Origin of the sequence: [Clostridium] hylemonae DSM 15053 (assembly GCF_008281175.1) — a bacterium.
Taxonomy (GTDB): domain Bacteria; phylum Bacillota; class Clostridia; order Lachnospirales; family Lachnospiraceae; genus Extibacter; species Extibacter hylemonae.
Window position 1 is genome coordinate 1,034,458 of record NZ_CP036524.1, and the last position, 57,156, is coordinate 1,091,613.

Consider the following 57,156-nt stretch of genomic DNA (forward strand, 5'->3'; position numbering starts at 1 on the left):
ACGAGGACGACCCGGTCGCGCTGCACGGGTATACGAACAGCAACAGCGGATACGCGGATGTGCGCGCCGCGGTTGCAAAGTCTGTAAACGGGCGGTTCGGCACTCATTTTACGGAAGAGAATATCGTCATGACTGTAGGAGCGGCAGGAGGCCTGAACGTCATTTTAAAGACGCTGCTCAACCCGGGCGACGAGGTGATCGCGTTTGCGCCGTATTTTGGAGAGTACCGCTCTTACACGAACAATTACGACGGGGTGATGGTGGAGATATCGCCGAACACGGCAGATTTTCAGCCAAAACTCGATGAATTTGAACAGAAGATCACGCCGAAGACGAAGGCGGTCATCGTAAATACACCGAACAATCCGACCGGGGTCGTCTATTCCGAGGATACGATCCGGAAAATGGCGGCTATAATGGACGCAAAACAGCGGGAGTTCGGCACGGATATCTATCTGATCTCCGATGAGCCGTACCGCGAGCTTGTGTATGACAACGCGGAAGTGCCGTATCTCACAAAATATTACGATAATACGATCGTCGGCTATTCCTACAGCAAGTCGCTGTCGCTTCCGGGAGAGAGGATCGGGTATCTTGTGATCCCCGACGAGGTGGCGGACAGTGAAGAAGTGCAGGCGGCGGCCAATGTTGCCACGCGTATCCTCGGGTTCGTCAATGCCCCGACGCTGCAGCAGAAGGTAGTGGCCAAATGTCTCGGGGAGAAGACAGATATCTCTTATTATGACAGAAACAGAGAGACGCTGTATCACGGCCTGAAAGAATGCGGGTTTGAATGCATTAAGCCGGAGGGCGCTTTCTACCTGTTCGTAAAATCGCCGGTGGAGGACGAGAAAGCGTTCTGCCAGGCGGCGAAGAAATATAACATACTGATCGTTCCGGGAAGTTCCTTTGCCTGCCCGGGATACGTACGGCTTGCATACTGCGTGTCATATGAGACGATCGTAAACTCACTGCCAAAGTTCAAAGAACTGGCGGCAGAATATTTTGCCTGAAGACAAAGAGGATGAATACATATGAAAGCATTCGAACAGAATATCCGTAAAGTAGAACCATATGTTCCCGGTGAACAGCCGCAGCGCAGGGTGATCAAACTGAACACGAACGAAAATCCGTATCCGCCTGCGCCGGGCGTCACAAAGGCGCTCAGAGAGATGGATGCGGATTGTCTGCGCCTATATCCGGATCCAGAGGCGGACGTACTTGTGAGAGAACTGGCGGACTATTATCACGTCGGGAAAGACCAGGTCTTTGTGGGAGTCGGGTCAGACGATGTACTGTCCATGTGTTTCCTGACATTTTTTAATTCAGATAAGCCCATATTGTTTCCTGATATCACTTATTCTTTTTATAAAGTGTGGGCCGGACTGTACAAGATCCCGTACGAATGCCAGAAGCTCAGTGATGATTTCCACATGGTGAAGGAAGATTACTATAAGGAGAACGGGGGAGTGATCTTTCCGAATCCGAATGCCCCCACAGCGCTTTACGAGGAGCTTGATACGGTAGAAGATATCATTGCCCACAATGAGGACGTGGTCGTCATTGTAGATGAAGCGTACATTGATTTTGCCGGACGCTCTGCCCTGGAGCTGCTGGATAAATATAATAATCTGCTAGTGGTGCAGACGTTCTCAAAAGCCCGCTCCATGGCCGGCATGCGTATCGGCTATGCCATCGGCAGTCCTCTGCTCATAAAATATCTCAACGATGCCAAGTATTCATTTAATTCTTATACGATGAATGCGGCTTCTCTTGTGTGTGGGGCGGAGGCCGTGAAAGACAGGGCGTATTTTGAGGACAGAGTCCGCGCGGTCGTTGAGACGAGGGAATGGGCGAAGGTGGAACTTGGGAAGCTTGGATTCCGGTTCCCGGACTCCGGCGCCAACTTTATTTTTGCCACGCATCCCGACCATGATGCGAAAGAACTGTTTGAGGCGCTGAAAGCAAACGATATCTATGTACGTTACTGGGGCAGTGAGCGGATAAAACAGTACCTGAGGATCAGCATCGGGACGAGGGAAGAAATGACAGCATTGTTTTCATTTTTAAATAAATATATGAACAGATAAGGGAGAACTATATGACAGAAACATTAGTGCAGAATATTATTGACGTGCTGGGCGGCAGCATGGGGAAAGAGGCGATCGTATTTATCATATCCATGATACCGATCCTGGAGCTGAGAGGGGCGCTTCTCGTGGCAGGTCCCCTGCTCGGTGTACCGGTTGCCACCGCGATACCGCTCTGTATTATCGGAAATATCATTCCGGTGCCCTTTATTCTCTGGCTGATCACACCTATTTTCAACTGGATGAAGGGTACGAGGAAGCTGAAGCCTATGGTGGATAAGCTGGAGGCAAAAGCGATGAGTAAAAGCGATAAGATTGAAAAATATGAATTCTGGGGACTTGTACTGTTTGTCGGCATCCCTCTTCCTGGGACCGGGGCCTGGACCGGGGCGCTCATCGCGTCGCTGCTTGGCGTTAAATTTAAAAAAGCCTTCCCAGCTATCATATTGGGAATTTTAATGGCAACAGTCATTATGTGGTTTATCAGCTATGTGCTGCTCGGAGGTGTAAATCTGTTAGGATAGGAGGAGATTATGGAATATTCTCATGAGATCATAATGCCAAACGACGACATCCCGTTTAAAATGTTTGTGTTTGAAGGAAGGAACGGCAATTATATGCGCGAGAAGCACTGGCACCGTTCCATTGAGATATTTGCGCTCTTTGAGGGGGAGCTGGAGTTCTACGTCAATGAGCTGAGATATTCCCTGAAGCCGGGAGAGTTTATGCTTGTCAATTCAAATGAGATCCATTCCATTCACTCCCCGAAGAAGAATATGACCATTGTGCTTCAGATTCCTCTTGCCACATTTGAAAAATACTATACAGAGGAACGTTTTATTTATTTTTCCCACAGCTCAAGGCTTCAGGACGAAGAAGTCATGAAGCTGATAGGAGATATGTATGAGACATATGCCAAGAAGAAATGTGGTTATGAATTAAAGGTTCAGAGCCAGTTTTATATGCTCATCTATCTCATGGTAACAAAGTACAGGGAGACAGATGTGGACGGTGAGATGGTAAAGCACAACCGGAAGCTGAATAAACTCTCTACGATCACGGCGTATATGAAAGATAATTACGCAAGGGATCTGTCTCTTGACAGCCTGTCCCAGACATTCGGCTATTCCCCTACCTACCTGTCCAGAATGTTTCAGAAATATGCCAGGATGAATTATAAGACATACCTGGACAATCTGCGGCTGGAACACGCATACAAAGATCTCGTCAATACGGAACAGGCCATAGGAGAGATCGCCATACAGAACGGCTTTCCGAACAGCAAGTCGTTCTCAAAGGTATTCCAGAAGAAATACGGAATGCTGCCGAGTGAATTCAGAAAGGAACATAATACTTGATCCCGGCCGTCTTACGGCGGGAATACGACACCGATGCTGGCAGTAAAATGCCAGCTCGTTTTATTTTATGTGTGTATCCGGTTCCGTCTGTGTGCAAGATCTTATGCATTGCCGGCGGCAGCGGCCTCAAAAACGGAAGCAAATGCTCAAAAGAGGGCAAAAAAAGACCATAAACTAGCTAAATATTTGGTCGTAGCAAAATATAAAAGTTGTTATAATTCATTATATAACAGTGCGGCAGAAGAGTTGGCTGCTGCTGACTAATACCTTTCACGGGGGGACACGATATGGAAATACAGAATGTAAAAGACGAAGCTTTTAAAACATACGGCCGGGTGCTGGAAGAATATGACGTATGCCGGCTGAGGAAGGAGATGGAGCACACGCCGCTCCCGTCGGACAGCGTTATCTATGTACCGTCCGTAGAAGAACTGGAGGCACTTCCGGCTGCGGAGTGCTTCAGGGATATGGCGTACGGCGGACTGCCCATTCAGGTCGGCTACTGCAACGGCAGCAATCATGCGATGAACGCGCTGGAATACCACCGCTGCTCGGAGATAAATGTAGCGGTGACGGACCTGATCCTGCTGCTCGGCAGACAGCAGGACCTGGAGGCGGACTATACGTACGATACTTCAAAGGCAGAAGCGTTCTTTGTTCCGGCAGGTACAGTGCTGGAAGTGTATGCGACGACGCTTCACTATGCGCCCTGCACGGCATCCGGAAGCGGGTTCCGGTGCGTCGTCATACTGCCGAAGGGCACGAACACGGAACTGGATTTCCTCGTGTCCAAAGAAGGAGAGGGAAAGCTTATGACTGCCAGGAACAAATGGCTCATAGCCCACAGGGAAGCGGGGATCGAAGGCGCGTTCTGCGGTCTGAAAGGAAGCAATATCACTGTATAGATCACAATTTACCAACAAGGAGGATGTAAGAAGATGAATAACATGCCAGAAGTAAAGATCGGAGTTGTGGCCGTCAGCCGCGACTGTTTTCCGGAGAGTCTGTCCGTGACAAGAAGACAGAACCTGATGAAAGCCTACACGGACAAATACGGAGAAGAAGGGATCTATGAATGCCCCGTCTGTATCGTGGAGAGCGAGATCCATATGGTCCAGGCGCTGGAGGATGTAAAGAGAGCAGGGTGCAACGCTCTTGTCGTATATCTGGGGAACTTTGGACCCGAGATATCGGAGACGCTGCTTGCCAGACATTTTGACGGCCCGAAGATGTTCATCGCGGCAGCGGAGGAGACAGGCGATGACCTCGTACAGGGCAGAGGAGACGCATACTGCGGCATGCTGAACGCCAGCTATAACCTGAAGCTCAGGAATGTACAGGCATATATACCGGAATATCCGGTGGGAGACGCTTCCGACTGTGCGGACATGATCCATGAATTTGTGCCGATAGCGAAAGCGCTCGTCGGACTTTCTGATCTGAAGATCATAAGCTTTGGCCCGCGGCCCCTTAATTTCCTGGCGTGCAATGCCCCGATCAAGCAGCTTTATAATCTGGGGGTAGAGATAGAGGAAAACTCAGAACTCGACTTGTTTGAGGCGTTCCATAAACATGCAGGGGATGAGAGGATACCGGCTGTCGTTAAGGAGATGGAAGCAGAACTCGGCAGCGGCAACAAGAAGCCGGAGATACTTCAGAAGCTCGCCCAGTATGAGCTTACACTGAAAGACTGGGTGGAGGAGCATAAAGGGTACCGGAAATATGTGGCCATCGCAGGGAAATGCTGGCCGGCCTTCCAGACGCAGTTCGGATTTGTCCCCTGTTATGTGAACAGCCGTCTGACTGCACAGGGAATTCCGGTGTCCTGCGAGGTGGACATCTACGGGGCGCTGAGCGAGTTCATCGGAACTGTTGTGAGCGGGGATACGGTGACGCTTCTGGATATCAACAATACTGTGCCGAAAGATATGTACGAGCAGGAGATAAAAGGTAAGTACAGCTACGGCCTGCAGGATACATTTATGGGCTTCCACTGCGGAAATACGGCGGCCGGGAAACTGTCATTCTGTGAGATGAAATATCAGATGATCATGGCGAGGACCCTTCCGGAAGAAGTGACACAGGGGACGCTGGAAGGAGACATCCTGCCGGGAGACATCACGTTCTACCGTCTGCAGAGTACGGCGGACAATGTTCTGAGAGCTTACATAGCACACGGGGAGGTACTTCCGGTGGCCACCAGATCCTTCGGCGGGGTAGGTGTGTTTGCGATTCCTGAGATGGGCCGGTTCTACCGTCATGTGCTGATCGAGGGCGGTTATCCGCATCACGGGGCCGTGGCATTCGGTCATTACGGAAAGGCTTTGTTTGAAGTGTTCAAATATATCGGCGTGCCGGTGGAGGAGATTGGATACAATCAGCCGGCAGGAGTGAGATATCCTACAGAGAACCCATGGAGGTAGCGTTATGTTATACATAGGAATTGATTTAGGGACATCGGCGGTAAAGCTTCTGCTGATGGACGAAGAAGGAAGCATAAAAAATATCGTATCCAAAGAATATCCGCTGTTCTTCCCGCATCCCGGATGGTCTGAACAGCATCCTGAGGACTGGTACGAAAAGTCCATGGAGGGCATACGGGAACTGACGGAAGGTTACGACAGGAGCAAGGTGGCGGGTATCAGCTTCGGCGGACAGATGCACGGTCTTGTGGCGCTGGATGACAGGGACGAGGTCATCCGTCCGGCTATTCTATGGAATGACGGAAGAACAGGGGAAGAGACCGATTATCTGAATGATGTGGTCGGCAAAGACAGGCTGTCACAATATACGGCGAACATCGCCTTTGCAGGTTTTACCGCGCCTAAGATCCTCTGGATGAAAAAAAATGAGCCGGAGAACTTCGCCAGAATGGCAAAGATCATGCTGCCGAAAGATTATCTGGCGTACCGGCTGTCCGGGTCATTCTGCACAGACGTCTCGGACGCGTCCGGCATGCTGCTCATGGATGTGAAGAACCGCTGCTGGTCCAGAGAGATGATGGACATATGCGGCATAAAAGAAGAACAGCTTCCGAGATTATATGAGAGCTACGAGATCGTCGGAACTTTAAAGAAAGAAGTGGCCGGGGAGCTTGGGCTCTCCGCGGATGTCAAAGTGATCGCCGGCGCGGGGGACAATGCGGCAGCCGCAGTCGGTACGGGAACGGTCGGGGACGGCATGTGCAACATTTCTCTCGGAACTTCCGGTACGATCTTTATCTCCAGCAGGAAATTCGGGGTGGACGAACACAATGCGCTCCATTCTTTTGCGCATGCAGACGGGAATTATCATCTCATGGGCTGTATGCTCAGCGCCGCGTCGTGTAATAAATGGTGGGCGGAGGATATACTGAAGACGAAGGATTACGCCGCGGAGCAGGAAGCGATCCATGCACTCGGTGAGAACAATGTATTCTATCTGCCCTATCTCATGGGAGAGCGCTCTCCTCACAATGACCCGAAGGCGAGAGCTATGTTCATCGGAATGTCCATGGATACGACGAGAGCCGACATGACGCAGGCCGTGCTGGAAGGGGTTGCGTTTGGTCTGCGCGATTCCCTTGAAGTGGCGAGAAGTCTCGGTGTCAGCATAGAGCGCACGAAGATATGCGGAGGGGGCGCAAAGAGTCCTCTCTGGAAAAAGATCATTGCCAATGTCATGGATATGAAGGTGGATGTGATCGAGAGTGAAGAAGGGCCGGCGCTTGGCGGCGCCATGCTGGCGGCTGTCGGGTGCGGCGAATACCCGGATGTGGAGACGATCGCGAAGAAGATCGTAAAAGTAGTGGACACAGTGGAGCCGGAGCCGGAACTGGTAGAGAAATACGAGGAAAAATACAGCCGGTTCAAAAAGATATATCCGACAGTAAAATGTTTATACCGATAAGAAGCTGTATGATAAGGACGGCAGGAATGCCGATACGGAAGCGGGCGTGCTTTGTTTTGTGACGGAAACAGAGCATGCCCGTTTCCGCGCCGAGGCTGCCGCCGATGAGCGCCGTGAATAAAAGAGTGCGTTCCGGTATGCGTCTTTCCCGGTTTACAGCCCTTGACTTGTCCGCTCCAAAAAGTAAAAATGAAAGTACGTTGACAAATATAAGATAAAAAACAAAGAATGCCATAATATGTCCTCCCCGTGCATTTTAACATATCCGGGCTGTTTTCGGCAATGCGGTAAATTACCTGTCAGTTACCTGTGGAAAATCAGTCCCGGTTATGATAGAATTATCTGGTACCCTCAGCCCGCATGGGCTTAAATATAATATCGGAAATAAGGAGTAAAGGTTATGGACAAGATATATGATGTAACGGCACTTGGTGAGATGCTGATCGATTTTACGCTGAATGGACAGAGCAGTCAGGGGAATAATATGTTTGAGGCATGTCCGGGCGGCGCGCCGTGCAATGTGCTGGCCATGCTGAACAAGCTGGGCAGAAAGACCGCTTTTATCGGAAAAGTGGGTCAGGATCAGTTCGGGCGCCTTTTGAAAGATACGATAGATGAACTTGGAATTGAGACAAAGGGTCTTGTCCTGGACGAACAGATCCACACGACGCTTGCCTTTGTGCATACATTCCCGGATGGTGACCGCGAGTTTTCTTTTTACAGAAAGCCGGGGGCAGACATGATGCTGACAGAAGAAGAGGTGGACTACGGCCTCATACGTCAGTCAAAGGTATTTCATTTCGGGACGCTTTCCATGACAGATGAACCGGTGATGAGCGCGACGAAGAAAGCGCTCGAAACTGCCAAAGAAGCAGGATGCCTCATCTCGTTTGATCCGAATCTGCGCCCGCCGCTCTGGGAATCGCTCGATAAGGCGAAGGAAGCTATGGAGTTCGGATTCCGCTATTGCGACATCCTGAAGATATCCGACAACGAGATTCAGTTTGTGTCAGGGAAAGAAGATTATGATGAGGGCATACTGTATCTGAAAGAAAAATATAAGATTCCGCTCATCTTCCTCACTATGGGCAAAGACGGAAGCAGGGCGTACTATAAGGGAACCCGTGTGGAACGCAAAGGGTTCCGGGTGAAAGCGATAGAGACGACCGGCGCCGGAGATACGTTCTGCGGCTGCGCCATAGGAGGAATACTGGATCATGGCCTGGACATGCTGACAGAGAGCCAGCTGGGCAATATCCTTACATATGCCAATGCAGGCGCCGCGCTTATCACGATGAAGAAGGGAGCCATACGCTCCATGCCGGAGCCTGCAGAGATCGAGGCATTGCTCCACAAGTAAAAAGACGCAGAGGGATAATTATGGGATTACGACGAATGCTGGCCGTCTGGGCGGCAAAAATTACAGAAAAGATCAGTGTGCACATTTTCCACAGGCAGGGTGTGACATGGGCCGGAAAGATCGCGCTCAGGATCTGCCCGTCCGTGCTGAAGGAACTCTCGGGTCAGGTGAGAAAAGGCATCTTTATCGTGTGCGGTACGAACGGAAAGACAACGACGAACAATATGCTCTGCGCGGCGCTTCAGGCAGAGGGAAATAAAGTGATCTGCAATCACACCGGTTCCAATATGCTCAACGGCGTGGTGGCCGCATTTGTGCTCGGAGCCGGAAACAGCGGCAGGCTCGATGCCGATTATGCGTGCATCGAGGTGGACGAGGCATCCACAAGAAAGGTTTTTCCTCATTTTAAACCGGATTACATGGTGCTGACAAATCTGTTCCGCGACCAGCTGGACCGGTACGGGGAGATCGACATCACGATGAATATATTGAAGGAAGTAATGCGCACAGCTCCTGAGATGAAGGTGATCGTAAACGGAGATGACGCGCTGTCGGCGTATCTTGCCATGGAAAGCGGCTGCCGGTATGTGACTTACGGTATCAGTGAACAGGTTGTGACGGACAACAGTCTGAATGAGATACGGGAAGGGCGGTTCTGCAAACGGTGCGGCGCGCCGCTTTCGTATAAGTTCTATCACTACAGCCAGCTCGGGGACTACGCATGTACGGAATGTGACTTCAGGCGTCCTGACATACAGTTTGACGCATCAGAGGTAGAGGTGGGCGGCAGGCTTGCCTTTACGGTGGAAGGCAGGAGAATTTCCGCGGACTATAAAGGCTTTTACAATGTCTATAATATTCTGGCGGCGTATGCGGCAGGCCGCACAGCAGGCCTTAAGCTTGAACAGTTCAACCGTATGCTTGAAACGTTCAATCCGGAAAACGGACGGATGGAGAGATTTACGGTAGGGGAGACCAAGATCCTTTTGAATCTGGCCAAGAATCCGGCAGGGTTCAACCAGAATATTTCTGCCGTCATGCAGGATGCTTCCCGGAAAGATATCATCATTGTGATCAATGACAACGCCCAGGACGGCACAGACGTGTCGTGGCTGTGGGATGTGGACTTTGACCGGTTTAAAGAAGACGACGTTAATTCCGTGACGGTCAGCGGTATCCGCTGCCATGACATGGGACTGCGCCTTAAATATACGGACATATTGAATGCGATACAGCCGGACGTGGAAAAAGCGATCTGCGAAAGGGTGGAAAACGGCTGCGGGAACCTGTATGTCCTGGTGAATTATACTGCACTTTTCAGTACGAGAAATGTGCTTAAGAGACTGGAGGGAGAGCGGTGATGGATAAGAAAGATATGAAGCTTACGATCGGACATCTCTACCCGGACCTTCTGAATCTGTACGGTGACCGCGGCAATATCGCATGCATGATGAAGCGGTGCGCCTGGAGGGGGATCGAGGCCCGGACGGTTGAGTTTAATACAGGGGATGAGATCGACTTTCAGGACCTTGATATCGTTCTTCTTGGCGGCGGTTCAGACCGGGAGCAGAGGATCGTGTGTAAGAATCTGCTCGCGATCCAGGAAAAGTTCAAGGAATATGTGGAAGATAACGGTGTTGTCATAGCTGTCTGCGGCGGTTATCAGCTGCTTGGGAAGTATTATAAGACAGAGGAAGGGACGATCGAGGGGCTGGACCTCGTGGATATATACACAGAGCAGGGGGAAGGACGCCTGATAGACAACATCGTGCTGGAGAGCAGCGTGTGCGACATGCCTGTAGTCGGGTTTGAAAATCACGGGGGAAGGACGTTTATCAACGATAACACACCGTTCGGCAGAGTGCTGTACGGCGCGGGAAACGATGGGGAGAGCGGGTACGAAGGAGTCATATATAAGAATGTGATCGGCACGTATCTCCACGGGCCGCTGCTGCCTAAAAACCCGGAGATCTGTGACTGGCTCATCCAGAGAGCGCTGGAGCGCCGGTACGGATGTGCAGAACTTGAGTCTCTGGACGACAGCAGGGAGAAGGCGGCAAACGAGTATATTTACAACAGATTTGTTAAACAATAAAGGCAGGGGAAGTTCAGGAATCAGCCTGGTACGTATCGCGCAGTTCCATAAGATGGATATATTTCAGCACGTCTCTTTTTGATTCGGCGGAGAGGCCGCGGTACTTTTCAAGAAAGTTCCGTTCCGTGACCGGCTCCGGCACGGACTGTGACGGAGTGATGCTGATCGTTTCCTCCCCCTCCAGCAGATAATCGACAGAGACGTGGAAGAGGCTGGCGAGCGCAGTCAGCTTTTCATGGGAAGGCTGTCTGTTCTTTGTCTCGTATCCGGCGATCGTGGAGCGCGCCACATTCAGCCGGCGTGCAACATAATCCTGCGTCATCTCGTTTTTCAGACGCAGGGCTTTCAACCTTTTCTCAAATGACATACCGCAACCTCCTCTGTATTATGAGATTTATTTTAGCAAGTGTTCCCAAAAAGTAGAGATTATGTGCCAAATATCAACAAAATGTTGCGGTAAAGTTCCGGCACGGAACATTGTTTGATCACATTGACAGAGTTGAGGAAACAACTTATAATTTAAATAAGGCAGAAATAAAAGAACCGAGAGGACTGGAATAGATGATAATTGCAAAAAACGATGAGGCAAAAAGAAGTAAAATATGGACGGTAGTGACACTGGTAAGTTCAGTGCTCATAGTATTGATCGCCGTTTTTCTTCTGACCAAGCTTTTTACGACAAATCCGCTGGAAGGAACGTGGGAGGACGAGGACGGTAACTTTGTGCTTACCGTAAAAGGAAATAATTCGCTTACAGTGAATGTTCCGGATCTTGCCGAGGATTACAGCGCGGACATTAAGATGGACTATGTGCTGGACAAAGACGAAAAGACAGTCACGATCAAGATGAATGATTCCGAGGTGGAGAAAGCGGTGAAACGCTCCGACGGGATCCTGACAGAGGAGACACTTGAGAATGCTCTCAGTTCAGTCACTACGACGTTTGACTACAGTGTGGACAGGGATACCCTGACGCTGACGGAACGCGAGTACGGCGAGCAGATGGTGTTCACGAAAAAATAATACAGTCAGTTATCCCTCTATTGACGCCGGGAAAGAAAGGTGAAGAATAGAGGGGTTTTATTTTAATGCGAGGTGTGCTATGAAAAGAGAAGAAACGAAAAAAATTAAGATCGGAAATGTGTATATAGGAGGGGGAAGCCCTGTCGCCATACAGTCTATGACAAATACAAGAACCGAGGATGCAGGCGCGACCGTAAGCCAGATCCTGAAGCTGGAGAGAGCAGGCTGTGACATTATACGCTGTGCGGTGCCTACGATGGAGGCGGCTGAGGCTCTTACGGAGATCAAAAAGCAGATACATATACCGCTCGTGGCAGACATCCACTTTGACTACCGGCTTGCCATAGCCGCGATCGAACACGGTGCGGACAAGATCCGTATCAACCCGGGCAATATCGGCGGGGAAGACCGGGTGAGAGCTGTGGTGGAGAAAGCGGCAGAATATCATGTTCCGATCCGGGTCGGTGTCAACAGTGGTTCGCTGGAAAAGCATATTCTGGAAAAGTTCGGCAAAGTCACCGCAGAAGGGCTCGCAGAAAGCGCGATGGACAAGGTGCATATGATCGAACGTACGGGGTACAGTGAGATCGTGGTGAGCATCAAATCATCCGATGTCCTGATGTGTGTGAAAGCGCATGAACTCATAGCAAAGGAGTGTCCGTATCCGCTTCATGTCGGCATCACGGAGTCCGGCACACTGCTGTCCGGCAATATCAAGTCATCCATCGGGCTTGGGCTGATCCTGAGCAAAGGGATCGGTGATACGGTGCGCGTATCCCTCACCGGTTCCCCTCTGGAAGAGATCAGATCAGCAAGACTGATCCTGAAGACGCTCGGCCTTCGGACAGGCGGCATAGAAGTCGTTTCGTGCCCTACGTGCGGCAGAACAAGGATCGATCTGATCGGGCTGGCAAACAAAGTGGAAGATATGGTCGCGGATATCCCGCTCGACATCAAAGTGGCCGTCATGGGCTGCGTGGTGAACGGCCCCGGTGAGGCGAGGGAAGCCGACATCGGAATCGCCGGAGGAGTCGGGGAAGGACTGCTCATCAAAAAGGGCGAGGTCGTAAAAAAGGTGAAAGAAGAAGCGCTGCTTGAGACGCTGAGACAGGAGTTGTTGCATTGGGATGAGTAAGCCATTTTTTGAAGTATTTCCTACATTAAAGACAGATGAAGATATGAAGATGTTATTTTCCGGCGTGGATGTCCTGAAGGTGACGACCAACTCGGACAGAACATTTATCAAAGTACATATATTGAGCCGTCATCTGCTTCAGAAGAAACGTATCTATGAGATGGAAAAGATGCTGAAGGACCAGCTGTTCGGGCACAGCAGGATAAGTACGGAGCTTGTGGAGAGGTATGAACTGTCCGCGCAGTATACGCCGGAAAATCTCATGAATGAATATCTGGAGAGTATGATCCTGGAGCTGAACACGAGAAGTGTTGTGGAGCGCAGCATGCTGCAGAGCGCCAGATATTCTTTTGAGGACGGCAATATTCTATGCCTGGAGCTGACAGATACCATTGTGGCCAAGGGGAAGAAGGAATCGCTCACCTCGTACCTGGAGAAAGTGTTCGCGGACAGATTCGGGCGCAGGGTGGAGGTCCGTGTCGTCTATGAGGAGGCAAAGGACAGCAAGCTGAAATACAATGATGTGAAAATACGGCAGGAGGTTGAGGCGATCCTTGAACAGACCGCCGCCGTTCATCAGGAGAAAGCGGAACAGAAGAAGGCGGCGGAGGAGAAGAAAGAGACTCCCGCTAAGCCGGGCCGGCAGGAGAAGAGAGACAAATACGCGTTCGGGAGTTACAGGAAGCCGTCCGATGACCCGAGTCTTATCTGGGGAAGAAATTTTGACGATGAGACGATCGAGCTTGAGCAGGTTGCAGGAGAGATGGGAGAGATCACCATACGCGGCAAAGTCATCAGCTTTGACACGAGAGAGATCCGCAACGAAAAGACGATCGTCATGTACGCGGTCACTGACTTTACCGATACGATCACCGTAAAAATGTTTGTGAGAAACGAACAGCTCCCGGATATTCTGGGTGATATCAAAAAGGGAGCATTTCTGAAAATAAAAGGCGTCACGACGATCGACAAGTTTGACGGAGAGCTTACGATCGGTTCTGTGACTGGGATCAAAAAGATAGCGGATTTTACAGAATCAAGGAAAGACACTGCGCCGGAAAAGAGGGTGGAGCTGCACTGTCATTCCAAGATGAGCGATATGGACGGTGTGACGGAAGTAAAAGATCTCGTGAAACGGGCGCACGACTGGGGACACAAAGCCATCGCCATCACGGATCACGGCGTGGTGCAGGCGTTTCCCGATGCCAACCACTATATCGAGACGCTTGATAAGGACGATCCGTTTAAGGTCATATACGGGGTGGAAGGATATCTCGTGGACGATCTCACAGACGTCGCGGTCAATGAAAAGGGACAGACACTCGATGATACATTCGTCGTATTTGACCTCGAGACGACCGGGTTCAGTTCCATCAAGGATAAAATTATCGAGATTGGCGCTGTGAAAGTGGAAGGCGGGCGGATCACGGAGAAGTTCAGCACATTCGTCGATCCGAAGATCCCGATCCCGTTCCGCATTACCCAGCTGACGGGCATCACGGACCAGATGGTCATGGACGCGCCTGAGATCGAAGCGGCGCTTCCGGCGTTTCTGGAATTTGCCGGGGACGCTGCCCTTGTGGCGCACAACGCCGGATTCGACGTGGGATTCATAGACCAGAACTGCCGGTATATGGATATCACTCCGGATTTTACAGCTGTGGATACGGTGGCCATGTCCAGGATACTCCTTCCTACGCTGTCTAAATTCAAGCTGAATGTAGTTGCCAAGGCGCTTAATATTTCACTGGAAAACCATCACCGGGCAGTGGACGACGCGGGAGCGACAGCGGAGATATTCGTCCGGTTCGTGGATATGCTTAAGGAGAGAGGGATCCATACGCTTGCAAGGCTCAACCAGTTCGGTTCATCGAACGCCAACGCTATAAGGAAGCTTCCGTCGTTTCACGTCATTATACTGGCTAAAAACGAGACGGGCAGGGTCAACCTGTATAAACTGATATCCAAATCCCATCTCGATTACTTTGGGAGGCAGCCGAGAATTCCAAAAAGCGAACTGTCCAGACACAGAGAGGGACTCATAGTGGGCAGCGCCTGCGAGGCGGGAGAACTGTACCAGGCGATTCTGGACGACAAGTCTCAGGAGCGCATCGCACGTATCGTGAATTTTTACGATTATCTGGAGATACAGCCGCTTGGCAACAATAAATTTATGATCGCAAGCGAAAGAATCTCCAAGATACATTCAGAGGAAGATCTAAAGAACGTGAACCGGACGATCGTAAAGCTCGGGGAAAAGTTCAGGAAGCCTGTGGTAGCCACGTGTGACGTTCATTTTATGGATCCGGAGGATGAAGTGTACCGCAGGATCATCATGGCGGGCAAGGGCTTCACGGATGCGGACGAACAGGCGCCGCTGTATCTGCGCACGACGGATGAGATGCTGGCGGAATTCGAGTATCTCGGCTCTGCGAAAGCGAGGGAGGTCGTCATAGACAATCCGAATAAGATCGCGGATTCTGTGGAAAGGATATCCCCGGTGCGTCCGGACAAATGTCCTCCTGTCATCCCGGATTCGGACCAGATGCTGCGCGATATCTGTTACAATAAAGCCCGTTCCATGTATGGGGACGAACTTCCTGAGGTCGTTACGGAGCGGCTGGAGCGGGAACTGAACTCCATCATATCCAACGGTTTTGCCGTGATGTACATCATAGCCCAGAAGCTGGTGTGGAAGTCAAACGAAGACGGGTATCTGGTAGGCTCGCGTGGTTCAGTCGGCTCTTCCTTTGTCGCTACGATGGCGGGGATCACGGAAGTAAATCCACTGAGTCCGCACTACTACTGCAGGAGCTGCCACTACAGTGATTTTGATTCCGGCGATGTGCGTGCGTATGCTGGAGGATGCGGCTGGGATATGCCGGATAAAGTGTGTCCCGTCTGCGGTGAGAAGCTCGTAAAAGACGGCTTCGACATTCCGTTTGAGACGTTCCTTGGCTTTAAGGGAAACAAAGAGCCGGACATTGACTTGAACTTTTCCGGGGATTATCAAAGTAATGCACACAAATATACAGAAGTCATATTCGGCGACGGGCAGACGTTCCGGGCCGGTACGATCGGAACGCTCGCCGATAAGACGGCCTTTGGCTATGTAAAGAATTATTTTGAAGAGCGGGGCCAGAGGAAGCGCAACTGTGAGATCGACAGGATCGTCCAGGGGTGCACCGGGATCAGGAGGAGCACGGGACAGCATCCGGGCGGCATTATCGTGCTTCCCCTCGGGGAGGATATTAACTCCTTTACGCCGGTGCAGCATCCAGCCAACGATATGACGACGGACATCGTCACGACACATTTTGATTACCACTCTATCGACCATAACCTGCTCAAGCTCGATATACTCGGCCATGACGATCCGACGATGATCAAGACGCTGGAGGAATTCATAAGCTCTCCGGCGATGGAAAATGAATACAATGAGACAGACAACCGTTTTGACGCCACAAAGATCCCGCTGGATGACAGAGGAGTCATGTCGCTGTTTCACGACACTTCAGCGCTCGGCATCAAGCCTGACGATATCGGAGGCTGTCCGGTAGGGTGTCTCGGCATCCCCGAATTCGGGACGGAATTTGTAGTGCAGATGGTGGTGGACACGAAACCGCAGACACTTTCAGACCTGATACGTATCTCAGGGCTGTCACACGGTACAGACGTGTGGCTCAACAACGCCCAGGAACTGATCAGGAGCGGAAAGGCGACGATCTCCACCGCCATCTGTACCCGTGACGATATTATGACTTACCTGATCAATAAAGGGATGGACAGTGAGCTTTCCTTTACGATCATGGAGAAGGTAAGAAAGGGAAAAGGGCTGACGCCGGAATTTGAAAAGGCGATGAAGGAGGCGGATGTGCCGGACTGGTATATCTGGTCGTGCAAGCAGATAAAGTATATGTTCCCGAAGGCCCACGCCGCGGCGTATGTCATGATGGCATACCGGATCGCCTACTGTAAGATCAATTATCCGCTTGCGTACTACGGCGCGTATTTTGGGATCCGCGCTGATGCGTTTTCTTATGAATTAATGTGCCAGGGAAAGGAAAAACTAAAGTTCTATATAGAGGATTATAAGCGCCGTTCCGATTCCCTCAGCAAAAAAGAACAGGATACGATGAAGGATATGAGGATCGTCCAGGAGATGTACGCAAGAGGCTATGAGTTTATGCCTCTGGACATTTATAAGGCAAAGGCGTCCAAGTTCCAGATCGTTGACGGCAGACTGATGCCGCCGCTCTCGAGCATAGACGGAATGGGAGACAAGGCGGCCGAGGCGGTGGAGGAAGCGGCCAAGGACGGCCCGTATCTGTCCAGGGATGATTTCAGGCAGCGCACAAAGGTCAGCAAGACGGTGATCGATTATATGGCTGATATGGGGCTGTTCGGGGATATTCCGGAGTCCAACCAGCTGTCGCTGTTCGACCTGAGCATGTAGCGGCCAAAAAAAGAGGAATGTATCAGAATGGCAGGTTTGTGAAAATGAGTGGAAAACAAAAATATAAAGGGATCTTGTATATCGTATGTTCTGCGTTCTGCTTTTCGCTTATGAATATGTTCGTGCGTCTGTCAGGGGATCTGCCTTCCGTACAGAAAAGCTTCTTCCGGAATCTGGTGGCGTTCTTTTTCGCGCTTATTATGATCAGGCGGGAGGCGGTTCCACTTAGGTGCAGGGCGGGAAATCTGAAGTATCTGCTGCTTCGTTCCCTGTTTGGCACAGTTGGGATTCTGTGTAATTTTTATGCAGTGGACCACCTTGTCCTGGCGGACGCGTCAATGCTCAACAAGATGTCTCCGTTCTTTGTCGTAGTCTTCAGCATTTTTATACTGAAGGAGCGGGTGACGGTGCCGCACATGCTGTTTGTGGGCGGCGCTTTTGCGGGAAGCCTGTTTGTGATAAAACCGTCCTTTTCAAACATGGACCTCCTCCCGTCGCTTATCGGGCTGGCCGGCGGACTGGGAGCCGGCGCGGCGTATACATTTGTGCGCAAATTGAGCTTAAGGGGGGAAAAGGGCCCGCTGATCGTCTGTTTTTTCTCTGCTTTTTCCTGCCTGGCCACCTTGCCGTTTCTCATATACGGCTATGAGCCTATGAGTCTGAGGCAGATAGTTCTGCTCCTTTTTGCAGGTCTCGCGGCTGCGGGAGGGCAGTTTGGGATCACGGCCGCCTACAGCCATGCCCCGGCGCGGGAGATATCGGTGTACGACTATTCGCAGATCATGTTTTCCGCCCTGCTCGGGTTACTTGTCTTCGGCCAGGTGCCGGATGCACTCAGCTGGCTCGGTTATGCAGTCATCTGTACGATGGCAGTTTTGATGTTCTTTTACAATTTAAAGAGAGAAAAGTAACAAAAGCAGGCGGCATCTTATACTTTATACTAAAGGATGAAAGGAAGTGCAGATTATGAAGTTGAGATGCTGTCATGAAAATAGACCTCCGGCATGCTGTCCGCCGGGACCGCCTCCGGTGCCGGAAGACAGGCCGGATTTTTTTGCGCAGTTCGGCGTGTACGGAAGCCCGGAATCAGGGAGCAGTCTTCCGTTTATTCAGTTGTTTAAAGAAGGAGAGGGCATCCGCCTTGACGGGGATACGGACATACTGCTGGAACCTGGCTGGCTTTATCTTGTGAACTATCTGTTCCTTGCGACTCCGGAACCGGACGGTTTCATGCAGATCATTCCGAGAATAAACGGAAGCCTGAGGGGCTTGTATTCTTTTTTTGCCCCTACGGGAGCGGAGAAGAATACTTCGGCGGCCGGAAGCTTTACGACGAATGAAGCCGCGGCCTCAGAGGCGCGGCTGTCGTTTCACCTGACATATCCCTCCACGACGCGCAATATAGATATTTCAGGCGCGGTGTCTGTGACGCCGCTCATACGGATAAAAAACAGTGGAAGCTGACTTGACTTTTGGGGAAGAGTGGGCTATGCTGATTAAAGTCACGATAAAATAATTAAGGAAAGGCAGGCGAATCTGCATGGATGGTCATTCGGGACGAAGTTGTAACTTAACAATGACAATCGGATATGGCATGTACGTGGAGTCTGCCCTTTTTGAACAGTTCTTTTGACAGATTTTATATAAAAGAGCGTTTTCTTGTAATAGATTCAAAGCAGAGCGGGACTTTATTTTGTGCTGTCTGTCCGGTATGAGGGCGGACAGCATTTTTCTGTCCGGGACAAGGAGGCGCGAGATGATAAGAAACACACTGAAAGAATTATTAGACGCAAAGAAATACAGAGAGATCCACGGTATGCTGGATGCATATAATCCGGTAGACCTGGCGGAGCTTCTGATGGAACTGGATGATTCGGAGCTGGCTGTCGTGTTCCGTATGATAGACAAGGAGAAGGCCGCGGAAGTATTTTCCTATATGGATGACGATCAGCGGCAGACGCTGCTGGAAGGATTCACGAGCCAGGAGATATCCTATATACTGGATACGATGTATACTGACGACGCGGTAGATTTTCTGGAGGATATGCCGGCCAACGTAGTCACAAAGCTGTTGGAACATGTAAGCGGAGAGACGCGGGCGGATATCAACCGGCTTTTGAAATATCCGGAAGACAGCGCGGGAAGCATTATGACGGTAGAGTATGTGGAACTGTCGCCGGAGATGACGGTGGGGCAGGCGCTGGCAAAGATACGCCGCGTCGGGATCGAGAGTGAGACTGTCTATACCTGTTATGTGGTGGAGCGCAAAAAGCTTATCGGGATCGTGACTGCCAAGGCGCTCATGACCAACGCGGAGTCTGTCCGGATCGCCGGACTTATGCAGGATAATTTTATCTCAGTGCAGACGACAGACGATCAGGAGGATGCCGCGAAGCTGTTCCGCAAATACGGTCTCATAGCGATACCGGTCCTTGACCATGAGGAGCGGCTGGTCGGGATCGTGACCTTTGACGATGCGATCGGTGTCCTGACGGACGAGACGACGGAAGATATGCACAAGATGGCGGCCATGACGGCAAATGAAGAGTCTTATCTTAAGACGGGAGTATTCCAGCATGCCAGGAACCGGATCGGCTGGCTGCTGTTTCTGATGTTTTCTGCCACCATAACCGGTACGATCATCACTCATTATGAGGCGGCGATCGCTTCCGTTCCGCTGCTTGTATCCTTTATACCGATGCTCACGGATACGGGCGGAAACTGCGGATCCCAGAGTTCCACACTTGTCATCCGGGGGCTGGCGGTAGACGAACTGCATTTTTCAGACTTGTTTACCGTCGTCTGGAAGGAATTCAGGGTATCGCTCGTAGTGGGAACGGCGCTGGCGGCGGCCAACGGTATCCGTATCTATGTGATGCACCGGGATCTGGGACTTGCAGCTGTGATCGGTGTCTCTCTCATCGGCACGATCATTGTGGCAAAGATGGTGGGGTGCATGCTGCCCATATTCGCAAAGCAGCTCAGACTGGATCCGGCCATTATGGCAGCGCCGCTGATCACTACGATCGTGGATACATGTTCTATTATCATCTTTTTTAAGATAGCGACAATGGTGTTCCATCTATAGGCGGATAAAAAGGAGACGGTAGTTATGAAAATAGACAGGCTTATCGGGATATTATCTGTCCTTCTGCAGCAGGAAAAAGTGACGGCTCCGTATCTGGCCGACAAGTTTGAAGTGTCGAGAAGAACGGTCAACAGAGATATCGAGGACCTGTGCAAGGCGGGAATACCGCTCGTTACGACGCAGGGGAGCGGCGGAGGCATCTCCATCATGGAAGGATACAAACTGGAGAAGACGCTTCTTACATCGGCGGAGATGCAGGCCATACTGACCGGGCTGAAAAGCCTGGACAGTGTGGCCGGCACGAGCCGCTACAGGCAGCTGATGGAGAAGCTGGACGTAAGGAGCACTACACTAGCGTCCAACAGCCATATTCTCATCGATCTGTCCTCCTATTACAAGACAACGCTGGCCCCGAAGATAGAGATGATACAGGACGCGATAGAGAACAGGAGATATATAACGTTCCACTATTATGCCCCGAAGGGGGAGAGCGTCAGAAAGATCGAGCCGTGCCTGCTCGTGTTCCAGTGGTCGTCGTGGTATGTCCGGGGGTACTGTACGGACAGGGAAGATCACCGTCTGTTCAAACTGAACCGTATGCTGGAGCTTAAGGTGCTTCCGGAACAATTTCCCGAGCGGGAAGAGGAGCCTTACGAGCTGAACGCGGACTCTGCGTATGACAGACAGATACCGGTAAAAGCAGTATTCGTGCCGGAGATGAGATGGCGGCTCATTGAGGAATATGGTGCCGACAGCTTTACGGAACTTGAGGACGGCAGACTGCTGTTCCAGTTTGATTTTGCGGATGAAGAGAATATATTCAGCTGGATACTGAGCTTTGCAGATAAGGTGGAACTGCTGGAGCCGGCCCGGCTGCGCGCCCGCCTTCTGAACATCGCAGAAGGCATCAGGAGCAAATATAAGGACAGGCAGTAACAAAGCTGTCATTGCGTGACGGGTGTTTATAGACCGGCGCTGAAGATGAGAGGAATAGACCGTCTCCCATGATTTCACATTGAAATATGGGAGATTTCTTATTATAATTGGACTTATAATGAAATACGGAAGGGATGGATGACAATGAGAAGACCAAAACGGGAAATCAAGGATATGGCGGAGATATGTACGGTGATCGGCGAGTGCAGTGTATGCCGTCTGGGACTCAATGATAAGGGAAACGTATACATAGTGCCGATGAACTTTGGTTATACATGTGAGGACAGAAAGCTTACGTTTTATTTACACAGTGCCAAAGTAGGGAGAAAGATCGAGGTGCTGAAGGAAAATCCGGATGTATGTGTAGAGCTGGACTGCAGACACGGCCTGATGTCCGCGGACAAGCCGTGCGGGCACAGCTATCTTTTTGCAAGCCTCATCGGCAGCGGGAAGGCCTGTCTGGAGGAAGACGCGGATGAAAAACGGAAGGCGCTGCAGGTGATCATGAAGCATCAGACAGGCAGAGACTTTACGGACTTTGATGAAAAATGGGTCAACGCCGTGGCCGTCATAAAGGTGGAGCTTGACGCTTACACGTGCAAACACCATGACGGCAGCAACTGATAGGAAGAGGTGAGCGTATGTGGATTCTCACGGGTCTGTTCGCGGTATTGTCCATCGTCCTGCTCTCCGGCAGGGGCAGTTTTCTTATCGCAGGTTATAACACGGCGGACAAGGAAGAGAAAGCAAAATATGATGAAAAGAAGCTCTGCCGCGTCATGGGAGCGGGCATGGCGGTCATTACGGCCATTCTGCTGCTCTGCACGCTGTATGAGTTTGATCTGCCCCGGGGCCTGCGGTGGATCCTGCCCGCCGGCATCTTCGGCGTTGTCATCTTCCTTGTCATCGCCACAAATACGATCTGCCGGGCCAGGACGCCCGCAGCCGGCACGAAAGAGAGGAAAAAGGCGGCGCTGACGACGAAGGTCACTGTGGCAGTTCTCGCGGTAACATGTATTTTGGTAGTCTCTGTGCTTTATACGGGAGATGTCAAAGTACAGTTCGAGAAGGACTATATGAATATCCATACGTCGGTGATCGGCAGCAAAAAGGTTGGATATGAGGAGATCTTATCGGTCGCCTATGAGGACAGTATGGACATCGGGAGGCGGACCGGAGGCATCGGGAGCTTCCGGCTTCAGGCCGGCAGTTTCAAAAACAGTGAATTTGGAGCATATCATCTCTACTCCTACACAGACTGCAGCGAATATGTCGTCCTCGAAACGGCTGACGGGTACCTTGTGGTCAACGGAAAAACGCCGTCAAAGACGAGAAATCTGTATCATGATATTTCTGAAAGAGCCGGTTTTTTCGCAAATTAATGCTTTAATCTGTGAAAGTAATGTGCTATACTAAAAAAAGCATGTATGGTATGAAGGAGGAAATAACATGATTTGGGCGAAAGAAGAGACCCTGCCGAGAGATGAGATCGAGGGTATCCAGCTTGAGAAGCTTAAGGAGACGGTGCGCTACATCTATGAGAAGTCGGCGCCGTACCGCCGGAAGATGGATGAGGCGGGCGTAAGACCGGATGATATCGGAAGTCTGACGGATCTGCAGAAGCTTCCATTTACATATAAGGCGGATTTCAGGGATAATTATCCCATGGGACTTTTTGCGGTGGATAAAAAGGAGCTTGTGCGTTTTCATGCCAGCTCCGGCACGACAGGGAAACCGACGGTGGTAGGTTATACGAAGAAGGATCTGGACGTGTGGCTCAACAATGTGGCGAGGATCGCCTGTATGGGCGGCGCCACACCGGACGATGTGGCGCAGATCGCTTTCGGATACGGGACGTTCACAGGCGCGCTCGGACTGCACGGGGGCCTGGAGAAGTTAGGCGCTTCCGTGATACCGATGTCTTCCGGAAATACGAAGAAACAGATCATGTTCATGCAGGACATGGGGACGACGCTTCTTGTGGCGACGCCGTCTTATGCGCTGCATCTCGGGGAAGAGATCAGGGCGAGAGGGCTTGACCCGTCCAAAGACCTGAAGGTACATATAGGGCTGTTCGGCGGTGAGGGAATGACGGAGCCGATGAGAGACGAGATGCATAAGGTATGGGGAGAGCAGTTCCTGTGCACCCAGAACTATGGCATGAGTGAGCTGTGCGGCCCGGGCGTGGCAGGAGAATGTGAAAGTCTGTGCGGCATGCATGTGAACGAAGACTGGTTCATACCGGAGGTGATCGATCCTGAGACGGGGGATGTGCTTCCTCCGGGCGAGCATGGCGAGCTGGTCGTGACCTGCCTTGGGAAAGAAGCGCTTCCGCTTGTGAGATACCGTACCGGGGATCTGACAAAGCTTATGTACGAGCCGTGCGCATGCGGCAGAACGACCGTGAGGATGGAGAATCTCTCCGGCCGGGCAGACGATATGCTTGTGATCCGGGGAGTCAATGTATTTCCGACGCAGATCGAGGAAGTTCTGCTGCAGGTTCCGGAGATAGGACCCCATTACGAGATCGTTGTAGAGCGGAAAAACCGTCTGGATGTCATGACGATCACGGTTGAATTGATAGATGACCGTCTGCTGGACAGCTACAGTAAGTTAAGCGAACTGGAGCAGCGGATCAAAAAGGGACTGAAAGCACAGCTTGGACTTGCGACGCAGATCAAACTTGTCGCCCCCTATTCTCTGCAGAGATTTGAGGGGAAAGCCAAGAGAGTGACGGATATGAGAAAGGATGGACTATAAGATATGTCAGAGGGAAAGAAAGTAATAATGCTCGGAAACGAAGCGATCGCCAGAGGAGCGTATGAGGCCGGAGTGAAGGTTTCAGCAGCTTATCCGGGTACTCCGAGCACAGAGATCAGTGAATATCTCGTACAGTATAAAGATGAGCTGTACTGTGAATGGTCGCCGAATGAAAAGGTGGCGACAGAAGTGGCGATCGGCGCTTCTGTTTCAGGCGTCCGTTCCATGGCCTGTATGAAGCATGTCGGGTTCAATGTGGCGGCCGACCCGGCGTATACGGTTTCCTACATGGGTGTCAACGGGGGCATGGTCATCGTTGTGGCGGATGACCCGGGACTGTACAGCTCCCAGAATGAGCAGGACACCCGCATGGTGGCCCGCGCGGCACAGCTGCCGGTTCTGGAGCCGTCCGACAGCTCTGAGGCTAAGGAGTATATGAAGGCCGCGTTTGAGCTGAGTGAGAAGTATGACCGTCCTTTTGTATTCCGCATCACGACGAGACTCGCGCATTCCCAGGGACTTGTAGAGCTTGCCGGGCGGGAGGTGCCGGAAGACAGACCTTACGTCAAAGATGTCAAAAAGACAGTTATGATGCCCGGGAATGCGAAGCTGCGCCACGTGGAGATCGAAAAACGGAATCTGGAACTGGCCGGGGCGGCAGATACGCTGCCGATGAATACGGTGGAGATGAATGATACAAAGGTGGGCGTCATCACAAGCGGTATCCCATACCAGTATGTGAAAGAGGCGATGCCCGATGCGTCTGTATTAAAGCTTGGCATGGTCAATCCCCTGCCGAGAAAAATGATCGAGGATTTTGCTTCCAAAGTAGAGACTCTGTATATCGTGGAAGAGCTTGACCCGGTCATTGAAGAGCAGGTGAAGTCATGGGGCATAAAAGCTGTCGGCAAAGAGATATTTACCGTACAGGGAGAGTACAGCGCCAACATGATCCGCCGGGCGGTTCTCGGACAGGAGTTAAAGACCGCCGCTCCCAAGCCGGCGCCGATGCGTCCTCCCATATTATGTCCGGGATGTCCGCACCGGAGTGTGTTTTATGTACTGCAGAAGCTTAAGATGCACGCGGCCGGGGATATCGGATGTTATACACTCGGAGCGGTCGCGCCGCTTAGCGTGGTTGATACTACGATTTGTATGGGTGCCAGCATCTCCAGCCTTCACGGAATGGAAAAAGCGAAGGGGAAAGAGTATATCAGGGACTGGGTCGCGGTGATCGGTGATTCTACTTTCTTACATACAGGTATCAATTCTCTGATGAACATGATGTACAATAATGCCTCGGGCACGGTCATGATACTGGATAATTCAACGACGGGAATGACCGGCCATCAGGATCATGCGGCCACAGGAAAGACGCTGCAGGGGGATCCGGCGTATGCCATCGATATACCGGGACTTTGCCGCGCTGTCGGTGTTAAAAATGTGGTGGAAGTCAATGCGTTTGATATAGAAACACTTGAAAAAGTCATCAAAGAAGAGACGGCCAGAGATGAAGTGTCCGTCATTATCACAAAATCGCCGTGCGTGCTTCTTAGCAAAGCGAAGAAGCCGGTCTACACCGCCCTCGAAGACAAGTGCAGAAAATGTGGAATGTGTATGAAACCAGGCTGTCCGGCCATGACGAGAAATGAAGACGGAACGATACATATTGACGATACGATGTGTACCGGCTGCGGTTTGTGTGAGGACTTGTGCAAATTTGACGCGATAGAATCAGTAAAGGCAGGTGACAGATAATGACGGCAAAAAACATAATGATAGTAGGTGTAGGCGGGCAGGGGACACTGCTCACGAGCCGGATCCTCGGCGGACTTGCCATGGCGCTGGGATATGACGTCAAGCTATCGGAAGTACACGGTATGGCACAGCGGGGCGGAAGCGTCGTCACATTCGTCCGTTACGGCGATAAAGTGGCGGAACCGATCGTGGAAGAAGGGACGGCCGATATCGTCATTGCCTTTGAACGGCTGGAAGCTTACCGGTATGCACATTTTCTGAAAAAAGACGGAGCCCTGATCGTGAACGACTGGAGGATCGACCCCATGCCGGTCGTTATCGGAGCAGCCGAGTATCCGGATAATATATTGGAAGAACTTAGAAAAGAGTACAAGGTATACAGTGTCAATGCCACAGAAGAGTCCAGAAAGCTCGGAAATTCCAGAGTGTTCAACATGATCGTGCTCGGAGTTGCCGCCAGGCATATGGATTTCACGAAAGAGCAGTGGTACGAAGTGATAGAAAAAACGGTGCCGCCGAAAACGGTTGATATAAATAAGCAGGCGTTTGATGTGGGCTATGATCTGGAATCCAGATAAGTCCGGGGTGTACCTGATTAAATTTAAGGAGGTGTGGTATGATCAGGCAATTATCAGTATTCGTGGAGAACAAGCCGGGAAGTCTTATGGATGTTACGTCACGTCTCACAGAGGCGCATATCAATATCCGGGCTGTCGCGTCTTTTGACACACCAGAGTTTGGTATCCTTCGTCTCGTAGTCGATAAGCCAGCAGAGGCGAAGGGATGTTTGACTGAAAAGGGATTCGTCGTCAGACTCCATGACGTGATCGGTGCGGAGCTGGAGGATAAAAAAGGCAATCTCAATCAGATGTTGGCAATACTTGCAGAAGGCAGAATAAATGTAAACTACATCTATTCATTTGTGATCCGCGAAGGAAAAGCGCCGGTTCTGGTATTCAGCACGGATGACTATGAGAGAGCAGCTCAGATTCTTAAGGATGCAGGTGTAAAGATTGTAGAGGAATCAGATTTATAAGATTAAGAATAGGAGTAGATTGACATGGCAGGAGTAGCATTAAAAGACTGGAAAGAACAAATCAGAGACCCGAAGACAGAGTGTATGGGCAGGGATGAGATGACAGCTCTTCAGAGTGAGCGTCTCGTGAAGCAGGTTAAGAACGTATATGAAAATGTAGAGTTCTACCGGAAAAAGATGGATGATCTGGGCGTGGAACCCGGGGATATCAAAGGAATTGAGGATATCGGAAAGCTTCCGTTCACGACCAAAGAAGATCTGAGAGACAACTATCCGTTCGGACTGCTGGCAGTCCCTCAGGAGAAGATCGCGAGAGTACAGGGGACGTCCGGAACGACCGGAAAACTCACCCTCGCTTCCTATACGCAGAATGACGTAGACGTATGGGGGGAATGTGTCGCAAGAGGACTTACCATGGCCGGGCTTACGGCGGCCGACCGTCTTCATGTATGTTACGGATACGGCCTGTTCACAGGAGGCATGGGCCTGGATCTCGGAGCAAAAGCGCTCGGAGCCATGGCGATACCGATGTCCTCCGGCAATACGAAACGCCAGCTCATGTGCATGGAAGACTTCGGGGCCACGGCGTTCGCCTGCACGCCGTCCTATGCGCTCTATCTGGCAGAGGCCGCAGAGGAAGCAGGCATCGTAGACCGTCTGCAGATCAAGGCGAGCATCAATGGAGCGGAACCGTGGACAGATGAGATGCGCAAGAAGATCGAGAGTATTCTGCATATTAACAGCTTTGATATCTATGGACTGTGTGAGATCACGGGGCCAGGCGTTGCCATGGACTGTATCCACCACAAAGGCCTGCACGTATATGAGGATTATTTCTATCCTGAGATCCTGAATCCGGGAGACAATACTTCATGTGCGGACGGTGAGACGGGTGAGCTTGTCTTCACGACGCTGGCCAAAGAAGGCATGCCGCTGATCCGTTACAGGACGAAAGACCTGACAAGCATTGAATACAGTACGTGCGAGTGTGGAAGAACACTCCCGAGGATCCAGAAGTTCACCGGACGTACGGACGATATGAAAGTGATCCGCGGAGTCAATGTATTCCCGACACAGGTAGAGACAGCGCTTCTCTCCATAGGAGGCGGTGTGGCGCCACATTACCTTATGATCGTGGAGCGCGAGAACAATCTGGATGTCCTGACTGTCATGGTGGAGGTTGACGAGAGATACTTCTCCGATGAGATCCGTAAGCTGGATGAGCTGAAGAATAAAGTCGGTGCCGCACTCAAGCAGGCGCTCGGCGTATCTGCCAGGGTAAAACTGGTAGAGCCTAAGACGATAGAGCGCAGCGAAGGCAAAGCAAAGCGTGTCATCGACAAGAGAGACTTGTAAGAAGGAGGGGAAGTAAGATGGGTATGAGTAATACAGTACAGCAGTTATCAGTATTTTTGGAGAACAGAGAGGGCCGTCTTGACGAGGTACTTGCCATACTTGCGGAAGGCGGAGTGAACATAGTGGCTTTGAGCCTGGCAGATACATCTGATTACGGGATGCTCCGCATGATCGTGTCAGATCCCCACAAAGGAAGGGCCGTGCTGAAGCAGGCGGAGATAACGGCGATGCTCACAGATGTGGTCGCGCTGCGCGTTCCTCACGCCACAGGCTCTCTGAGCAAAGCGATGCACCAGATAGTGGAAGGTGAAGTGAATATTGAGTATATGTATGCGTTTGCCAACGGAAGTGACGCGGCGGCAGTGTTAAAGAGCGATGATCCCGCGAGAGTGATCGATATCTTGAAGGGCAGCGGATTTGATGTCTACAGCGCGGATGAGGCATACAGGGCGAATATGTAGCAGTACAAAAAAGGGGGATGTCATGATCGACATCCCCTTTTTCTTAATCTCATTTCATGTATTACTTTTTAATATCTAAATCAATCTTTCAAGTCTTGTTTATATATAAAAAAGGTACATCCAAATTCTGATTAATGCAATTGACTAAACTCTTGTTACGTTAACAGCCTGAGGACCTTTAGAGCCTTCAGTTACTTCGAACTCTACTTCCTGTCCTTCTTCCAGAGACTTGAAGCCGTCCATGTTCAGGCCGGAGTAGTGTACGAATACATCGTTGCCAGTCTCATCTGAGATGAAACCATAACCTTTTTGGTTGTTGAACCATTTTACTGTACCTCTGTTCATTGTGTTACCTCCATAAAAAATAAAAATAAATAATTAGATACCGTATAAACTATAAATTGAATCTATAGATTATACTTCGTCAGATTAGCATAATTTTATAAAAAAGTCAATGCATTCGACAATCTTTTTTACAATATTACTAAAATAACCGGAATTATTTTGTGAAATACGGAATCACCAAATTGTATTGACAAAAAGAGATGTCAATGCTAATATTTAATCAATATAAAAAAGAAGTGGCTATTGACCGGTCAATTTTTTTTAGCCTTACTGATATTATCAGAGATAATATTACAGTTATTATCAAAGATAATAACATCATCACACTGAGACAGTTACTGTTGCAAAATAAGGAGGAAGGGATATGTCATACAGATTAGCAGCCGACGTCGGGGGAACCTTTACGGATGTCGTAATGGTCGACGATGAGACAGGCATCCTGAAGACCACGAAGGTGCTGACAACACCGCAGGCATTGGAAGCAGGGATGCTTAAGGGATTTGACGAACTTACATCCGGGAAGTATGAGGAGATCACGAGTATCGTACACGGTACGACGTCCGGATTAAATTCTGTGATTGAGAGAAGAGGCGCGCATTGTGCACTCATAACGACAAAAGGCTTCCGGGATGTCTATGAGATCGCAAGGGCCAACCGTCCGGAAATCTATAATAACCATTATCGAAAACCCGAGCCGCTGATCCCGCGCAGAGATATCTATGAGATCGAAGAACGGACTACTTATGCCGGCGAAGTGGAAAAAGAGGTTACATATGAGACGGTGAAAGAACTGATCCCCCGGCTGGAGGGGCAGTATGAAGCGATCGCGGTATGCCTTATAAACAGTTATATCAACACGGAGAATGAGCAGAAAGTATGCCGGATCCTGAAGGAAAACCTGAACGGGGAGGTGATCGTCACCGCGTCCCATGAAATTGCGCGGGAGTCCCGGGAATATGAGAGAGTCAGCACGGCGGTGCTGAATGCGTATGTTGCGCCGAGCACGAGGCATCATGTGCATGCGCTCACCGAAGAGCTGAGAAAGAGAGGATTCAAAGGCACGCTTTATATGATGCAGTCGAGCGGAGGAGTGATACGCGCGGAGATGGCGGCAGTGAGGGCGGTACAGACGCTGATGTCCGGTCCGGTAGGCGGGGCCATCGGCGCCGGCGCCATCAGGAGGGAAAATATCATTGGGTTTGATATAGGAGGAACGAGCTTCGATGTCAGTCTTGTTGTAAACGGCAAGATCGAAACAGCAGTGGAAGCGGAGATGGAGGGCTTTCCGATTCTGGCGCCGACTGTAAATGTATTCAGCATCGGCGCAGGCGGCGGCAGCATCGCGTGGGAGGAAGCCGGCGGCATGCGGGTAGGTCCCCAGAGCGCGGGAGCAGCGCCCGGACCGGTCTGTTATGACAAAGGCGGAACAGAACCTACGATAACAGATGCCGATCTGGTGCTGGGACATCTGTCTCCCGGACATTTTCTCGGCGGACGGATGAAAATAAACGAGTATAAGACGAAGGAGATCTTTGCAGCCTACGGAGAGAAATTTGGGCTGGATATGGTCACGGCAGGAGAAGGCGTGTGCACGATCGCGAACCACAAGATGGCAGACGCCATAAGAGAGCTTACGGTCCGCAGGGGCATAGATCCCCGTAAGTTTTCCATCCTGGCATTTGGAGGCGCAGGGCCGATGCATGCGGCGCTCATCGCCGGGGAACTGGACATAAAAGAAGTCATTGTCCCGGCCAATCCCGGTGTGTTTTCCGCATGGGGAATGCTGCAGGCTGATATCCGGCACGATGCGGCGGTCACCAGCCTCTGCCTGCTGAACAGACTTAAGGAGGAAGAGTTTGAACAAAACTTTGAATGTCTGAAAGAGGAGCTGCAGGAAGTGTTGGAAAAGGAAGGGATCGGGCGGCGGAAAAAGCAGTATATCTGTTCCCTGGATATGAGATATTTCGGGCAGGAATACACCATATCTGTAGACATACCGGAAGGCAGGGGCTGCTGCAGAGATGATATTGAGGAGCAGTTCAACAGCATTTATGAGCGGCTGTACGGGCACCATTCGCCGGACGATATGATCGAGGTAGTGAATTACCGGATGACAGTCATCGTGCCGGTCAAAAAGTCTCCGGCAGCAGGAAAGGCCGGCGAAGGAAGTGCAGACATTATCGACCGGCTGCCGGGATATTTTGACGGTGTGCGGTATGACATGAACGTATATGCGAGAGAACAGCTTGTGGCGGGAAGTCGGATCGAAGGCCCGGCCATTATCGCGGAACTGACATCCACGACCGTAGTTCCGCCGAAGTGGAAACTGACGGTAGATGAGGCGGACAGCATGATCATCACAAGAGTGTAAGGAGGAGATAAGATGGGAGCAAAAGTAAGTCCGATCGTCGTAGAGATCATACGTAACGCAGTAAATTCCGCCGCGCGGGAGATGAACAGCTGTCTGATCAAGAGCGCTTTCGGTCCGGGAATTTATGAGATGAAGGACTGCAGTGTGGGGATATTCAACCGGGATGCCAGGCTTCTGGGGCAATCTTCCGGACTGCCGATCTTTCTCGGCAATCTGGAGATATGCATCAATATTGTGACAGAGCGGATCGGTGTGTGCGGCTACCGGGAGGGAGATGTATTCGTCATGAACGAGCCGTATCTGCAGGGGACCCACGTGGCGGATGTCACCGTGCTGGCGCCGATCTTCTACAGAGGGGAGCTTCACGGCTTCACGGCAGTACGGGCGGCCATGCAGGACATGGGAGGCAAAGATCCGATCGGAAACGCGGATTCGACAGACGTATATCAGGAGGGGCTGCGGATTCCGCCGGTCCGGCTCTGTTCCGAAGGAAAAGTGTGTGAGGATGTAATGGAGATCATCGCCATCAACAGCCGTTATCACACGATGATGAAGGGGGATCTGAATGCCTGCATCGCGGCCTGCCATACGGGCAAGACCCGCATGAACGAACTTTATGAGCGTTACGGTACAGACGTGATAGAAGAAGCGGCAAAGGAAATCTTCCGGCAGTCGGAAGAACTGGACCGGAAAGCAGTGGCGGACATACCGGACGGTGTATATGAGGCGGAGGGATATCTGGATAACGATGGCCTGACGGACGAGCCTCGCAGGCTTAAGGTAAAGATATGCATACAGGGGGAGGTGATGAAGATCGATCTGAGCGGAAGCTCCCGGATGGGCAGCGGTCCGATCAACTGCGGAAGAGCGCAGACCATTGCGGCGTGCAGGGTCGGTTATAAGCAGATCATCAACCCAAAGAGCCAGGTGTCAGGAGGCACATTCCAGAATCTGGAGGTTGTGGTGGAAAAGGGAACCTTCCTGGCGGCGGAAGAACCGGCGCCGTGCGGATGGTATTTTACGGGACTGGGCCTTTTGATCGACCTGATCGGAAAAGCGCTGTCACCGGTTATGGAAAAAGAGGCGGCGGCCGCTCATTACGGAGATTCCAGTCTGATCATCTTCCGCGGCTATGACTCGGCGCGGAATAAAACGTTCGGTATCTGTGAAGCCACTTCAGGCGGCTGGGGCGCATTTGCGGAGGGAGACGGCCAGGACTGCATGATCAATGTTGTGAATGGAGATTTGAAAAACTGGAGTGTTGAATTTATTGAAGACAAGTTTCCGCTCCGGCTCCTCTCCTATGAAATACGGACCGACTCTCAGGGGCCGGGAAAATGGCGCGGGGGAGCGGGCGTTATCCGTACGTACCGCGTGGAGACGGAAGGAGAGTGCCGGCTGATGCTCTGGATCGAACGGACGAAGACGACGGCCTGGGGGCTGTTCGGAGGAGGAAGCGGTCAGGCGCCCGCTGCGGTCGTGAATCCGGGAACGCCGGATGAGCGCGTGTACCTGAAGACAAATACTCTCTCTCTGAAGAAGGGGGATATCGTACAGATAAGGACCGGTGGCGGCGGAGGGTACGGAGATCCTCTTGAAAGAGACAGAAAAGCGGTGCGGGAAGATATAGAGAACGGTTACATAACGGCAGAACACGCAGAAAAATATTATGGCTATGAGGCATAGCCGGAAGCAAAGGAGGAAAAAGGATGAAGAGGAATGTTATGAGAAGAGTTCTGGTACTGGCTATGGCGGCTGTACTTACATGTTCACTCTGTGCCTGCGGCGGAGATAAGAAAAGATCCGGCAAAGAAGGCAAAGCGGATACGAATGATGATAAGACATTTGTCGCTGCCCTGGCATTCATGCCGGACAGCATAGACCCTACCAATCTTATGAACGCGGCAGATATGCACGCTACACGGAACTGTTATGAACCTCTCGTGGAAGAAGTCCGCGGAACAACTGATCTGGAACCGTGGCTTGCTGAAAAATGGGATATACCGGACGCGAAGACTTACATATTCCATATCCGGGACGGCGTGAAGTTCTATGACGGCACGGACCTGAACGCGGAGGCTGTCGTGTATTCTTTTGAGCGGGCGAGGGCATTTGTCAATTCGGTCTCATCCTGCGTGGAGGAGATCGACACGATCGAGGCGGTGGATGACATGACGGTAAAGATGACGCTGAAGGCGGAAAATTCAGGATTTCTTTATAACGTGGCCAAGATAGGTATAATCTCCCCTGCATTCTGTAAGGAAAACGAGGAGGACGGAGACTGGGCCCAGAAGTACCTGAAGAAGCATTCCTGCGGAACGGGGGCATATCAGGTGACAGATTACGTGGACGACCAGTATGTGACGTTATCCAGGTTTGACGATTACTGGCAGGGATGGAAAGATGATCAGATCGACGTGGTTCAGACATTGATCGTGAAGGACAATGCGACCCAGATCCAGATGTTGAATTCCGGGGAAGTGGACAAACTGCAGATTCCGCTGACGGAGAATCTGGATATGCTGGAAAAAAATCCGGATATCGATATATTGAAGGGAGGGTCCCTGCAGACGAATATCTTTACGTTCAACATGAAGAAGGCGCCTTTTGACGATCCGAAGGTAAGACAGGCTGTATCCTGTGCTTTTGACTATGAAGGGGTCAAAAATACGGTGTACAACGGACAGGCTACTGTGCCAAGCGGATTCATGCCGGCTGATTTTGCGGAACATGACCCGGATCTGCCGGAGCAGAAACAGGATATGGAAAGGGCAAAGCAGCTCATGGAAGAATCCGGAGCCGGAGCATGTGAGATCCGGGTACATCTGTGCGAAGGCAGTGATGACCAGGTACAGATGGCGCAGATCCTCCAGGCTGATCTGGCGGAGATCGGAATTACGGTAAAAATTGAGATTATGCCGTGGACGTCTCTCGTAGAGGAAAATACTTCGCCGGAGACAGCGCCTGAGATGTCGGCGCTCAATATGGGCGCGTTCACAGGAGACGCGGCCTTTTTCCTGAAACAGAATTTTCACAGTATCAACAGCGGCGGCTCTTATAACTGGAGCTTCTATGAAAAACCGGAGTTTGACAAACTGCTGGATGACGCCGCGGCCACTGTGGACGAGGGAGAAAAGACAAAACTCCTGAAGCAGGCGCAGCAGATGCTTGTGGACGACTGCCCGGCGGTATTTGCGGCATCCCCGAATACGGTGGAAGCGATCAATAACACGTACAGAGGATATGTTCTGCATCCGCTCGATTATTTCTATTCCATCCGGTTCTATCAGCTGACTGTAGGTGAATAGGGGACAAAAACGGAGGGAACCGTTATGGCGAAATTTTTGTTAAAAAGATTTGCATCGCTTGTGCTGGTCATCATCGGTGTCACAATGCTCGTGTTCCTGGCGACGTATTATCTGCCGTCAGACCCGGCGAGGGCGGCTGCGGGGCCGTCCGCAACAAATGAACAGGTAGAGGCAAAGCGGGTAGAGCTGGGCCTCGACAAGCCGATATATGTCCAGTATCTGGAGTATATGAAAGGGCTTCTGAGGCTCGATATGGGAACCTCTTTTAAGACAAAGCAGCCGGTTGCGCAGGAGATCTCTTCCAGGCTTTCCGCTACGCTCGAACTGACGGCAGTATCACTCATAGTATTTTTTGTTCTGGCGCTGATTTTAGGAAGTGTGGCGGCTTTAAAGCGCGGCGGTGTACTGGACGGCATGATCCGGTTTTTCTCGGTGGCCGGCATGGCGGTTCCGCCTTACTGGCTGGCACTCATATTCCAGTATGTGTTCTACTACAGACTTCAGTGGCTGCCGGCCGGTTACCGGCTGCCGGTGGGGACGATGCCCCCGGAACCTGTCACAGGGTTCTATCTGCTGGACAGTGCGTTTGCAGGTGACTGGGCATTGTTACTGCAGGCAGCCAGACATCTGCTTCTGCCTGTGTTAAGCCTCGTACTCGGCTATTGCGGGATCACGACCAGAATGATGCGGACACAGCTGCTGCAGGAACTGCGGCAGGACTACATAAGGACCGCGAGGTCCAAAGGACTTCCGGAACATACAGTTATCAGACGCCATGCGATGAAAAATGCAATCTCCCCTATACTGACACTGCTTGGTATGCAGGCGGGCGGTATGATCGGCGGTACAGTGCTCATAGAGAAGATATTCAGCTGGCCCGGACTTGGCTCGTATGCTCTGGATGCCATCGCGTCGCTGGACTTGATGGTCGTGGCCGGTATTACGCTGACGATGGCAGTCATATTCATACTGATCAATCTGTTAGTTGACATTTCTTATGTATTGATCGATCCAAGAGTGAGGTTAAGCTGATGAAAAAAATCAAGAAATATTTTTTTAGAGATACGCCGTCCGTCATCGGTACGCTGATATCGGTGATGATCATACTGTTCATGCTCACAGGGCCTTTCATAGCCAGGTATAAGCCGCTTGTCGTGGATACGGGAGCCAAGCTGGTGGCGCCGGGAAGCATTCACTGGTTCGGAACGGATGAGATGGGACGGGACCTGTTCAGCAGGATGGCATATGGTTCCTGGTACTCTATGGGAACTGCTCTTGCGGTTGTGCTGTGCGCGGCGGCGGCTGGTATCATGATCGGCGGGATCGCCGGCTATATCGGCGGCTGGTTCGACAATCTGGTAATGCGTATTTGTGATGTGTTCATGTCTTTTCCGCAGATATTTCTGGCAATGATCATTGCGGCGGCGATCGGCGCGGGGATCGGGCCGACCATCTTTGCGCTGGCAGTGTCCTGGTGGCCGAATTATGCCAGGATGGTACGCGGGATGGTGATCGTCATAAAGGAAAAGCTATATGTGGAATCAGCGAAGGCGATCGGAATGCATCCGGCAAAGATCGTATTTACCATTATCATCCCCCAGACGATGTCCATGGTGATCCCCCAGATCACAATGGGGATCGGCAATGCGTTGATCGCGGCGTCCGGATTCTCCTTTATCGGACTTGGGGCGCAGATGCCTACACCGGAGTGGGGAGCGATGATATCGGCCGGAAGCCTGTTCATATTTAACGCGCCATGGTACTCTATGATACCCGGCGTATTTATCTTCCTGTCGGTTCTCGGATTCAGCCTGTTAGGTGATTCCCTGCAGGAGGCAACGAATCCGGAACTGAGGAACCTGTAGAAAAGGGAGGATGTATGATGGATATAAAGAAGAGGATAGAAGACGCCCGCACTGTCATGAGACAAAAACAGCTGGACTGTCTGATCCTGTCTCCGTCAGCAGATCTGTATTATATGACCGGACTTAGCCCAATTGCGGTAGAGCGGCCTGTTTTCCTTATCGTGCTCAGGGAGGAAGCATATGTTATCCTGCCTGCATTTGAGGCGGATGATCTGCGGGAAGAGGTAAAGGAACAGATCTCCTGCATTTTCTGGCAGGAAACAGAGGATCCGTACAGAAAGGCTGCGGCGTGCGTCGGAGGTGGAAGTATCCGTATCGCGGCGGGGGATGCGATGCCGAACGTGATGGCCTACCGGCTGGCGCGGCAGATAAAGGCGGCGTCCTGGTCTCTTGGCAGCGAGGTGATGGAGGAACTCAGAGCCAGAAAAGACGCTGCGGAATTGAAATACTTAATGACTGCCCAGGAAAAATCAGAAGCTGCGCTGCTCAGGACATTGGAACAGGGACTGGAAGGATTTACCGAACGGGAGGTGGCGCAGCGGCTGAAAGGGTATCTGGAGGAAGAAGGACTCTCATGCCGGGGGCTGCCGCTCGTGGCGGCCGGGCAGAACGGGGCGGTGCCCCATCACCAGGCGGCGGACTGCCGGATCTGCTTTCAGGATGCAGTCGTCATAGACTTTGGAGGAAGCTATGAAGGATATTTTTCAGATATTACGAGAACGGTAGCGGTTGGTAAACCGCCGGAAGGATTTGAAGAAATATACGGGACGGTGCGGGCTGCCAATGAGGCCGCGTTTCAGGCGGCAGCGCCGGGCATCACATGCGGGTGTCTGGACGAGGCGGCCCGGCAGGTGATCCGGGAAGCCGGATACGGTGGATTTTTTACCCACCGCCTCGGACACGGCATCGGCCTGGACATCCATGAGCCGCCCTATATCGTTGCGGGAAGCCGGAAACAGATAGAGCCGGGCAATGTCTTTTCCAATGAGCCGGGCATCTATCTTCCGGGACGCTTTGGTATCCGGCTGGAAGACGATCTGTACATCGGGCAGAAAGAAGCAGAGTGTCTGACCGGACTTGGGCATGAACTGCTCGTTGTGGATTAGAGGGGAGGGACATACAGTGGGCGTAACATTACTGAATGTGGAGGGTCTCGTAACAGAATTCTACGGCGAAGGCAGAACGGTCAGAGCGATCGACCATGTGTCTTTCCATGTGGATAAAGGAGAGATTCTGGGCGTCATCGGGGAATCCGGGTGCGGCAAGAGTGTAACGAGCATGTCTGTCATGCGTCTCATTCCGGAGAACCTCGGCAGAGTGGCGGAAGGAAGGATCACCTTTGAGGACAGAAATATACTGAAAATGAGCCGGAAAGAGTTTTCCGGTATTACAGGAAAAGAGATATCCATGATTTTTCAGGAACCTCTTTCCTCGCTCAATCCGCTGTTGACATGCGGATATCAGATCGTGGAGGCGATCCGCTGCCATGAGGCGGTAAGCAGAAAGAAGGCGTGGAAGAAGGCAGTGGGGCTTCTTGACATGGTCGGGATACCCATGCCGGAGAAAAGAGCGGAGGAATATCCGCATCAGCTGTCCGGAGGAATGCGCCAGAGGGTCATGATCGCTATGGCGATCGCCTGCAGTCCAAAGCTGCTGATCGCCGATGAGCCGACAACGGCGCTGGATGTGACCATACAGGCGCAGATACTCGATATCATCAGGAGGCTCAGAGAGGAACTGGGGATGGCTGTCATGTTTATTACGCATGATATGGGGGTGATCGCGGAAGTGGCGGACCGGGTGATGGTCATGTATGCGGGGAGCATTGTGGAGGAAGCGCCTGTCAAACAATTCTTCGCCAATCCGCTGCATCCTTATTCGATGGGACTTTTAAAGGCGGTCCCAAGGCCGGATGAAAAGAAGGAGCGTCTGTTTATGATAGAAGGCACGGTCCCGAAACTGTCGGAGGAGATCATTGGGTGCAGGTTCTGCGGCAGGTGCGGCTGTGCAGCGGATATCTGTACAGAGCAAAAGCCTCCGCTTGTAGACGCCGGGCAGGGACAGAAAGTATTATGCTGGCAGTATGCCATGGAAGGCAGGTGATGCGGATGACAGATCAAAAGAACGGGCAGGAAAACGCTCCTTTGCTGAAAGTGAATCATGTATCAAAGTATTACTCTGCTAAGGCAGGGGCGTTTTCAAGGGACAAAAGAGTAGTCAAAGCGGTGGAAGATATCAGTTTTGATGTGTATCCGGGAGAGACGTTAGGTATCGTCGGAGAATCCGGCTGCGGCAAGACTACGCTGGGAAAACTGGTGCTCCATCTGTTTGAACCGACAAAGGGCGAGGTCCTGTTCGGGGGACAGGATGTGCTGAGATTAAAAGGGCGGCAGCTGCGGGAGTTTAGAAAGCATGCCCAGATCGTATACCAGGACCCATATACATCGCTTAATCCGAGAAACACCATCGGGAGGACGATCGCCGAGCCTCTGCTCGTCCAGAAGCTTGCGGATAAGAAACAGACAGAGGAAAGCGTACTGCGCATGCTGGAGGTGGTCGGACTGTCCTCCGATTACTATGACAGGTATCCGTTTGAATGTTCAGGAGGACAGCGGCAGCGGGTGGGAATCGCCCGGGCGCTCATCCTGAATCCAAAGCTGATCGTCTGTGACGAAGCGGTATCGGCACTGGATGTGTCCACGCAGTCTCAGATCATCAATCTGCTGGATGATATTCAGAAGGAATTTAATCTGACTTACCTGTTTATCTCTCACGGGCTGTCCGTGGTACGTCATATGTGCAGCCGTGTGATGGTCATGTACCTCGGGAGAGTGGTGGAGATCGCAGGATGCGAGGAACTGTACCGTCATCCGCGGCATCCTTATACAGAGGCTTTGTTCTCCGCGATCCCACTGCCGGACCCGGAGATCAAAAAGGACAGAATTATACTGGAAGGAGATGTGCCGAACCCGGTAAATGTACCGTCAGGATGCGCATTTCATACCCGGTGTAAATATGCGCACGAGCGGTGCAAAAATGAGACGCCGCAGATGCGGGAGACGGGAAACGGACACAGCGTTGCGTGTCACCAAATAAAATGATCAAGGAGGAAATGAACTATGTCAGGAGAAAGAATGGGAAGGGAACGGGAAACAGAGATCAACCGGAATGCGATCGGCCACAGAGCGGCATGGATGGGACTCATTTACGATGAAGCAGTTAAGGCGGGCATAGATATCGAGGAAGTAATGAGAAGAGCCATCGCAAGGAGAGGAGAGCAGGACGGGAAGAAGTTCCGCGCCAAATGTGAAGATATTACAGACCTTGCCAGTTTCCGGAAGGTGTTCCTGGATGAACTTGGCATGAACACCTTTGATATGGAAGTAGAGGAATGCTCTGCGCAGGATCTGAAGATCCAGTTCCACCACTGCCCGCTGCTGGCCGCCTGGAAAGACCTGGGCATGGACGATGCGCAATGTGCGAAACTGTGTGATATTGCCATGGACGGCGACCGCAGTATTGCGGGAGCGATGGGGCTTAAGTTCGATCTGAACGGGGCGATCGCGGATGGATGCGCCACATGCAGCCTGCACTTTCATAAGTAATATACAGCCTGTGCGCTTCGTATTGAAGGGTATCCAATAGAAGAAATTTCTGGTAGAATGATACATAGGCGAAACGCAGTGTAAGGCGGAATTTTGCGAAATCAGGAGGACAGTAATGTCAGGTAATATAAAGCTAAAGGACCAAATCTATGAAAATATCTTGAATGAGATCATTGATGGAAACTACAGGCAGAATGACATCATCACAGAACGGGAACTGATCGAGAAATATGGGGTCAGCAAGTCTCCGGTACGCGAGGCGCTCGTGGAACTGTGCAACGAAAAGATCCTGGAGAGCCGTCCGAGAATGGGATACCAGATATGTCCGATTTCGATCAAGGAGATTTCCGATATTGTGGAACTGCGCATTATCCTGGAGACGGCCGCGTTGGAGAAAACATTTGCCCGGCTTAAGGACGGGCAGATCGAACTGCTGAAAAAGGACGTTACAGAGGCGACAAAGCTCCACAGCGAAAAAAAGATAGCGAGGTATTGGAAGAGCAATATCAGCTTTCACCTGCTTCTGTGCAGTTTCTGCGGGAATGAGAAAATCTGTGAGGCGGTGGAGCGGGCGCTGAAGTTTTCTTCCAGAAGCGCGGTACAGTATTACTTTTCTTCCAGTGTACACAGAAATGAGACTACGGCACAGCGGCATATACTGCTCATAGAAGCCCTGGAAAAGAGGAATCTTGAGGAAGCAAAAGAAGTGTTGAAAGATGACATCATGGATCTGAAGAGGGAGATTGTGGAGGGAATCATAGCATAAGGCTGCGGATAAAAAAGGAATTACCGGAATGGCAGTTAGCCATAAAGAAGTATGAAGGAAAAAATGACTTACGCCAAGTGAACGGAAAAACGAAAAGCTCCATGTGATGAAGTATCTTCACATGGAGCCTTTTGCGTGCCCGCTATTCCACCGGCTCCCGCCGTCTTTTTCAGCGTCCGCAGGACGTGCAGCCGTCACCGCAGGTGGCGATCATGGGGTTTGGGGCAGCGCACCAACGAGCGGTTTTGCGGGTTTTCCCTTTGGGGAAAATCCGCAAAAACAGCAAACATGTACATGCTTGCATTGCTCGCCAGTACGGTTTATCAATTCGGATTTCTATAACACAGGCGGTTGAAAACATTCTAATATTCGTATATAATGTAGATGTTAATTTGTACCCATAAGAGAGGTGCTTACTATGAAGGGCTATATTTCCATCCGTGAGGCTTCTTATAAATGGGATGTTTCGGAGCGACGGGTAAATCAATACTGTACACAAGGACGCATTCCGGGTGCGGAGCGTTTTGGTCGTTCGTGGGCAATTCCCGAAGATGCACAAAAGCCGAAAGACCCGCGTAAAAGTGCCGCTAGAAACAGGTCTTATGGAACATAAGAAAGGGGGCTAAAGGGATGCTACTTCGACAGATGAAATACTTTACAGCGATTGTGGAGTGCAACAGCTTTACCGAAGCAGCCGAGCAATGCTATATCTCGCAGTCGGCCATTTCTCAGCAAATACAGGCATTGGAAAAAGAGCTGGGCGTTGTGTTGCTTCGTCGAGAAAACCGCCGCTTTTCCCTTACGCCTGCGGGGGAATACTTCTACCACCAAAGCAAAGTCTTGCTTGATGAAGCAAATGAGCTTCGGCGCGAAACAATTCGCATCGGACAGGCAGACGAAAGCCGGCTGCGTATCGGTTATTTGAAGAATTACAGCGGCCAGGAGCTGCATATTGCGGTTGCAGAATTTTCAAAGCTGTATCCCGAAATCTCCATTAACATCGTGGCTGGGACTCATGAGGAGCTTTACGATTTGATTCGCTTCGGCGGCGTGGATGTCATTCTCAGCGATCAGCGCCGGGCCTTTTCCGATGACTATGAAAATAAGGTTTTACTGGAATGTGATTGCTTCGCAGAGATTTCCAGTAACAATCATCTGAGCGCAAAAGACCACCTGACGCTTACCGACCTCAAACGGACACCCTGTATTTTAATCGCCCCGCCTGAGCAGCATGACGAAGAAGCCGGATATTATCGGGATACGCTGGGTTTCGGCGGCAACTTTCTCTACGCCGAAAATCTGGAAGAAGGCCGTTTGATGGCGCTGGGGAACAGAGGCTTCCTCCCTCTTGAAAATGTCGGGACGCTGCCGCCCGTTGTTCCCACCATTCAGCGCATTCCGCTGTATCGCGGGGACAAACCCCTTAGACGGAAAATCTGTGCGTTTTGGCTGAAAAAATGCACCAACTACTACATCGAAGAATTTGCCGAAACCTTGCATCATCTTATTGAGCAGAGCCGGCAGGAAATAGATTGACAGCATAAAAGCTGAAAAGCCGAACTGTAATTTCTCATTATGAGAGTTGCAGTTCGGCTTTTTTGTTTTCGGATAAGTACAGCTTATCAAAGTTATTCAAAACCGAAATTGCTCCTTTGCCTGTCGGTTCCTATAATAAAATCGAACAACAAAGAAAGGGAGTGTATCAAACATGAAAACTTTAATTGCGTATTTTTCCCGTAAAGGAAATAACTATGTCGGCGGCAGTATTGTCAATCTCCCCGTGGGGAACACCGAAGTCGCGGCAAAGAAGATTGCCGCGCTGACTGGCGGAGACCTGTTTGAAATCAAAACGGTTCACTCGTATTCGGAAGATTACACTGCCTGCACCGAGGAGGCTCAACAGGAGCTGCAGGCAAAGGCCCGCCCGGAGTTGGCATCAGATATTCCTGACATTTCTGCTTATGATGTGGTGTATCTGGGCTATCCCAACTGGTGGGGAACCGCACCGATGGGGGTCTTTACCTTTTTGGAAAACGCCGACTTTTACGGCAAGACCATCAAGCCGTTCTGCACCCACGAAGGCAGCGGCATGGGCCGCAGCGAAACAGATATTAAAAAGGCATGTCCGTCCGCCAAGGTCGATAAAGGGCTTGCGATTCGAGGCGGCGGCGTCAGCCGTGCTGACAAGGATATTGAAAGCTGGGTGAGATGAAAATTACGAAAACAGGGAGAAATGAGTAATGAGCATTACGGTAGCTTCAAAAAAATATCATGAGAAAATGTTTCCGGGGTATCGCTCCAGCTTTTTAGAGACGGACCCGGAGTTTATTGAACGGTTTGACAATTTCGCCTTTGACGAGGTGGTAAACCAGGATGATCTGGACGATAAAACCCGGTTCATGGCGATTCTGGCTACTCTGCTCGGCTGCCAGGGAATGGATGAATTTCGTGCCATGCTCCCCGCCGCGATGAACTTCGGCGTCACGCCGGTGGAAGTAAAGGAAATCGTCTACCAGGCGGTGGATTACCTGGGCATCGGCAGGGTGTTCCCCTTCCTGAAAATCACCAATGAAGTGCTGGCAGAACAAGGCGTGGAACTCCCCCTGCCCGGTCAGGCCACAACGACCACGGAAAATCGTCTGGAGGCCGGCGAAAAGGCACAGATGGACATTATGGGCGATGGCATGAGGGGCTTCTGGAAGTCAGGCCCGGAGGAAAGCCGCCACATCAATACCTGGCTGACCGACAACTGCTTTGGCGATTACTACACCCGCACGGGCCTTACCTATCAACAACGGGAAATGATTACCTTCTGCTTCCTCTCCGCGCAGGGCGGCTGTGAGCCGCAGCTTACCTCTCATGCGGGCGCAAATATGAGAATTGGAAATGATAAGGCGTTCCTAATCAAAGTCATTTCACAGTGCATCCCTTACATCGGCTATCCCCGCTGCCTGAACGCGCTGCACTGTGTAAACGAAGCGGAAAAGAAAGTGTGAGGGCTGGAGAATGAAAAAGAGAATTTTAGGCAAGTCGGGCCTTGCGGTGTCCGCCATCGGTCTCGGCTGTATGGGGCTGAGCCAAAGCTACCCGCCCTTCCCGGACCGGAATGAAAGCATCGTTTTAATTCGCAGAGCAATCGAAATGGGAGAAAACTTTTTCGATACCTCTGAACTGTACGCCGTTTATCAAAACGAGGAGCTGGTAGGTGAAGCGTTGGAGCCGTTCCGGGATCAGGTCGTCATCGCCACCAAGTTTGGCTGGAACATCCAGGGCGGTAAGGTTCTGGGGCTGGACAGCAGCCCCGCAGCCATCCGAAAAGCGGTGGACGGTTCCTTAAAGCGCCTGCGCACCGACCATATTGACCTGTACTATCAGCACAGGGTCGATCCCAAAGTGCCGATTGAGGAAGTGGCTGAAACGATGAAGGAACTCAAAAAGGAGGGCAAGATTCTCTATTGGGGGCTTTCGGAGGCGAGTGTGGAAACAATCCGCCGCGCTCATGCGGTATTCCCGGTCACTGCTGTGCAGAACGAGTATTCCATGTGGTACCGGCAGCCGGAGCAGGAGCTGCTTCCTGTTCTGGAGGAATTAGGGATTGGGCTTGTGGCCTTTAGTCCGCTGGGGAAAGGGTTTCTCACCGGCGCAGTCACAAAAGATGCTGTGTTTGCAGAAAACGACATCCGCCATTCCATCCCACGCTTTAATGATCCTGATAATCTGGCCGCCAATCAAAAGCTGGCGCAGGCGCTTTCCGACTTTGCAAAAGAGCGGGAACTGGCCCCGGCCCAGATCGCCCTTTCCTGGCTGCTCTATCAGAAGCCGTGGATTGTCCCGATTCCCGGCACCAAAAAGGCGGACCGTTTACAGGAGAACATGAGCGCCGCCTATGTGGAACTTACAGAAACAGATAGGAACAAATTGAACGAAATGCTCGCTGGAATTGAAATTGTTGGCGCGCGGTATTCCGCCGCGCAGGAGAGCATGACAAACCGATAAGGAGGTTTTCAAAATGAAGAAGGTACTGCTTTTAACAGGAGCCGGGCAGATCGGCATGGCAATCGCCCGCAGGATGGGCTACGGCATGAAAATTGTCCTCGGAGATAAAAACCCGGAGAATGCCCAGGCGATTGCAAAGGTCATGACAGACGCGGGTTTTGATACGGCGGCAATGGAAATGGACCTGTCCAGCCGCGATTCCATCAAGGCTATGATTGCCGAGGCACAGAAGTACGGCGACATTCAGATGCTGGTCAATGCCGCCGGGGTTTCCCCCAGTCAGGCCCCCATTGAGGCGATTTTGAAGGTGGACCTCTATGGCACCGCCGTGCTGCTGGAGGAAGTGGGCAAGGTCATCGCGCCGGGCGGCGCGGGCGTCACCATTTCCAGCCAGTCCGGGCACCGCATGGCGCAGCTTACCGCCCAGCAGGACGCGCTACTTGCCATAACGCCCACAGAGGAGTTGCTGAGGCTGGAAATGCTCCAGCCGGAGAACATCCGCGACACCCTCCACGCTTATCAGATGGCGAAGCGCTGCAATGAAAAGCGCGTCATGTCCGAAGCGGTCAAATGGGGCGAACGGGGTGCCCGGCTCAATTCCATTTCTCCTGGTATTGTCGTGACGCCGCTGGCGCTTGACGAGTTGGGCGGCCCCCGCGGGGACTTTTATAAAAACATGTTTGCCAAGTGCCCTGCCGGGCGCCCCGGCACGGCGGATGAGATTGCGAATGTGGCGGAACTGCTCATGAGCGATAAGGGCGCGTTTATCACCGGCGCGGATTTTCTCATTGACGGCGGCGCAACAGCCTCCTACTTCTACGGCCCGCTGAAACCGGAAGCCTAAACGCAGATAAATATTTCGCTTCGCTGTATAGCAGACGGGTGGAAAGTTTAGCAAAAACAATCAAACAAGAGAAAGGAATGATATTCATGAGCAGAACATGGCTAATTACCGGTGTCTCCAGCGGATTCGGTTTTGAAATGACAAAGCAGCTTCTGGAGGTTGGCGACACCGTAGTTGGAACGGTGCGGAACACAAAAAAGGTGGAGGAATTGATCGTTCAATATCCAGATGCCTTTGATTGCCGGATCCTTGATGTGACCGATGTGCCGGCCATTCATCGGCTGGTGGCGGACGCTTTCCAAAAACATGAAAGGATTGACGTGGTAGTTTCCAACGCAGGCTACGGTCTTTTTGGCTGTGCTGAGGAATTGTCCGACGAGGAGATCAATCACATCATCGCTACTAACCTCACCGGCTCCATTATGCTGATTCGGGACAGCCTGCCGCATCTGCGGGCACAGGGCGGCGGACGGATTATCCAGATGTCCACTTATGGCGGGCAGGTTGCTTATCCGGCCAACTCCATGTACCATGCCACCAAGTTTGGCATTGAGGGCTTCTGCGAGGCTGTGGCCCAGGAAGTAGCGCAGTTTGGTATTGGAGTCACGCTGGTGGAGCCGGGCGGCGCGAGAACGGAGTTCCGCTACGGCAGCGCCAAGGTCGCTAAACTGATGCCGGAGTATGAAAGCTGCCACGGTTTCCTCAATATGCTGGACGCCAGCAAGGGCCTTGCCCCCGGCGACCCGGCGAAGATGGCCCAGCGCATCATCGAGAGCGTGGAGAAAACCCCTGCGCCCCTTCGCATGGTATTGGGTTCGCAGGCGCTGGGAGCCACCATCGACAGGCTGGAGGAGCGTGTTGCAGATTACAAAACGCAGACGGAGCTTGCCGCCTCGACGGATATTATCTGAGAACTGAGAGGCTTGCGGCTTTAGCTGCAGGCCTCTTTCCGCCTTACAAACAAGTAAATAAGGAGAGTTTATATGAAAAAAATCTTTACCGCTCTGCTTGCAGTTATGATGCTATTTACCCTGGCCGCCTGCGGCAGCACCAATACAGGCGGTGAATCTGCAAGTACCAGCACACCGCAAAGCAGTACCCCTGAAAGCACCGCCGCGCCCGATAGTACGCCTTCTGAGTCCACGGAAACATCCCAACCCTCTGAAAGTGAGGATATTCAACCAGCCGAAGAAGAATCGGACAGCACCCGCATTCTGATCGCCTACTTTTCCCGCGCCGGGGAGAACTACAATGTGGGCGTGATTGAAAAAGGCAATACAGCAATCATTGCGGAAATGATTGGAGAGCAGACTGGCGGCGACCTGTTCCACATTGAAACCGTTACCCCTTACCCGGAAAATTACCGCGAGTGTACCAATGTGGCGCAGCAGGAACTGCGCGACAATGCCCGCCCGGAGCTTAAGGCCACAGTAGACAATTTTGAAGATTATGACGTGGTGTTCCTCGGCTACCCCAACTGGTGGGGCGATATGCCCATGGCGGTCTACACTTTCCTGGAGAGCTATGATTTTTCCGGCAAAACCGTCGTACCCTTTGCTACGCATGAGGGCAGCGGCCTTGCCTCCACAGAAAGCAGCATTGCAAGCGCCTGTTCCGGGGCCGAGGTGTTGGGCGGTCTTGCCATCCGTGGCTCTGTTGCGCAGAACTCCCAGGCAGAAGCAAATGAATCCGTCGTCAACTGGCTGCGGGAAGCCGGGTTTATCGACTAACATCAAGAAAGGAATTTATGCGATGAAAAGAATCTTATCCGCCGTTTTAATGCTTACCCTTGCGTTTTCCCTGGCGGCTTGCAGCAATAATACACAGCCGGAAGAAACACCCAATTCCACCCAATCTGAGGGGAATACATCCCCCAGCAGTGAATCAACCAGTGGAAGCGAAACAGTGGAACCTGACAGCACCGATGATCCGGCTTCCAGTGAAGGGAATGTTTTGATTGCCTATTTTTCCAAAACCGGCAATACGGAAACCATTGCCAATATGATCGCCGGGCAGACTGGCGGCGAGTTATTCAAAGTGGAAACCGTCACCCCTTATCCTGAAGATTATGATGAAACCGTTGATATTGCCCGCGAGGAGCAGGACAACGACGCCCGCCCGGAGCTTTCCACCCATGTGGATGATATGAGTCAATATGACATCATCTATCTGGGCTACCCCAACTGGTGGGGAACGATGCCGCAGGCCATGTTTACCTTTTTGGAGGAATACGATTTTTCCGGCAAGACCATCGTACCGTTCTGCACCCACGGCGGCAGCGCGCTGGGCAGAAGTGAGGGCGATATTGCCACCCTTGTACCGGGTGCCACCCTTCTTGACGGCCTTGCGGTAAGCGGCTCCCGTGTGGATGACGCGCAGGCTGACGTTGAGGAATGGCTGAATAGCCTTGAATTGGAGTGAACTTATGAAATTACATAAAAAAATTGTATCAATACTTTCCATGATATTAGTGGTAACACTGTCCGCCTGTTCGGGTGGGACGGGGAATGAAGAAAGCAGCTCTGCGCCGCAGAACCTGGAACAATCAGAAATCACATCGGAAGTCCCAACAGAACTGGAAAGCGAAGCCTTTGATCTCGGCGGCCCATTGGTTCGCCTGACATTTGAAGGCGGCGAGGCGATGGTGCGGCTGAATGATAATGCCGCCGCCCAGAGCTTTGCCGCGCAGCTTCCCATGACGCAGACCTTTGAGGACTTCAACAGCATCGAAAAAATCTGTCGCCTTCAGGAAGAACTTACAACAGAGGGTGTGGAGTCCGGTGTTGACCCCGCTGTGGCTGATATTACGCTGTATGTTCCGTGGAACACTCTTGTGTTCTATTATGAGGATTATGGCTTCAATGACGACCTGATTCCCATGGGGCGGGTGGAAAGCGGAATGGAACTTCTGACCGCTATGGGAGATGAATTTGAGGTGACGATGGATCTGGCGGACGAGAATAAGGCGGAGGCAGCAGAGCCTTCGGCGGAAACGACGGAGATCAGCCTGACAGCCGGCGACACGGTTATTACCGCCACGCTGGATAACAGTGAGACAACACAGGCTTTTCTTGCCACACTGCCCCGCACGCTGACAATGAATCATTATGGCGGGCGCGAGTATTATGGCCGGATTGAAGCGCTCCCAGAAAACGGAGAGGCGATAGCCGACTTTGAAAACGGCGATGTGACCTATTACCCGGCAGGCCCTTCCTTCGCAATCTTTTTTGCTGGGGCGGACAGCTCCAGTCAAGGCGGGCTGATCCGCATGGGCAAGATCACCTCAGACTTGTCCGTGTTTGGTACACTGGGCGATTCCGTGGAGATGCGGATTGAACTGGCAGAGTAAAAGAAAGGAGGCGGCGAAGTGACCGGCAAACGAAAATTTCAAATCTTTGTGGACTTTGCTATGGCGGCGCTTCTGCCCGTCTTAATGGCCTATTCGCTGCTTGGAGAAGCTGTCCACGAATGGGTGGGAGTTGCGATGTTCTCGCTGTTCCTATTTCACAATGCACTGAACTGGAAATGGTACAAGAACCTGTTTGGGGGCAGACACAGCAGCGTTAGGCTGCTGGGAACCGCAGTCAATATCCTGATTCTCCTGCTGATGCTTTCCCTTATGGCAAGCGGCATCGTCATGAGCCGTTATGCGTTCCAGTTTCTTGCCATAGAAGGCGGTGCTTCGCTTGCCAGAACCGTGCATTTGGCAGCCTCCTACTGGTGCTATGTGCTGACCTCTGTTCATTTGGGGCTGCACGGGGGAATGTTTCTGGGAATGCTGCGAAAGGCATTCCACATGGAAAAGGCATCCCAAAAACGACGCGTTGTTTTGCGCATCGTCGCTGTATTGCTTTCCGCCTACGGCATCTATGCTTTTATTCAGCGGGGTTTAATCGGTTATATGCTGCTGCAAATCCAATTTGTCTTTTTTGACTTTTCAGAACCGCTTGTCTTTTTCTTTCTGGATTATCTGGCAGTTATGGCTCTGTTTACCCTTTTGGGCTATTATGCCGCAAAACTTCTGGCAAAAGTGAAAAGCAACCCGAAAAAGCCTTGACTTGATGCAGAGCAGGCTTTTCCAGCCCATTGATTTTATAGAAGCAAGGAGTGACAAATCATGAAAAAAAGATTCCTTCTCATACTTATGGCATTGTCCATGCTGACCTTTTTATTTACAGGCTGCGGCAGCACCGGCGGTAGCCAAGAACTCTCCGCGCCATCGGAGTCTGCGGCAGCGTCCTCTGCCCCAGCCACAGAGGAGCCAACACCATCACAAGGAGATTCAACTATGAAAAATACACTTATCACCAATAGCGGGGCAGAAATTTCTCTTTCCTCGCTGGAACATTATACCGAAGCTGAAAATGCACCGGTGGTCTACTATCTTTCTGAAATATCGCCGGAGGCCATGGTGAAGATATACAATGCGCTCCAGTGGTCGCCCACCGGCAAAGTGGCGGTGAAGCTCTCCACCGGCGAGCCGCCGGCTTCCAACTATCTGCGCCCGGAGTTAATCAGGGATTTGGTGCAACTGGTGGACGGCACCATTGTGGAGTGTAATACCGCCTATGGCGGAAGCCGCGCCGCCACCGCCATGCACTACCAGGTGGCGAAGGATCATGGCTTTACGGAGATTGCCGAGGTTCAAATTCAGGATGAAAATGGCTCGATGACGCTTCCTGTTGAGGGCGGCACCGTACTTTCGGAAAACTATGTGGGTGCGGCTTTTGCCGATTATGAAAATTATCTTGTCCTGTCCCACTTCAAAGGCCACGCCATGGCAGGCTTTGGCGGCGCGATCAAGAATATCTCCATCGGGCTTGGCTCCAGCGAGGGCAAGAGCTGGATTCACTCCGGCGGCACCACGCGAAGTGGTTTCGGCGGCGACCAGGATGCCTTTCTGGAGGCAATGGGCGACGCGGGAAAATCTGTATCCGATTATCTTGGCAAGGGGGAGCGCATTGTTTACATCAATGTGATGAACCGCCTCTCCGTTGATTGTGACTGCGACGGGAACCCTGCCGAGCCGGATATGCACGACATCGGTATTCTTGCCTCCACCGATCCGGTGGCGCTGGACCAGGCGTGCATTGACCTGGTATATGTTTCAGAGGGCCGGGACTCTCTTGTGAACCGAATTGAGAGCAGAAACGGGCTGCACACGCTGGAAAATGCGGAGGCGATTGGCCTCGGCAGCCGTGCTTACCGGTTGGTGGAACTGGATGATTGACACACTGAGCCGGGAGGGAATTTACCTTTGGTACTATTTCAGTATTCAGTTGGAACAGATATTCCCTTACTGGATTCTGGGCATGGTGCTGGGGTCTGCGGTGTCGGTTTTCTTGAAAGACCGTATCCACAATACCTTTCGCTCCCTGGGTGAAAAGAAGCTGGGCGTATTCGGCATCTTCATCGCAAGCGCTTTGGGTATTGCCTCGCCGCTCTGCATGTATGGCACAATCCCCATTGCCGCCTCTTTTTCCAAGAGCGGTATCAAGGATGACTGGCTGGCGGCGTTCATGATGAGCAGTATTCTGCTGAACCCCCAGCTTATCCTTTACAGCGCGGCGCTGGGACAGACAGCCCTCATTGTGCGGGTCGTGTCCTGCTATCTGGGCGGCGTCTTGGCCGGGCTTTTGGTGCGGGCCTTCTACCGCAAGAAGTCCTTCTTCAATTTCAGCGGCTTTGACGAGCCGAAAAGCCGCGATACCGACCCCAATATTCTGCTGCGATTTCTAAAAAACCTTTGGCGTAATGTCAGAGCGACCGGGCTGTATTTTTTTATCGGTATTGTGCTGTCTGCGGTGTTCCAGCGCTATGTGCCCGCTGAGGTCATGACGGATGTGTTCGGTGGAAACGAAGCCTGGGGCGTTTTGATGGCGGCGACCATTGGGGTGCCGCTCTATGCCTGCGGCGGAGGAACAATACCGCTTTTGCAGGCATGGCTCTGGGACGGCATGAGCCTGGGCAGCGCGGCGGCGTTTATGCTTACCGGGCCGGCCACCAAAATCACAAATCTTGGCGCTGTCAAGATCGTGCTCGGTATCAAGCGGTTCCTGCTCTACCTTGCCTATGTCATGCTTTTTGCACTTGTGACCGGGTTGGCTGTAAATCTGTTCCTCTGATTTGTGAATACAGGCACGGACACAAACACTATCAATTTTTGCGGAAGGAGGCGTGGGATGAATAATACTGTTCTGGCAATCGGGTACAGCGCGAACGATCAAGACAAAGAACGTACCTATTGGAAAAACTATGATATAGAGCTTGATTTTGCAAGCGACATATCGAGCGCTGTAGAAAAATTGCGGCATACCAACTATATCAGAATCTCCATTTGTTCCGGGGAACTTTCTCACGCCTTCCTTGAACTGCTCCGAAGCAGCCAGGCCATTCTGTGGAAATTTGTGATTTTCGATATATCGGAAAATGGAAGGCAAGCTGACGAAAGATTCTTTATCCAACTCAACGAAGGCAAAAAAGAGGAATGGCTTCAATCAGTCCTTGAAGGACAAACAAACAGCGTTATTTTGACTCATTCTCCAGGCTTCTCCCGAATGCCGGGTTTTGAAAATGACGCAATACAGCCCCTTACGGAAATCAGGGAAGGCGCCTTATACTTTTGTTGGGAACAGCGGCTTGTCAGCGTGCATGGACAGATCATAGAATTGGCCGCCAAAGAATTTGACATTCTCGCGTTGCTTATCAGCCATCCACGGCGTGTGTTTACCTACGAGATGATTATGGATCTCGTTTGGAAGGAGGACTACACCTACTATTCCCGCAAAGCTGTTAACAACCATGTCAGTAACTTGCGCAAAAAACTGAAAGTGGCTCCAGATGTGCCCGATTACATTAAAAGCGTACACAGCGTAGGATATAAATTCATGCCATAACCGAATATGTTTCAGAAAAGCCGCCACGGTTTGCAAACCGTGGCGGCTTTGTGAATTTTCTATGAATTTTTGCAGAAAGGGGGCATCGTTTTGCCCCCAAAATGTACGGAATAGTAGAAGGACATTTTTCTGTCCGTCAGGAAAGGAGGCGAACAAAATCAGCGAACGAATCCCCGTCATGAACTACCCGCAGTACCGCCGCGCGCGGAAGCTGGTGCGCGAGTGCTGCAACTACGTGGGTGGCAACTGCATTGCTTTGGATGATGGAGAGGAATGTGTCTGCATCCAGAGCATTTCCTGCTCTCTTCTGTGCAAGTGGTTTCAGGCCGCCGTCCTACCGCTGGACAAGGGCTTGGAAACCGCGTTGCTGTTCCGAGAGGAAATGAAGCGGTGCGCCGTCTGTTCCCAGCCTTTCCTCCCCGGCTCCAACCGGGCTAAGTATTGCAAAAGCTGCGCTGCCAAAGCTCACCGGCAGCAGAAAGCCGCCAGCGAACGTCGAAGGAGAGCCAGCCGCGACAGTCCCCCGGAAAAAGGGGACGACCATGGACTATTAGAGGCGGAAAAGCCCTGATTTCATGGGCCTTTCCAGCACCCCTCGAGGGCTGGGAGGCATAAACCCCCTCCGCCCCCGTGAAAACGCCTTCCTAATTGTCCACGCCAGCCTTAGTTCACCGTGATTGGTTTCTCCAAGATTGGGTTTTCAGAACGCGGCAAAGCAGACGGTCTGGAGGTTCCATTTTGCGGCTTTCAGAGCGCGGCAATCCCGACGCTCCGGCAGCCCGAATGCAGACGGAAATAAAAGAGAAATAAGTCAAAGAGAAGATAGAAAAATAATCAATCAAATCAATCCGATAGATGGAAAGGATGGAATTATGCACAGCAATCTTTCTCCTTTAAAGAACGACACTCCGATGCCGCCTATCTGCCGTTTCCCCGCTTCCTCGTTCCTTTGGGTATTTCAAATGACGCAAAGCTGCTCTACGCCCTGTTGCTGGACCGTGCGAGTCTCTCCAAGGGAAACGGCTATTTGGATAAAGACGGGACCGTACGCCTCTACTTCACTGTGGAGGAAGCGAAGGACAAGCTTCAGCGAAGCCGCCAGGTGGCGACGCGGGCCTTTCAAGAACTGGAGCGGTGCGGCCTGATTGTGCGCCGCAAGCAGGGCTTGGGCAGGCCGGCGAAAATCACTCTGAACGTACCTGCCACCGCGAAGAAGAGAGGCAATGGGGATGCCAGATAAAAAGGAGCTGCTTGGAAAGCTGGATCCAGCCGCCATGGAGCGCGTCTCCCGTTATTACAGGGATGGGGCCTTTGAATTTGGCCTCGATACCGAAGGCCATACCGTGCGCGAAGGCAACACCGTCTACCATATCCTCCCGCGTTTTGCGGAGCCGGGCGCGGAGAGTGTAGTAAGCAAGCTGCGCCGGATTATGGAACGAGAATTGAAGGAAAACGAATGAAAGGGGCTGCAAAAGTTCAATCGGAGCGTTACAATAATGGCAGCCGTTCACTTGGCTGCCAATCCCGTTTACGGGAGGAAAGGAGCTGTTTATGAATCAGCAGCCAGACAAGATTACAGCACTGTATTGCCGTTTGAGTCAGGACGACGCCCTGGACGGCGAGAGCAATTCCATCACCAATCAAAAGGCCCTGCTGTCCAAATATGCCGCCGACCACGGATTCAAAAACACCGTGTTTTTCGTGGACGACGGGTACAGCGGCACGAATTTTAACCGCCCCGGCTTTCAGGAGATGATGAAGCATGTGGAGGACTACGGCGTGTCCGCCTTGATCGTCAAGGACCTGTCCCGGCTGGGCCGGGAGTATTCCTATATGGGCCGCTTGCAGGATTTCATCTTTCCCGCCTACGACGTGCGCTTTATCGCCATCAACGACGATGTGGACAGTGCCAAAGGGGAAAACGACTTCGCGGTGTTCAAAAATGTCTTTAACGACTACTACGCCAAGGATACCAGTAAGAAAATCCGGGCTGTAGTCAAACTGCGTGGCGAGGCTGGGGAGCACATCGCCAGCAACCCGCCCTATGGGTATGTCAAGGACCCACTGGATAAAAAGAAATGGGTGGTGGACGGGGAAGCGGCTAATGTGGTGCGGCGTATTTTTGATTTGTGCATCTCCGGAAAAGGGCCTATGCAGATCGCGAAGCTGTTGACGGCGGATAGGGTGCTGACCGTCACCGCCTACAACGCACGGCAAAAGGGCTGGGCTATGCCGGACAATCTCTGTCACTGGACTTCCAACGCGGTCGTGAAGATACTGGAGCGCCGGGAATATATCGGCTGTACCGTGAACTTTAAGACCTACACCAAATCCCTGAAATTCAAAAAGCGGATGGAAAATCCCATCGAGAACCAGCGGGTGTTCGAGGGCACTCAACCCGCTATCATCGAGCGGGGCCAGTGGGAGCGGGTGCAGGCGCTCCGAGCCAATAAGCGCAGGCCCGCAAAGACGGGTAAGACCAGCATCTTCTCCGGCCTTGTGCGCTGCGCGGACTGCGGGGCCAAGCTATATTTTTGCACCTGCAACACCTACAAGGACGACAGCCAGGACCATTTTGTCTGCTCCAACTACAAGAGCAACACCGGCTCCTGCCAAATCCATTTTATCCGGGAGCAGGTGCTGTACCGGTTGGTGCTGGCGTGCATCCAGCGCACCTTGACCTATGTGCGGATGTTCCGGGAGGATTTTACCCAAGAGATGCTCGCTCAGGACGAGGCCAGCCGCAGGGCGGAACTGGAGCGCAAGCAAAAGGCACTTACCGGGGCGCACAAGCGGATGGAGGAACTGGATACAATTATCCAGCATATTTACGAGGACAATGTGCTGGGCAAACTGAGCGACGCTCGCTACTTAAAGCTGTCGAGTGAGTATGAACGGGAGCAGGAGGAAATCAGCCGGCTTGCAGTTGCGCTGGAACGGGAGGTCGAAGCCGAATCGGGGCAGATTGCCGATGTGGGCAGGTTTCTGGAACTGGTGGACAAGTACATCGAGATACAAGAGCTGGACGCCGCCCTGCTCAACGAACTGGTGAGTAAAATCGTAGTGCATAGCCCAGAGAAAATCGACGGGAAAAAGCACATCACCATCGAGGTCTACTTTACCTATGTAGGCAAAATCCGCGTTCCGCTCCAAATTGGGCGCGAGGCCCTGGGCCAAGCAGAACCGGCGTGACTTGCGCCACGCCGGTTCCACCTACAAATTTTTTACTTCCTTATGACCCTCCGCATAAGCGGTAATTCCTTTTTTATCCGCAGACGGCCGGGGGCCGGATTTATAGATGTCCCCCGGTCGGATTTACATGGACCATGCAGTGTTTGACTTTGGTAAACTTACGTTCCACCGCGTCATGAACACGCTCGGCGATATCGTGGGCCTGCGAAAGTGACAGATCAGCGTCGGCCACGATCTCCAATTCTACGTAATATTTGTCTCCGAAGATACGAGTGTTCAGGCGGTCGATGTTCAATACCTGTTTGTCGGAGAGCACGGTATCGCGCAGCGCCTGTATGGTCGCATCATCGCAGGAGCGGTCCGTCATCTTGGAGACAGCGTCTCTGAAAATATCCACCGCCGCCTTGATGATAAAGACACAGATCACCACGCTGGCGGCAGGGTCCAGAATGGGCATGCCCATACGGGCGCCCAATATTCCCACGAAACTGCCGACGGAAGAAAGTGCGTCGGAACGATGGTGCCATGCATCGGCCATAAGTGCACCGGAGCCTGTTTTCTTTGCGGCAGCACGGGTATACCAATACATCGCCTCCTTCACGGCGATAGAGACGATGGCAGCCGCAAGCGCCAGCCCGCCGGGCACTGCCAGCGCAGAACCGCCCGCCCGGATCTTTCCGATTCCGGACGAGCCGATGCCCAGTCCGGTAAGTCCTAGAATAACGGACAGAACGATCGCCGCCACACATTCCAACCGTTCGTGGCCGTACGGGTGGTCCTTGTCGGATGCCTTGTTTGAAAGTTTGACTCCCGCTATTACGACAAAAGTGGTCATCACGTCGGATGCCGAGTGGACGGCGTCCGAGACCATAGCCCCCGAATGTGCAAGTAGTCCGGCTGCCAGTTTGAGGATGCTCAATACAATATTCTGGACAATAGTGATCAGAGACACACGCATTGCCATTTGTTCGTTGGTACATTGTTCCATAATTGTTACCTCCAGTATTTGAGATAGCTCTATGGCACTCCATTCCAGCGCGTATGTTCCGGGCAGAGGACAAAAAAATACACCCGCGGAACACACATACTGTCCCGCGGATGCCATGCATCCGCTGCCGAAAACGGCCCGGCCCCACGGACCTGATCACACAAGATCCATCGCCTGCTC

Annotated in this window: 58 protein-coding genes and 1 riboswitch (2 of these 59 cut by a window edge); of the genes, 54 read left to right on the top strand and 4 right to left on the bottom strand. The window is 51.8% G+C overall.

Annotation, left to right across the window (positions count from 1 at the left end):
- The 8 genes in view from LAJLEIBI_RS04875 to xylB are tightly spaced (at most 33 nt apart) and all read left to right on the top strand, a layout consistent with a single transcriptional unit that may run on beyond the window.
- Positions 1-1,013, top strand: the 3' portion of a protein-coding gene (locus LAJLEIBI_RS04875) for a pyridoxal phosphate-dependent aminotransferase (protein WP_006441801.1). 178 nt of this gene lie to the left of the window's left edge; only the last 1,013 of its 1,191 coding nucleotides appear in the window; its start codon lies off the left edge, out of view; the stop codon is at positions 1,011-1,013.
- A gap of 21 nt (positions 1,014-1,034) precedes the next feature.
- Complete coding sequence (hisC, locus tag LAJLEIBI_RS04880) at positions 1,035-2,090, top strand: histidinol-phosphate transaminase (protein WP_006441802.1); 1,056 nt, start codon at positions 1,035-1,037, stop codon at positions 2,088-2,090.
- 11 nt (positions 2,091-2,101) lie between these two features.
- Positions 2,102-2,614 carry a COG2426 family protein gene (locus tag LAJLEIBI_RS04885; protein WP_006441803.1) on the top strand — a complete coding sequence of 171 codons (513 nt, stop codon included), beginning with the start codon at positions 2,102-2,104 and terminating at the stop codon, positions 2,612-2,614.
- A gap of 9 nt (positions 2,615-2,623) precedes the next feature.
- Entirely contained in the window at positions 2,624-3,448 is an 825-nt protein-coding gene (locus LAJLEIBI_RS04890; protein ID WP_006441804.1) for an AraC family transcriptional regulator, read from the top strand.
- Positions 3,449-3,481: 33 nt separating this feature from the next.
- Positions 3,482-3,712 carry a hypothetical protein gene (locus tag LAJLEIBI_RS04895; RefSeq protein WP_006441805.1) on the top strand — a complete coding sequence of 77 codons (231 nt, stop codon included), beginning with the start codon at positions 3,482-3,484 and terminating at the stop codon, positions 3,710-3,712.
- A 23-nt stretch (positions 3,713-3,735) separates the two neighbouring features.
- The gene (locus LAJLEIBI_RS04900; protein ID WP_006441806.1) at positions 3,736-4,353 is read left to right on the top strand and encodes a DUF4867 family protein; all 618 of its coding nucleotides are present in this window, start codon (positions 3,736-3,738) and stop codon (positions 4,351-4,353) included.
- Positions 4,354-4,386: 33 nt separating this feature from the next.
- The gene (locus LAJLEIBI_RS04905) at positions 4,387-5,871 is read left to right on the top strand and encodes an L-fucose/L-arabinose isomerase family protein (protein WP_006441807.1); all 1,485 of its coding nucleotides are present in this window, start codon (positions 4,387-4,389) and stop codon (positions 5,869-5,871) included.
- Positions 5,872-5,875: 4 nt separating this feature from the next.
- Entirely contained in the window at positions 5,876-7,336 is a 1,461-nt protein-coding gene (xylB, locus tag LAJLEIBI_RS04910) for a xylulokinase (protein ID WP_006441808.1), read from the top strand.
- On the opposite strand, the gene LAJLEIBI_RS04915 is transcribed toward xylB, so the two are convergent.
- Positions 7,296-7,571 (bottom strand): DUF1294 domain-containing protein, encoded by a 276-nt coding sequence (locus LAJLEIBI_RS04915; protein ID WP_040434648.1) that lies wholly within the window; start codon positions 7,569-7,571, stop codon positions 7,296-7,298. The genes xylB and LAJLEIBI_RS04915 overlap by 41 nt on opposite strands.
- A gap of 165 nt (positions 7,572-7,736) precedes the next feature.
- On the opposite strand from LAJLEIBI_RS04915, the gene LAJLEIBI_RS04920 reads away from it, so the two are divergent.
- Genes LAJLEIBI_RS04920 through LAJLEIBI_RS04930 form a run of 3 tightly spaced genes read left to right on the top strand, consistent with a single transcriptional unit; the run spans position 7,737 to position 10,791 of the window.
- Entirely contained in the window at positions 7,737-8,696 is a 960-nt protein-coding gene (locus tag LAJLEIBI_RS04920) for a carbohydrate kinase family protein (RefSeq protein WP_006441809.1), read from the top strand.
- 20 nt (positions 8,697-8,716) lie between these two features.
- Entirely contained in the window at positions 8,717-10,057 is a 1,341-nt protein-coding gene (locus tag LAJLEIBI_RS04925) for a MurT ligase domain-containing protein (protein WP_040434650.1), read from the top strand.
- A 14-nt stretch (positions 10,058-10,071) separates the two neighbouring features.
- The gene (locus tag LAJLEIBI_RS04930; protein ID WP_040435311.1) at positions 10,072-10,791 is read left to right on the top strand and encodes a type 1 glutamine amidotransferase; all 720 of its coding nucleotides are present in this window, start codon (positions 10,072-10,074) and stop codon (positions 10,789-10,791) included.
- A 13-nt stretch (positions 10,792-10,804) separates the two neighbouring features.
- Here LAJLEIBI_RS04930 and LAJLEIBI_RS04935 read toward each other — a convergent pair whose 3' ends face one another.
- Positions 10,805-11,158 carry a helix-turn-helix domain-containing protein gene (locus LAJLEIBI_RS04935; protein ID WP_006441812.1) on the bottom strand — a complete coding sequence of 118 codons (354 nt, stop codon included), beginning with the start codon at positions 11,156-11,158 and terminating at the stop codon, positions 10,805-10,807.
- Between the two features lie 194 nt (positions 11,159-11,352).
- Here LAJLEIBI_RS04935 and LAJLEIBI_RS04940 point away from each other — a divergent pair, with 194 nt between their 5' ends.
- The 15 genes from LAJLEIBI_RS04940 to LAJLEIBI_RS05010 all read left to right on the top strand — a co-directional run bounded on the left by LAJLEIBI_RS04940 (position 11,353) and on the right by LAJLEIBI_RS05010 (position 28,800).
- The gene (locus LAJLEIBI_RS04940) at positions 11,353-11,814 is read left to right on the top strand and encodes a hypothetical protein (RefSeq protein WP_006441813.1); all 462 of its coding nucleotides are present in this window, start codon (positions 11,353-11,355) and stop codon (positions 11,812-11,814) included.
- Between the two features lie 79 nt (positions 11,815-11,893).
- On the top strand, positions 11,894-12,949 hold the full coding sequence (gene ispG, locus LAJLEIBI_RS04945) for a flavodoxin-dependent (E)-4-hydroxy-3-methylbut-2-enyl-diphosphate synthase (RefSeq protein WP_006441814.1): 1,056 nt from the start codon (positions 11,894-11,896) through the stop codon (positions 12,947-12,949).
- Positions 12,942-17,405 carry a PolC-type DNA polymerase III gene (locus tag LAJLEIBI_RS04950; protein ID WP_006441815.1) on the top strand — a complete coding sequence of 1,488 codons (4,464 nt, stop codon included), beginning with the start codon at positions 12,942-12,944 and terminating at the stop codon, positions 17,403-17,405. Before ispG ends, LAJLEIBI_RS04950 begins: the two co-directional genes overlap by 8 nt.
- Before the next feature lie 44 nt (positions 17,406-17,449).
- Positions 17,450-18,316, top strand: coding sequence for a DMT family transporter (locus LAJLEIBI_RS04955; protein ID WP_040435312.1), 867 nt, complete (start codon positions 17,450-17,452; stop codon positions 18,314-18,316).
- Positions 18,317-18,371: 55 nt separating this feature from the next.
- Entirely contained in the window at positions 18,372-18,869 is a 498-nt protein-coding gene (locus tag LAJLEIBI_RS04960) for a hypothetical protein (RefSeq protein WP_083790580.1), read from the top strand.
- Between the two features lie 292 nt (positions 18,870-19,161).
- Positions 19,162-20,493: a magnesium transporter gene (gene mgtE / locus LAJLEIBI_RS04965; protein WP_138262029.1), complete on the top strand. Its 1,332-nt coding sequence runs from the start codon at positions 19,162-19,164 to the stop codon at positions 20,491-20,493.
- A 24-nt stretch (positions 20,494-20,517) separates the two neighbouring features.
- Positions 20,518-21,429: a helix-turn-helix transcriptional regulator gene (locus LAJLEIBI_RS04970; protein ID WP_006441820.1), complete on the top strand. Its 912-nt coding sequence runs from the start codon at positions 20,518-20,520 to the stop codon at positions 21,427-21,429.
- 144 nt (positions 21,430-21,573) lie between these two features.
- Entirely contained in the window at positions 21,574-22,053 is a 480-nt protein-coding gene (locus LAJLEIBI_RS04975; RefSeq protein ID WP_167534340.1) for a pyridoxamine 5'-phosphate oxidase family protein, read from the top strand.
- A 17-nt stretch (positions 22,054-22,070) separates the two neighbouring features.
- Positions 22,071-22,811: a DUF3784 domain-containing protein gene (locus LAJLEIBI_RS19900; RefSeq protein WP_006441822.1), complete on the top strand. Its 741-nt coding sequence runs from the start codon at positions 22,071-22,073 to the stop codon at positions 22,809-22,811.
- A 67-nt stretch (positions 22,812-22,878) separates the two neighbouring features.
- The gene (locus LAJLEIBI_RS04985; RefSeq protein ID WP_006441823.1) at positions 22,879-24,189 is read left to right on the top strand and encodes a phenylacetate--CoA ligase family protein; all 1,311 of its coding nucleotides are present in this window, start codon (positions 22,879-22,881) and stop codon (positions 24,187-24,189) included.
- A gap of 3 nt (positions 24,190-24,192) precedes the next feature.
- On the top strand, positions 24,193-25,947 hold the full coding sequence (iorA, locus tag LAJLEIBI_RS04990) for an indolepyruvate ferredoxin oxidoreductase subunit alpha (protein ID WP_006441824.1): 1,755 nt from the start codon (positions 24,193-24,195) through the stop codon (positions 25,945-25,947).
- A complete protein-coding gene (locus LAJLEIBI_RS04995; RefSeq protein ID WP_006441825.1) occupies positions 25,947-26,525 on the top strand; it encodes an indolepyruvate oxidoreductase subunit beta in 579 nt (192 codons plus the stop codon). Before iorA ends, LAJLEIBI_RS04995 begins: the two co-directional genes overlap by 1 nt.
- Positions 26,526-26,563: 38 nt before the next feature.
- A complete protein-coding gene (locus LAJLEIBI_RS05000) occupies positions 26,564-26,983 on the top strand; it encodes an ACT domain-containing protein (protein ID WP_006441826.1) in 420 nt (139 codons plus the stop codon).
- 24 nt (positions 26,984-27,007) lie between these two features.
- Positions 27,008-28,339, top strand: a complete 1,332-nt coding sequence (locus tag LAJLEIBI_RS05005; protein ID WP_006441827.1) for a phenylacetate--CoA ligase family protein — start codon at positions 27,008-27,010, stop codon at positions 28,337-28,339.
- A 17-nt stretch (positions 28,340-28,356) separates the two neighbouring features.
- Positions 28,357-28,800, top strand: coding sequence for a hypothetical protein (locus tag LAJLEIBI_RS05010; RefSeq protein ID WP_006441828.1), 444 nt, complete (start codon positions 28,357-28,359; stop codon positions 28,798-28,800).
- Positions 28,801-28,944: 144 nt separating this feature from the next.
- On the opposite strand, the gene LAJLEIBI_RS05015 is transcribed toward LAJLEIBI_RS05010, so the two are convergent.
- Positions 28,945-29,145 carry a cold-shock protein gene (locus tag LAJLEIBI_RS05015; protein ID WP_006441829.1) on the bottom strand — a complete coding sequence of 67 codons (201 nt, stop codon included), beginning with the start codon at positions 29,143-29,145 and terminating at the stop codon, positions 28,945-28,947.
- 364 nt (positions 29,146-29,509) lie between these two features.
- On the opposite strand from LAJLEIBI_RS05015, the gene LAJLEIBI_RS05020 reads away from it, so the two are divergent.
- The 28 genes from LAJLEIBI_RS05020 to LAJLEIBI_RS05155 all read left to right on the top strand — a co-directional run bounded on the left by LAJLEIBI_RS05020 (position 29,510) and on the right by LAJLEIBI_RS05155 (position 55,988).
- Positions 29,510-31,516, top strand: a complete 2,007-nt coding sequence (locus LAJLEIBI_RS05020; RefSeq protein ID WP_006441831.1) for a hydantoinase/oxoprolinase family protein — start codon at positions 29,510-29,512, stop codon at positions 31,514-31,516.
- Positions 31,517-31,528: 12 nt separating this feature from the next.
- The gene (locus LAJLEIBI_RS05025) at positions 31,529-33,202 is read left to right on the top strand and encodes a hydantoinase B/oxoprolinase family protein (protein WP_006441832.1); all 1,674 of its coding nucleotides are present in this window, start codon (positions 31,529-31,531) and stop codon (positions 33,200-33,202) included.
- A 23-nt stretch (positions 33,203-33,225) separates the two neighbouring features.
- Positions 33,226-34,824, top strand: a complete 1,599-nt coding sequence (locus LAJLEIBI_RS05030) for an ABC transporter substrate-binding protein (RefSeq protein WP_006441833.1) — start codon at positions 33,226-33,228, stop codon at positions 34,822-34,824.
- Between the two features lie 24 nt (positions 34,825-34,848).
- Positions 34,849-35,856 (top strand): ABC transporter permease, encoded by a 1,008-nt coding sequence (locus LAJLEIBI_RS05035; RefSeq protein ID WP_006441834.1) that lies wholly within the window; start codon positions 34,849-34,851, stop codon positions 35,854-35,856.
- The gene (locus tag LAJLEIBI_RS05040; protein ID WP_006441835.1) at positions 35,856-36,689 is read left to right on the top strand and encodes an ABC transporter permease; all 834 of its coding nucleotides are present in this window, start codon (positions 35,856-35,858) and stop codon (positions 36,687-36,689) included. The genes LAJLEIBI_RS05035 and LAJLEIBI_RS05040 overlap by 1 nt, the downstream gene beginning before the upstream one ends.
- Positions 36,690-36,703: 14 nt before the next feature.
- Positions 36,704-37,795, top strand: a complete 1,092-nt coding sequence (locus LAJLEIBI_RS05045) for a M24 family metallopeptidase (protein WP_006441836.1) — start codon at positions 36,704-36,706, stop codon at positions 37,793-37,795.
- 16 nt (positions 37,796-37,811) lie between these two features.
- Positions 37,812-38,792 (top strand): ABC transporter ATP-binding protein, encoded by a 981-nt coding sequence (locus tag LAJLEIBI_RS05050; RefSeq protein ID WP_040434652.1) that lies wholly within the window; start codon positions 37,812-37,814, stop codon positions 38,790-38,792.
- Positions 38,762-39,790, top strand: a complete 1,029-nt coding sequence (locus tag LAJLEIBI_RS05055; protein WP_147570349.1) for an ABC transporter ATP-binding protein — start codon at positions 38,762-38,764, stop codon at positions 39,788-39,790. The genes LAJLEIBI_RS05050 and LAJLEIBI_RS05055 overlap by 31 nt, the downstream gene beginning before the upstream one ends.
- An 18-nt stretch (positions 39,791-39,808) precedes the next feature.
- Entirely contained in the window at positions 39,809-40,294 is a 486-nt protein-coding gene (locus LAJLEIBI_RS05060; protein WP_040434654.1) for an L-2-amino-thiazoline-4-carboxylic acid hydrolase, read from the top strand.
- 115 nt (positions 40,295-40,409) lie between these two features.
- On the top strand, positions 40,410-41,060 hold the full coding sequence (locus LAJLEIBI_RS05065) for a GntR family transcriptional regulator (RefSeq protein WP_006441840.1): 651 nt from the start codon (positions 40,410-40,412) through the stop codon (positions 41,058-41,060).
- Positions 41,061-41,478: 418 nt separating this feature from the next.
- Positions 41,479-41,673 carry a DNA-binding protein gene (locus LAJLEIBI_RS05070; protein WP_083790581.1) on the top strand — a complete coding sequence of 65 codons (195 nt, stop codon included), beginning with the start codon at positions 41,479-41,481 and terminating at the stop codon, positions 41,671-41,673.
- Between the two features lie 32 nt (positions 41,674-41,705).
- Positions 41,706-42,596 carry a LysR family transcriptional regulator gene (locus tag LAJLEIBI_RS05075; protein ID WP_243132925.1) on the top strand — a complete coding sequence of 297 codons (891 nt, stop codon included), beginning with the start codon at positions 41,706-41,708 and terminating at the stop codon, positions 42,594-42,596.
- Between the two features lie 172 nt (positions 42,597-42,768).
- Positions 42,769-43,272, top strand: a complete 504-nt coding sequence (locus tag LAJLEIBI_RS05080; RefSeq protein ID WP_006441843.1) for a flavodoxin — start codon at positions 42,769-42,771, stop codon at positions 43,270-43,272.
- A 28-nt stretch (positions 43,273-43,300) separates the two neighbouring features.
- Complete coding sequence (locus LAJLEIBI_RS05085) at positions 43,301-44,056, top strand: carboxymuconolactone decarboxylase family protein (RefSeq protein WP_006441844.1); 756 nt, start codon at positions 43,301-43,303, stop codon at positions 44,054-44,056.
- Between the two features lie 10 nt (positions 44,057-44,066).
- The gene (locus LAJLEIBI_RS05090) at positions 44,067-45,056 is read left to right on the top strand and encodes an aldo/keto reductase (protein ID WP_006441845.1); all 990 of its coding nucleotides are present in this window, start codon (positions 44,067-44,069) and stop codon (positions 45,054-45,056) included.
- A gap of 13 nt (positions 45,057-45,069) precedes the next feature.
- Positions 45,070-45,900, top strand: a complete 831-nt coding sequence (locus LAJLEIBI_RS05095; protein WP_006441846.1) for an SDR family oxidoreductase — start codon at positions 45,070-45,072, stop codon at positions 45,898-45,900.
- Between the two features lie 38 nt (positions 45,901-45,938).
- Positions 45,939-46,811 carry an SDR family oxidoreductase gene (locus LAJLEIBI_RS05100; RefSeq protein WP_006441847.1) on the top strand — a complete coding sequence of 291 codons (873 nt, stop codon included), beginning with the start codon at positions 45,939-45,941 and terminating at the stop codon, positions 46,809-46,811.
- 72 nt (positions 46,812-46,883) lie between these two features.
- The gene (locus LAJLEIBI_RS05105) at positions 46,884-47,630 is read left to right on the top strand and encodes a flavodoxin (protein ID WP_006441848.1); all 747 of its coding nucleotides are present in this window, start codon (positions 46,884-46,886) and stop codon (positions 47,628-47,630) included.
- A gap of 22 nt (positions 47,631-47,652) precedes the next feature.
- Positions 47,653-48,321, top strand: a complete 669-nt coding sequence (locus LAJLEIBI_RS05110; protein WP_006441849.1) for a flavodoxin — start codon at positions 47,653-47,655, stop codon at positions 48,319-48,321.
- A gap of 4 nt (positions 48,322-48,325) precedes the next feature.
- Complete coding sequence (locus tag LAJLEIBI_RS05115) at positions 48,326-49,249, top strand: cyclophilin-like fold protein (protein WP_006441850.1); 924 nt, start codon at positions 48,326-48,328, stop codon at positions 49,247-49,249.
- A gap of 18 nt (positions 49,250-49,267) precedes the next feature.
- Positions 49,268-49,957: a DUF4405 domain-containing protein gene (locus LAJLEIBI_RS05120; RefSeq protein ID WP_006441851.1), complete on the top strand. Its 690-nt coding sequence runs from the start codon at positions 49,268-49,270 to the stop codon at positions 49,955-49,957.
- A gap of 351 nt (positions 49,958-50,308) precedes the next feature.
- On the top strand, positions 50,309-51,130 hold the full coding sequence (locus LAJLEIBI_RS05125; protein ID WP_334291266.1) for a DUF362 domain-containing protein: 822 nt from the start codon (positions 50,309-50,311) through the stop codon (positions 51,128-51,130).
- 49 nt (positions 51,131-51,179) lie between these two features.
- Entirely contained in the window at positions 51,180-52,025 is an 846-nt protein-coding gene (locus tag LAJLEIBI_RS05130; protein ID WP_330580823.1) for a permease, read from the top strand.
- A gap of 57 nt (positions 52,026-52,082) precedes the next feature.
- Entirely contained in the window at positions 52,083-52,796 is a 714-nt protein-coding gene (locus LAJLEIBI_RS18895) for a winged helix-turn-helix domain-containing protein (protein WP_006441854.1), read from the top strand.
- 178 nt (positions 52,797-52,974) lie between these two features.
- Positions 52,975-53,367, top strand: a complete 393-nt coding sequence (locus LAJLEIBI_RS05140; protein ID WP_006441855.1) for a cysteine-rich VLP domain-containing protein — start codon at positions 52,975-52,977, stop codon at positions 53,365-53,367.
- 378 nt (positions 53,368-53,745) lie between these two features.
- Positions 53,746-54,036, top strand: coding sequence for a replication initiator protein A (locus LAJLEIBI_RS05145; RefSeq protein ID WP_006441856.1), 291 nt, complete (start codon positions 53,746-53,748; stop codon positions 54,034-54,036).
- On the top strand, positions 54,020-54,256 hold the full coding sequence (locus LAJLEIBI_RS05150; protein ID WP_040434656.1) for a hypothetical protein: 237 nt from the start codon (positions 54,020-54,022) through the stop codon (positions 54,254-54,256). Before LAJLEIBI_RS05145 ends, LAJLEIBI_RS05150 begins: the two co-directional genes overlap by 17 nt.
- Positions 54,257-54,347: 91 nt before the next feature.
- Positions 54,348-55,988: a recombinase family protein gene (locus tag LAJLEIBI_RS05155; RefSeq protein WP_006441858.1), complete on the top strand. Its 1,641-nt coding sequence runs from the start codon at positions 54,348-54,350 to the stop codon at positions 55,986-55,988.
- A gap of 100 nt (positions 55,989-56,088) precedes the next feature.
- Here the strand turns inward: LAJLEIBI_RS05155 and LAJLEIBI_RS05160 are convergent, their stop codons facing one another.
- Positions 56,089-56,976 carry a cation diffusion facilitator family transporter gene (locus tag LAJLEIBI_RS05160; RefSeq protein ID WP_040434658.1) on the bottom strand — a complete coding sequence of 296 codons (888 nt, stop codon included), beginning with the start codon at positions 56,974-56,976 and terminating at the stop codon, positions 56,089-56,091.
- A gap of 97 nt (positions 56,977-57,073) precedes the next feature.
- Positions 57,074-57,156: riboswitch (NiCo riboswitch) on the bottom strand (it continues 12 nt past the right edge of the window).

Excerpts from the sequence above, each read along its gene's own strand:
- LAJLEIBI_RS05075 (WP_243132925.1), top strand. The coding sequence starts at position 41,706 with ATGAAATACTTTACAGCGATTGTGGAGTGCAACAGCTTTACCGAAGCA.
- LAJLEIBI_RS05085 (WP_006441844.1), top strand. The coding sequence starts at position 43,301 with ATGAGCATTACGGTAGCTTCAAAAAAATATCATGAGAAAATGTTTCCG.
- LAJLEIBI_RS04935 (WP_006441812.1), bottom strand. The coding sequence starts at position 11,158 with ATGTCATTTGAGAAAAGGTTGAAAGCCCTGCGTCTGAAAAACGAGATG.
- LAJLEIBI_RS05095 (WP_006441846.1), top strand. The coding sequence starts at position 45,070 with ATGAAGAAGGTACTGCTTTTAACAGGAGCCGGGCAGATCGGCATGGCA.
- LAJLEIBI_RS05035 (WP_006441834.1), top strand. The coding sequence starts at position 34,849 with ATGGCGAAATTTTTGTTAAAAAGATTTGCATCGCTTGTGCTGGTCATC.
- LAJLEIBI_RS04975 (WP_167534340.1), top strand. The coding sequence starts at position 21,574 with ATGAGAAGACCAAAACGGGAAATCAAGGATATGGCGGAGATATGTACG.
- mgtE (WP_138262029.1), top strand. The coding sequence starts at position 19,162 with ATGATAAGAAACACACTGAAAGAATTATTAGACGCAAAGAAATACAGA.
- LAJLEIBI_RS04885 (WP_006441803.1), top strand. The coding sequence starts at position 2,102 with ATGACAGAAACATTAGTGCAGAATATTATTGACGTGCTGGGCGGCAGC.
- LAJLEIBI_RS05090 (WP_006441845.1), top strand. The coding sequence starts at position 44,067 with ATGAAAAAGAGAATTTTAGGCAAGTCGGGCCTTGCGGTGTCCGCCATC.
- LAJLEIBI_RS05010 (WP_006441828.1), top strand. The coding sequence starts at position 28,357 with ATGGGTATGAGTAATACAGTACAGCAGTTATCAGTATTTTTGGAGAAC.
- LAJLEIBI_RS05160 (WP_040434658.1), bottom strand. The coding sequence starts at position 56,976 with ATGGAACAATGTACCAACGAACAAATGGCAATGCGTGTGTCTCTGATC.
- LAJLEIBI_RS05005 (WP_006441827.1), top strand. The coding sequence starts at position 27,008 with ATGGCAGGAGTAGCATTAAAAGACTGGAAAGAACAAATCAGAGACCCG.
- hisC (WP_006441802.1), top strand. The coding sequence starts at position 1,035 with ATGAAAGCATTCGAACAGAATATCCGTAAAGTAGAACCATATGTTCCC.
- LAJLEIBI_RS05020 (WP_006441831.1), top strand. The coding sequence starts at position 29,510 with ATGTCATACAGATTAGCAGCCGACGTCGGGGGAACCTTTACGGATGTC.
- LAJLEIBI_RS05115 (WP_006441850.1), top strand. The coding sequence starts at position 48,326 with ATGAAATTACATAAAAAAATTGTATCAATACTTTCCATGATATTAGTG.
- LAJLEIBI_RS04995 (WP_006441825.1), top strand. The coding sequence starts at position 25,947 with ATGACGGCAAAAAACATAATGATAGTAGGTGTAGGCGGGCAGGGGACA.
- LAJLEIBI_RS04970 (WP_006441820.1), top strand. The coding sequence starts at position 20,518 with ATGAAAATAGACAGGCTTATCGGGATATTATCTGTCCTTCTGCAGCAG.
- LAJLEIBI_RS04895 (WP_006441805.1), top strand. The coding sequence starts at position 3,482 with ATGCTGGCAGTAAAATGCCAGCTCGTTTTATTTTATGTGTGTATCCGG.
- LAJLEIBI_RS18895 (WP_006441854.1), top strand. The coding sequence starts at position 52,083 with ATGAATAATACTGTTCTGGCAATCGGGTACAGCGCGAACGATCAAGAC.
- LAJLEIBI_RS05105 (WP_006441848.1), top strand. The coding sequence starts at position 46,884 with ATGAAAAAAATCTTTACCGCTCTGCTTGCAGTTATGATGCTATTTACC.
- LAJLEIBI_RS04890 (WP_006441804.1), top strand. The coding sequence starts at position 2,624 with ATGGAATATTCTCATGAGATCATAATGCCAAACGACGACATCCCGTTT.
- LAJLEIBI_RS05070 (WP_083790581.1), top strand. The coding sequence starts at position 41,479 with ATGAAGGGCTATATTTCCATCCGTGAGGCTTCTTATAAATGGGATGTT.
- LAJLEIBI_RS05140 (WP_006441855.1), top strand. The coding sequence starts at position 52,975 with ATGAACTACCCGCAGTACCGCCGCGCGCGGAAGCTGGTGCGCGAGTGC.
- LAJLEIBI_RS04905 (WP_006441807.1), top strand. The coding sequence starts at position 4,387 with ATGAATAACATGCCAGAAGTAAAGATCGGAGTTGTGGCCGTCAGCCGC.
- LAJLEIBI_RS05030 (WP_006441833.1), top strand. The coding sequence starts at position 33,226 with ATGAAGAGGAATGTTATGAGAAGAGTTCTGGTACTGGCTATGGCGGCT.
- LAJLEIBI_RS05025 (WP_006441832.1), top strand. The coding sequence starts at position 31,529 with ATGGGAGCAAAAGTAAGTCCGATCGTCGTAGAGATCATACGTAACGCA.
- LAJLEIBI_RS04925 (WP_040434650.1), top strand. The coding sequence starts at position 8,717 with ATGGGATTACGACGAATGCTGGCCGTCTGGGCGGCAAAAATTACAGAA.
- LAJLEIBI_RS05060 (WP_040434654.1), top strand. The coding sequence starts at position 39,809 with ATGTCAGGAGAAAGAATGGGAAGGGAACGGGAAACAGAGATCAACCGG.
- LAJLEIBI_RS04900 (WP_006441806.1), top strand. The coding sequence starts at position 3,736 with ATGGAAATACAGAATGTAAAAGACGAAGCTTTTAAAACATACGGCCGG.
- LAJLEIBI_RS04950 (WP_006441815.1), top strand. The coding sequence starts at position 12,942 with ATGAGTAAGCCATTTTTTGAAGTATTTCCTACATTAAAGACAGATGAA.
- LAJLEIBI_RS05150 (WP_040434656.1), top strand. The coding sequence starts at position 54,020 with ATGGGGATGCCAGATAAAAAGGAGCTGCTTGGAAAGCTGGATCCAGCC.
- LAJLEIBI_RS05045 (WP_006441836.1), top strand. The coding sequence starts at position 36,704 with ATGATGGATATAAAGAAGAGGATAGAAGACGCCCGCACTGTCATGAGA.
- LAJLEIBI_RS04960 (WP_083790580.1), top strand. The coding sequence starts at position 18,372 with ATGAAGTTGAGATGCTGTCATGAAAATAGACCTCCGGCATGCTGTCCG.
- LAJLEIBI_RS05000 (WP_006441826.1), top strand. The coding sequence starts at position 26,564 with ATGATCAGGCAATTATCAGTATTCGTGGAGAACAAGCCGGGAAGTCTT.
- LAJLEIBI_RS05055 (WP_147570349.1), top strand. The coding sequence starts at position 38,762 with ATGCTGGCAGTATGCCATGGAAGGCAGGTGATGCGGATGACAGATCAA.
- LAJLEIBI_RS04955 (WP_040435312.1), top strand. The coding sequence starts at position 17,450 with ATGAGTGGAAAACAAAAATATAAAGGGATCTTGTATATCGTATGTTCT.
- iorA (WP_006441824.1), top strand. The coding sequence starts at position 24,193 with ATGTCAGAGGGAAAGAAAGTAATAATGCTCGGAAACGAAGCGATCGCC.
- LAJLEIBI_RS05040 (WP_006441835.1), top strand. The coding sequence starts at position 35,856 with ATGAAAAAAATCAAGAAATATTTTTTTAGAGATACGCCGTCCGTCATC.
- LAJLEIBI_RS19900 (WP_006441822.1), top strand. The coding sequence starts at position 22,071 with ATGTGGATTCTCACGGGTCTGTTCGCGGTATTGTCCATCGTCCTGCTC.
- LAJLEIBI_RS04940 (WP_006441813.1), top strand. The coding sequence starts at position 11,353 with ATGATAATTGCAAAAAACGATGAGGCAAAAAGAAGTAAAATATGGACG.
- xylB (WP_006441808.1), top strand. The coding sequence starts at position 5,876 with ATGTTATACATAGGAATTGATTTAGGGACATCGGCGGTAAAGCTTCTG.
- LAJLEIBI_RS05015 (WP_006441829.1), bottom strand. The coding sequence starts at position 29,145 with ATGAACAGAGGTACAGTAAAATGGTTCAACAACCAAAAAGGTTATGGT.
- LAJLEIBI_RS05080 (WP_006441843.1), top strand. The coding sequence starts at position 42,769 with ATGAAAACTTTAATTGCGTATTTTTCCCGTAAAGGAAATAACTATGTC.
- LAJLEIBI_RS04985 (WP_006441823.1), top strand. The coding sequence starts at position 22,879 with ATGATTTGGGCGAAAGAAGAGACCCTGCCGAGAGATGAGATCGAGGGT.
- LAJLEIBI_RS04920 (WP_006441809.1), top strand. The coding sequence starts at position 7,737 with ATGGACAAGATATATGATGTAACGGCACTTGGTGAGATGCTGATCGAT.
- ispG (WP_006441814.1), top strand. The coding sequence starts at position 11,894 with ATGAAAAGAGAAGAAACGAAAAAAATTAAGATCGGAAATGTGTATATA.
- LAJLEIBI_RS04930 (WP_040435311.1), top strand. The coding sequence starts at position 10,072 with ATGAAGCTTACGATCGGACATCTCTACCCGGACCTTCTGAATCTGTAC.
- LAJLEIBI_RS05065 (WP_006441840.1), top strand. The coding sequence starts at position 40,410 with ATGTCAGGTAATATAAAGCTAAAGGACCAAATCTATGAAAATATCTTG.
- LAJLEIBI_RS04915 (WP_040434648.1), bottom strand. The coding sequence starts at position 7,571 with ATGGCATTCTTTGTTTTTTATCTTATATTTGTCAACGTACTTTCATTT.
- LAJLEIBI_RS05110 (WP_006441849.1), top strand. The coding sequence starts at position 47,653 with ATGAAAAGAATCTTATCCGCCGTTTTAATGCTTACCCTTGCGTTTTCC.
- LAJLEIBI_RS05155 (WP_006441858.1), top strand. The coding sequence starts at position 54,348 with ATGAATCAGCAGCCAGACAAGATTACAGCACTGTATTGCCGTTTGAGT.
- LAJLEIBI_RS05125 (WP_334291266.1), top strand. The coding sequence starts at position 50,309 with ATGGTGAAGATATACAATGCGCTCCAGTGGTCGCCCACCGGCAAAGTG.